This window comes from Streptomyces sp. NPDC001732 (assembly GCF_053596315.1).
Map to the genome: position 1 here is coordinate 1 of NZ_JBSFFY010000011.1, position 57671 is coordinate 57671.

Annotated in this window: 47 protein-coding genes and 1 tRNA gene (1 of these 48 running past the window's edge); 30 read left to right on the plus strand and 18 right to left on the minus strand. The window is 71.1% G+C overall.

Annotated features, from left to right (window positions below):
• The first annotated feature begins 307 nt into the window (after nucleotides 1-307).
• Nucleotides 308-380, plus strand: a tRNA-Thr gene (locus ACWCXX_RS14125).
• Nucleotides 381-497: 117 nt separating this feature from the next.
• Here the strand turns inward: ACWCXX_RS14125 and ACWCXX_RS14130 are convergent.
• On the minus strand, nucleotides 498-3131 hold the full coding sequence (locus ACWCXX_RS14130; RefSeq protein ID WP_451126835.1) for a SpoIIE family protein phosphatase: 2634 nt from the start codon (nucleotides 3129-3131) through the stop codon (nucleotides 498-500).
• 413 nt (nucleotides 3132-3544) lie between these two features.
• Here ACWCXX_RS14130 and ACWCXX_RS14135 point away from each other — a divergent pair, with 413 nt between their 5' ends.
• The 10 genes from ACWCXX_RS14135 to ACWCXX_RS14180 all read left to right on the plus strand — a co-directional run bounded on the left by ACWCXX_RS14135 (nucleotide 3545) and on the right by ACWCXX_RS14180 (nucleotide 18761).
• Nucleotides 3545-8974, plus strand: coding sequence for a HAMP domain-containing protein (locus ACWCXX_RS14135; protein WP_451126837.1), 5430 nt, complete (start codon nucleotides 3545-3547; stop codon nucleotides 8972-8974).
• Nucleotides 8975-9218: 244 nt separating this feature from the next.
• A complete protein-coding gene (locus ACWCXX_RS14140) occupies nucleotides 9219-9890 on the plus strand; it encodes a response regulator (RefSeq protein ID WP_451126839.1) in 672 nt (223 codons plus the stop codon).
• A 327-nt stretch (nucleotides 9891-10217) separates the two neighbouring features.
• Nucleotides 10218-13013, plus strand: a complete 2796-nt coding sequence (locus ACWCXX_RS14145) for a DNA translocase FtsK (RefSeq protein WP_451126841.1) — start codon at nucleotides 10218-10220, stop codon at nucleotides 13011-13013.
• Between the two features lie 206 nt (nucleotides 13014-13219).
• Nucleotides 13220-14017 carry a RodZ domain-containing protein gene (locus ACWCXX_RS14150; protein WP_451126843.1) on the plus strand — a complete coding sequence of 266 codons (798 nt, stop codon included), beginning with the start codon at nucleotides 13220-13222 and terminating at the stop codon, nucleotides 14015-14017.
• A 146-nt stretch (nucleotides 14018-14163) separates the two neighbouring features.
• Nucleotides 14164-15633: a 30S ribosomal protein S12 methylthiotransferase RimO gene (gene rimO, locus ACWCXX_RS14155; RefSeq protein ID WP_451126845.1), complete on the plus strand. Its 1470-nt coding sequence runs from the start codon at nucleotides 14164-14166 to the stop codon at nucleotides 15631-15633.
• Nucleotides 15630-16358 (plus strand): CDP-diacylglycerol--glycerol-3-phosphate 3-phosphatidyltransferase, encoded by a 729-nt coding sequence (gene pgsA / locus ACWCXX_RS14160; protein ID WP_451126847.1) that lies wholly within the window; start codon nucleotides 15630-15632, stop codon nucleotides 16356-16358. Before rimO ends, pgsA begins: the two co-directional genes overlap by 4 nt.
• Complete coding sequence (locus ACWCXX_RS14165; protein WP_451126849.1) at nucleotides 16355-16864, plus strand: CinA family protein; 510 nt, start codon at nucleotides 16355-16357, stop codon at nucleotides 16862-16864. The genes pgsA and ACWCXX_RS14165 overlap by 4 nt, the downstream gene beginning before the upstream one ends.
• A gap of 109 nt (nucleotides 16865-16973) precedes the next feature.
• On the plus strand, nucleotides 16974-17357 hold the full coding sequence (locus tag ACWCXX_RS14170; RefSeq protein WP_018105285.1) for a helix-turn-helix domain-containing protein: 384 nt from the start codon (nucleotides 16974-16976) through the stop codon (nucleotides 17355-17357).
• Nucleotides 17358-17751: 394 nt separating this feature from the next.
• A complete protein-coding gene (locus ACWCXX_RS14175) occupies nucleotides 17752-17943 on the plus strand; it encodes a CsbD family protein (protein WP_451126851.1) in 192 nt (63 codons plus the stop codon).
• 422 nt (nucleotides 17944-18365) lie between these two features.
• Entirely contained in the window at nucleotides 18366-18761 is a 396-nt protein-coding gene (locus ACWCXX_RS14180; protein ID WP_451126853.1) for a hypothetical protein, read from the plus strand.
• On the opposite strand, the gene ACWCXX_RS14185 is transcribed toward ACWCXX_RS14180, so the two are convergent.
• From ACWCXX_RS14185 to ACWCXX_RS14195, 3 genes are all read right to left on the minus strand, one after another.
• Entirely contained in the window at nucleotides 18709-19473 is a 765-nt protein-coding gene (locus ACWCXX_RS14185; protein WP_451126855.1) for an SDR family NAD(P)-dependent oxidoreductase, read from the minus strand. The genes ACWCXX_RS14180 and ACWCXX_RS14185 overlap by 53 nt on opposite strands.
• A gap of 36 nt (nucleotides 19474-19509) precedes the next feature.
• The gene (locus tag ACWCXX_RS14190; protein ID WP_451126856.1) at nucleotides 19510-20316 is read right to left on the minus strand and encodes a DNA-formamidopyrimidine glycosylase family protein; all 807 of its coding nucleotides are present in this window, start codon (nucleotides 20314-20316) and stop codon (nucleotides 19510-19512) included.
• A 250-nt stretch (nucleotides 20317-20566) separates the two neighbouring features.
• Nucleotides 20567-25207 carry a DEAD/DEAH box helicase gene (locus tag ACWCXX_RS14195; protein ID WP_451126858.1) on the minus strand — a complete coding sequence of 1547 codons (4641 nt, stop codon included), beginning with the start codon at nucleotides 25205-25207 and terminating at the stop codon, nucleotides 20567-20569.
• A gap of 92 nt (nucleotides 25208-25299) precedes the next feature.
• On the opposite strand from ACWCXX_RS14195, the gene ACWCXX_RS14200 reads away from it, so the two are divergent.
• From ACWCXX_RS14200 to ACWCXX_RS14210, 3 genes are read left to right on the plus strand one after another with little or no spacing between them, the layout of a single operon-like run.
• Nucleotides 25300-26169, plus strand: a complete 870-nt coding sequence (locus tag ACWCXX_RS14200; RefSeq protein WP_451126860.1) for an AraC family transcriptional regulator — start codon at nucleotides 25300-25302, stop codon at nucleotides 26167-26169.
• A 10-nt stretch (nucleotides 26170-26179) separates the two neighbouring features.
• Nucleotides 26180-27022, plus strand: a complete 843-nt coding sequence (locus ACWCXX_RS14205) for an AzlC family ABC transporter permease (protein WP_451126862.1) — start codon at nucleotides 26180-26182, stop codon at nucleotides 27020-27022.
• Nucleotides 27019-27330, plus strand: coding sequence for an AzlD domain-containing protein (locus ACWCXX_RS14210; RefSeq protein WP_451126864.1), 312 nt, complete (start codon nucleotides 27019-27021; stop codon nucleotides 27328-27330). Before ACWCXX_RS14205 ends, ACWCXX_RS14210 begins: the two co-directional genes overlap by 4 nt.
• A 90-nt stretch (nucleotides 27331-27420) precedes the next feature.
• Here ACWCXX_RS14210 and ACWCXX_RS14215 read toward each other — a convergent pair whose 3' ends face one another.
• The gene (locus ACWCXX_RS14215) at nucleotides 27421-28335 is read right to left on the minus strand and encodes a hypothetical protein (RefSeq protein ID WP_451126866.1); all 915 of its coding nucleotides are present in this window, start codon (nucleotides 28333-28335) and stop codon (nucleotides 27421-27423) included.
• Between the two features lie 79 nt (nucleotides 28336-28414).
• Between ACWCXX_RS14215 and ACWCXX_RS14220 the strand changes: the two genes are divergently transcribed.
• Together ACWCXX_RS14220 and ACWCXX_RS14225 are read left to right on the plus strand one after the other, a co-directional pair.
• Nucleotides 28415-28609 (plus strand): DUF3046 domain-containing protein, encoded by a 195-nt coding sequence (locus ACWCXX_RS14220; RefSeq protein WP_392080856.1) that lies wholly within the window; start codon nucleotides 28415-28417, stop codon nucleotides 28607-28609.
• Between the two features lie 256 nt (nucleotides 28610-28865).
• The gene (locus ACWCXX_RS14225; RefSeq protein ID WP_451126868.1) at nucleotides 28866-30041 is read left to right on the plus strand and encodes an AI-2E family transporter; all 1176 of its coding nucleotides are present in this window, start codon (nucleotides 28866-28868) and stop codon (nucleotides 30039-30041) included.
• Nucleotides 30042-30093: 52 nt separating this feature from the next.
• Here the strand turns inward: ACWCXX_RS14225 and ACWCXX_RS14230 are convergent, their stop codons facing one another.
• On the minus strand, nucleotides 30094-31050 hold the full coding sequence (locus ACWCXX_RS14230) for an ankyrin repeat domain-containing protein (protein ID WP_451126870.1): 957 nt from the start codon (nucleotides 31048-31050) through the stop codon (nucleotides 30094-30096).
• Between the two features lie 322 nt (nucleotides 31051-31372).
• Between ACWCXX_RS14230 and recA the strand changes: the two genes are divergently transcribed.
• Nucleotides 31373-32494, plus strand: a complete 1122-nt coding sequence (gene recA / locus ACWCXX_RS14235; protein ID WP_451126872.1) for a recombinase RecA — start codon at nucleotides 31373-31375, stop codon at nucleotides 32492-32494.
• Between the two features lie 3 nt (nucleotides 32495-32497).
• Nucleotides 32498-33229: a recombination regulator RecX gene (gene recX / locus ACWCXX_RS14240; RefSeq protein WP_451126874.1), complete on the plus strand. Its 732-nt coding sequence runs from the start codon at nucleotides 32498-32500 to the stop codon at nucleotides 33227-33229.
• A 269-nt stretch (nucleotides 33230-33498) separates the two neighbouring features.
• Here recX and ACWCXX_RS14245 read toward each other — a convergent pair whose 3' ends face one another.
• From ACWCXX_RS14245 to ACWCXX_RS14285, 9 genes are all read right to left on the minus strand, one after another.
• On the minus strand, nucleotides 33499-34179 hold the full coding sequence (locus ACWCXX_RS14245; RefSeq protein WP_451126876.1) for a DUF6197 family protein: 681 nt from the start codon (nucleotides 34177-34179) through the stop codon (nucleotides 33499-33501).
• A gap of 380 nt (nucleotides 34180-34559) precedes the next feature.
• The gene (locus tag ACWCXX_RS14250; RefSeq protein ID WP_451126878.1) at nucleotides 34560-34970 is read right to left on the minus strand and encodes a rhodanese-like domain-containing protein; all 411 of its coding nucleotides are present in this window, start codon (nucleotides 34968-34970) and stop codon (nucleotides 34560-34562) included.
• Nucleotides 34967-35554: a cysteine dioxygenase gene (locus ACWCXX_RS14255; RefSeq protein ID WP_451126880.1), complete on the minus strand. Its 588-nt coding sequence runs from the start codon at nucleotides 35552-35554 to the stop codon at nucleotides 34967-34969. Before ACWCXX_RS14255 ends, ACWCXX_RS14250 begins: the two co-directional genes overlap by 4 nt.
• Before the next feature lie 121 nt (nucleotides 35555-35675).
• A complete protein-coding gene (locus ACWCXX_RS14260; RefSeq protein WP_311605579.1) occupies nucleotides 35676-35762 on the minus strand; it encodes a putative leader peptide in 87 nt (28 codons plus the stop codon).
• Nucleotides 35763-35794: 32 nt separating this feature from the next.
• Complete coding sequence (locus tag ACWCXX_RS14265) at nucleotides 35795-37408, minus strand: FAD-dependent monooxygenase (RefSeq protein ID WP_451126882.1); 1614 nt, start codon at nucleotides 37406-37408, stop codon at nucleotides 35795-35797.
• A 253-nt stretch (nucleotides 37409-37661) separates the two neighbouring features.
• Nucleotides 37662-38561 (minus strand): amino acid ABC transporter permease, encoded by a 900-nt coding sequence (locus tag ACWCXX_RS14270; protein WP_451126884.1) that lies wholly within the window; start codon nucleotides 38559-38561, stop codon nucleotides 37662-37664.
• On the minus strand, nucleotides 38558-39223 hold the full coding sequence (locus ACWCXX_RS14275; RefSeq protein ID WP_451126886.1) for an amino acid ABC transporter permease: 666 nt from the start codon (nucleotides 39221-39223) through the stop codon (nucleotides 38558-38560). Before ACWCXX_RS14275 ends, ACWCXX_RS14270 begins: the two co-directional genes overlap by 4 nt.
• A gap of 75 nt (nucleotides 39224-39298) precedes the next feature.
• Entirely contained in the window at nucleotides 39299-40135 is an 837-nt protein-coding gene (locus ACWCXX_RS14280; RefSeq protein ID WP_451126888.1) for a glutamate ABC transporter substrate-binding protein, read from the minus strand.
• A 99-nt stretch (nucleotides 40136-40234) separates the two neighbouring features.
• Nucleotides 40235-41020 (minus strand): amino acid ABC transporter ATP-binding protein, encoded by a 786-nt coding sequence (locus ACWCXX_RS14285; RefSeq protein WP_451126890.1) that lies wholly within the window; start codon nucleotides 41018-41020, stop codon nucleotides 40235-40237.
• 378 nt (nucleotides 41021-41398) lie between these two features.
• Here ACWCXX_RS14285 and ACWCXX_RS14290 point away from each other — a divergent pair, with 378 nt between their 5' ends.
• Nucleotides 41399-42091, plus strand: a complete 693-nt coding sequence (locus ACWCXX_RS14290; protein ID WP_451126892.1) for a response regulator transcription factor — start codon at nucleotides 41399-41401, stop codon at nucleotides 42089-42091.
• 15 nt (nucleotides 42092-42106) lie between these two features.
• On the plus strand, nucleotides 42107-43501 hold the full coding sequence (locus tag ACWCXX_RS14295; protein WP_451126894.1) for an ATP-binding protein: 1395 nt from the start codon (nucleotides 42107-42109) through the stop codon (nucleotides 43499-43501).
• 159 nt (nucleotides 43502-43660) lie between these two features.
• On the opposite strand, the gene ACWCXX_RS14300 is transcribed toward ACWCXX_RS14295, so the two are convergent.
• Together ACWCXX_RS14300 and ACWCXX_RS14305 are read right to left on the minus strand one after the other, a co-directional pair.
• Complete coding sequence (locus ACWCXX_RS14300; protein WP_451126896.1) at nucleotides 43661-44659, minus strand: TAXI family TRAP transporter solute-binding subunit; 999 nt, start codon at nucleotides 44657-44659, stop codon at nucleotides 43661-43663.
• Nucleotides 44660-44729: 70 nt separating this feature from the next.
• Entirely contained in the window at nucleotides 44730-45338 is a 609-nt protein-coding gene (locus ACWCXX_RS14305) for a TetR/AcrR family transcriptional regulator (protein ID WP_451126898.1), read from the minus strand.
• Nucleotides 45339-45434: 96 nt separating this feature from the next.
• Between ACWCXX_RS14305 and ACWCXX_RS14310 the strand changes: the two genes are divergently transcribed.
• The 4 genes from ACWCXX_RS14310 (at nucleotide 45435) to ACWCXX_RS14325 (ending at nucleotide 48991) form a co-directional block, all read left to right on the plus strand.
• On the plus strand, nucleotides 45435-45842 hold the full coding sequence (locus ACWCXX_RS14310; protein WP_451126900.1) for a DUF4345 domain-containing protein: 408 nt from the start codon (nucleotides 45435-45437) through the stop codon (nucleotides 45840-45842).
• Between the two features lie 220 nt (nucleotides 45843-46062).
• Nucleotides 46063-46416 (plus strand): hypothetical protein, encoded by a 354-nt coding sequence (locus ACWCXX_RS14315; RefSeq protein ID WP_451126902.1) that lies wholly within the window; start codon nucleotides 46063-46065, stop codon nucleotides 46414-46416.
• Nucleotides 46417-46681: 265 nt separating this feature from the next.
• Nucleotides 46682-48211 carry a tRNA (N6-isopentenyl adenosine(37)-C2)-methylthiotransferase MiaB gene (gene miaB / locus ACWCXX_RS14320; RefSeq protein ID WP_451126904.1) on the plus strand — a complete coding sequence of 510 codons (1530 nt, stop codon included), beginning with the start codon at nucleotides 46682-46684 and terminating at the stop codon, nucleotides 48209-48211.
• 66 nt (nucleotides 48212-48277) lie between these two features.
• Nucleotides 48278-48991 carry a class III extradiol dioxygenase subunit B-like domain-containing protein gene (locus ACWCXX_RS14325; protein ID WP_451126906.1) on the plus strand — a complete coding sequence of 238 codons (714 nt, stop codon included), beginning with the start codon at nucleotides 48278-48280 and terminating at the stop codon, nucleotides 48989-48991.
• 77 nt (nucleotides 48992-49068) lie between these two features.
• Here ACWCXX_RS14325 and ACWCXX_RS14330 read toward each other — a convergent pair whose 3' ends face one another.
• Complete coding sequence (locus ACWCXX_RS14330; RefSeq protein ID WP_451126908.1) at nucleotides 49069-49305, minus strand: antitoxin; 237 nt, start codon at nucleotides 49303-49305, stop codon at nucleotides 49069-49071.
• Between the two features lie 190 nt (nucleotides 49306-49495).
• Here ACWCXX_RS14330 and miaA point away from each other — a divergent pair, with 190 nt between their 5' ends.
• The 6 genes from miaA to hflX all read left to right on the plus strand — a co-directional run.
• Entirely contained in the window at nucleotides 49496-50434 is a 939-nt protein-coding gene (gene miaA / locus ACWCXX_RS14335; protein WP_451126910.1) for a tRNA (adenosine(37)-N6)-dimethylallyltransferase MiaA, read from the plus strand.
• Between the two features lie 106 nt (nucleotides 50435-50540).
• Nucleotides 50541-50987, plus strand: a complete 447-nt coding sequence (locus ACWCXX_RS14340; protein ID WP_451127100.1) for a hypothetical protein — start codon at nucleotides 50541-50543, stop codon at nucleotides 50985-50987.
• A gap of 115 nt (nucleotides 50988-51102) precedes the next feature.
• Nucleotides 51103-51975 (plus strand): diaminopimelate epimerase, encoded by an 873-nt coding sequence (dapF, locus tag ACWCXX_RS14345; protein WP_451126912.1) that lies wholly within the window; start codon nucleotides 51103-51105, stop codon nucleotides 51973-51975.
• A gap of 284 nt (nucleotides 51976-52259) precedes the next feature.
• Nucleotides 52260-54440 (plus strand): RelA/SpoT family protein, encoded by a 2181-nt coding sequence (locus ACWCXX_RS14350; RefSeq protein WP_451126914.1) that lies wholly within the window; start codon nucleotides 52260-52262, stop codon nucleotides 54438-54440.
• Between the two features lie 152 nt (nucleotides 54441-54592).
• On the plus strand, nucleotides 54593-56047 hold the full coding sequence (locus tag ACWCXX_RS14355) for a M1 family metallopeptidase (RefSeq protein WP_451126916.1): 1455 nt from the start codon (nucleotides 54593-54595) through the stop codon (nucleotides 56045-56047).
• Nucleotides 56048-56198: 151 nt separating this feature from the next.
• Nucleotides 56199-57671, plus strand: the 5' portion of a protein-coding gene (hflX, locus tag ACWCXX_RS14360; protein ID WP_451126918.1) for a GTPase HflX. 48 nt of this gene lie beyond the right edge of the window; the window shows 1473 of its 1521 coding nt (coding positions 1-1473); the start codon lies at nucleotides 56199-56201; its stop codon lies off the right edge, out of view.

The following is a 57671-nucleotide window of genomic DNA, read 5'->3' on the forward strand; positions in this document are numbered from 1 at the left end:
GACCCTGTGGGAGAGTAGGACGCCGCCGGACTCCTTTTGGGAGAGCCCCGTGCCCTTGCGGCACGGGGCTCTTCTGTTTTCACCACCCATACCGCGCCAACACCCGTACAGCAGGCCGAGGTTCGGGAGCGGCAGCTGTGTGGTCCGGCCCGTGGCTCGCGTTGTGCGCGGGAGACGCAGGGGTGGGGGTGGGAAGAAGAGAGGGTGTGCCGACGCCCGGTGAGAGCTCGTCAGAGTCGACTGCGATCAGTGGTTTTGAGCATCCCCGAGTTCAGGGTATGCTTTACCTCGTTGCACAGCGCAGCAGGCCCCAATAGCTCAGTCGGTAGAGCGTCTCCATGGTAAGGAGAAGGTCTGCGGTTCGATTCCGCATTGGGGCTCTGGAAAACGAAAGGCCCCCGCCAGCAGGCGGGGGCCTTTCGCATTGAACGGGCCCTATTGAACGGGCCCTTGGGAAAAGCCCCAGCGGGACCGGCCACGAGGGACCTCCGATGAGGTCAGGCGGTGGGCGGTTCGGGAACGCGCATGGCGAGGATGGCCATGTCGTCCGAGGCCGGCTCGGCGGCGAAGCGTTCGACGGCCCGCAGGATGCGTGCCGCCACCGCACCCGCCGTCAGGCCGGTACACGTGGCCAGGACGTCCGCCAGGCCGTCGTCGCCCAGCATGCGGGTGCCCTCACGGCGCTCCGTGACGCCGTCCGTCACACACAGCAGGACATCGCCCGGGGCGAGGGTGACCGTCTGCTCGTACAGTTCGAGGTCCTCGATGACGCCGAGCAGGGGCTGAGGTTCGGCGGCGGACTCGACCGAGCCGTCCTGGCACAGGCGCAGCGGCAGCGGGTGTCCCGCGCAGACCACCTTCAGAAGGGCGCTGCCGTCCTCCTGGGGCCACAACTCCCCGTACAGAAGAGTCAGGAAGCGGCTGCGGGAGCCCTCGTCCAGGATGGCGGCGTTCAGCCGTTCCAGGACGGCCGGGCCGCCGAAACCTTCGCGGGCGAGGAGGCGCAGGGCATGGCGGGCCAGGCCCGTCACGGCCGCGGCCTCCGGGCCCGTGCCGCAGACGTCGCCGATGGCGAAGCCGTAGGCACCGTCCCGGATCGGGAAGACGTCGTAGAAGTCGCCGCCGACCTCGTTGCCCTCGCCCGCCGCGCGGTAGATGACCTCGATCTCGACATTGGGGACCTCGGGAAGTCCCGGCGGCAGCAGGCTGCGCTGCAGGGACTGGCTGATCGCCATGCGCTCCGAGTACAGGCGGGCGTTGTCGAGGGCGAGGGCGGCGCGGCGGGACAGGTCCTCGGCCAGTTCCAGGATTTCCTGGCGGAAATGGTCGTCGGAGGGCTTCCCGAGCGTGAGCATGCCGATGACTCGGTTGCGGGCGACGAGGGGCAGGACCACCGTCTCCCCGCCCACCGCGCCCGCGGTGGCGAACGTCATGCGGATGCCGGACCCGAGACTGCCCGGTTCACCGAACCTGCCGGTCTCACCCAGCCCGAGCGTGCGCATCGAACTGCGCATGGCCGCCTCGTGGGCGGCCTCGGAAGGGGCCGTCCAGACACGGGCGCCGGGAGTCGGCACGGGGTCCGGGGGAGCGATCCTGGAGAGCAGGGCCTTGAGGCCGTCGATGCGTTCCTCGTCCTCGTGCAGCACATAGGAGAGGTAGGGCTCCGACGACTGGTCGGCGATCGTGTAGACGGCGCACCAGGTGGCCAGCGTGGGGACCGTCATCTGGGCCATCAGCGCCAGGGTCTGGTCCCGGTCGAGGGTGCCGGCGAGCAGGTCGGACGCCTCGACGAGGAAGGACAGGGAACCGCGGCGGAGGCGTTCCAGCTCGCCCAGGCGGGCCGACTCGACGGCCAGCGCGATGCGGTCCGCGGCGAACTGGAGGCGCAGCGCCTCCTCGTTCGAGTAGCGGCCGGCCGCTTCGGCGGCGACCCCCAGGGAACCCGTGAGCCGCCCCTCGACCTTCAGCGGCACGGTGACCACGGAACGCATTCCGGTGCCGTCGAGCAGGGGGACCGCGCCCGGGACGTTGTCCAGGTCCTCGTGGACGGCGGGCATCCGGGCGGAGCCGTACCGGCCGGTCCCGGCCTCCACCGGCACCCGGGCGAAACGCTGGCGGGCCGAGGGCAGACCAGTGGTGGCCCGTACCTCCAGTTCCGTCTCGTCGTCCGTGGCCAGCAGCAGGAAGGCCGAATCGGCGTCCAGCATGTCGCGCGCCCGCTCGACCGTGCGCTGGAGCAGGCCGTCGAGGTCGTCCGGGGCGGGGGAGCCGATGAAGATCTCGAACGGGTCCGTCTTGCCGCTCTCGGTGTTCACGTCGGACACCGGCGTGCGGGCCGGGGACTGGAGCACGGCGCGCTCGTAGTCGCGGACGAGGAGACAGACGGTGGAGGGTTCGCCGTGGGTGTCGCGGACCCGCAGGTGCGAGGCGTATACGGGAACGACGCGGCCGTCGGCGCCCCGGACCCCGTAGCTGCCCTCCCAGCGCGAGAGCTGGAGCGCGTCGACGATGCCCGTGTTGGTGCCGGGCGTCTGGGGCCAGGCGGCGAAGTCGGTGAGCTGCTTCCCGGTGACCTGGTCCGCGGCATGGCCGAAGAGGAACGTGGCGTCCTCGTTCCACGCCGCGATGGAGCCGGAGCGGTCGATCTGGACGACGGCGACCCGGACGCGCTCGTCGGCGACCGGGAGCAGACCCACGGGGAGCAGGGGACCGGCGGAGCGGATGCCCACCGGGCGTTCGGGAAGGTCGAGCTGGAACCAGACGTGCTTGCGGGCGGGCGAGTACTCCACGCCCCACCGGGTGGCGAGCGCCGCGCAGAGCAGCAGACCGCGGCCGTTCTCCCGATCCGGGCCGACGAAGTCCGGGCCCGTGCTCTGGAGCGGGATCTCGCGTTCCGGATAGTGGTCGGAGACCTCGATCCGGACGCCGTCCTCCGTGCGCAGACACAGCACGTCCGCGGCGGTGCCCGCGTGGACGACGGCGTTGGTCACCAGCTCACTGGTGAGGACGACCGCGTCGTCGACGACGTCCGCGTAGCCCCACCCCTGGAGGGTGTCGCGGACGAAGGCGCGGGCGGTCGCGACGGAGCGTCCGACCGGGTCGAAGGTGGCGGCCGCACGCGCGGTGATCACAGCACTCCCCATTGGTGTCTCGTCGCTTCCCCGAGTCCTGTGCCCGTTTCTCGCCGCTTCGATTCGCCTGCCAGGCTAGACGCTCGGTCTCCGTGCCGGATACACGAGGGCCGACTTCGGGCAGGACCGGGCAGGAACGAGCAGGTGACCGAACAAGTGTGGACTTCCGGGCAGGGGGACGGGGGAGAACCCCCGGAGGTTGCCCCCTCGCCGGTTTCGCGCCTGGTACGTTTCAACGATTTGACGTCCGCATGGTCACCCGTCGACGGTGGGCTGTGGCGATGAGCCGAAGAAGAACTGGGCAAGCTCCCAGACAAGACCCGAGCTATACGGTCAACCCCTGCGGGAGGGACACGGTGGAGTCTGGCGTGGCGGCGCGGGGAACGAACACGCGCACAAAAGGCGGACAGTCCGTGAAGAAGCAGCGCAATGGAACCATCGACGTCGACGCGGCGGCGCTCAACAGGCTGTTGGCGGGCCTGGTGGCGATGCGCGACGGAAATTTCCGCAGGCGTCTGACCGTCTCGGGCGACGACACCCTGGCGGAGATCGCGGCGGTCTTCAACGAGGTCGCCGACCGCAACCTCCACCTCACCAACGAGCTGGCCCGGGTGCGGCGGGTGGTGGGACGCGAGGGGAAGCTCACCGAGCGGCTGGAGACAGGTGCCTGCGAGGGCTCCTGGGCCGCCGCGATCGACGCCTCCAACGCCCTGGTCGACGATCTGTCCCGTCCGGTCTCGGAGGTCGGGCGGGTGCTGTCGGCGGTGGCCGACGGTGATCTCGAACAGCGGATGGAGCTGCGGTCGCACACGGCCGACGAGACGGTGCGGCCGCTGCGGGGCGAGTTCCTGAAGGTCGCCCGTACGGTCAACAGCCTGGTCGACCAGCTGTCGGCGTTCACCGAACAGGTGACACGGGTCGCGGTCGAGGTCGGGACCGAGGGCAAGCTGGGCGGGCAGGCCCAGGTGCGCGGGATGTCCGGGTCGTGGAAGGACCTCACGGACTCCGTGAACACCATGGCGTACCGGCTGACCGCGCAGGTGCGGGACATCGCTCTCGTGACGACGGCGGTGGCCAAGGGCGACCTGTCGCGGAAGGTCACCGTCCATGTGGCCGGCGAGATGCTCCAGCTGAAGAACACCGTCAACACGATGGTCGACCAGCTGTCCTCGTTCTCCTCCGAGGTGACGCGGGTCGCCCGTGAGGTGGGCACGGAGGGCGAGCTGGGCGGGCAGGCGACCGTGCCCGGCGTGGCCGGTGTGTGGAAGGACCTCACCGACTCCGTCAACACGATGGCCGGGAACCTCACCTCGCAGGTGCGCGGGATCGCCGAGGTGACCACGGCCGTCGCCAACGGCGACCTGACCCAGAAGGTCACGGTGAGCGCCCGCGGCGAGGTAGCGCAGCTGGCCGAGACCATCAACCAGATGACCGACACGCTGCGGATCTTCGCCGACGAGGTGACCCGGGTGGCCAGCGAGGTCGGCGGCGAGGGCCTGCTCGGCGGGCAGGCGAAGGTGCCGGGCGCGGCGGGCACCTGGAAGGACCTCACCGACTCGGTGAACACGGTCTTCCGGAACCTCACGACCCAGGTGCGCGACATCGCGCAGGTGACCACGGCGGTGGCCAGCGGTGACATGACGCAGAAGGTCACCGTGGACGTGGCCGGCGAGATGCTTCAGTTGAAGAACACCGTCAACACGATGGTCGACCAGCTCCAGGCCTTCGGTTCGGAAGTGACCCGGGTGGCCCGTGAGGTCGGCCTCGAGGGGCGGCTCGGCGGGCAGGCGGAGGTGCCGGGCGCGGCGGGGACGTGGAAGGACCTCACCGACTCGGTGAACGCGGCGTTCCGGAACCTCACGGGGCAGGTGCGCGACATCGCGCAGGTGACGACCGCGGTCGCCAACGGCGACCTGTCGCAGAAGGTCACCGTCAATGTCGCGGGCGAGATGCTGGAGCTGAAGAACACCGTCAACACGATGGTGGCGCAGCTCTCCTCGTTCGCCGACCAGGTGACGCGGATGGCGCGCGACGTGGGCACGGAGGGCCGGCTCGGCGGTCAGGCCGAGGTGGACGGCGTCTCCGGCACGTGGAAGGACCTCACCGACTCCGTCAACTTCATGGCGGGGAACCTGACCTCCCAGGTGCGCCAGATCGCCCAGGTGACCACGGCGGTGGCGCGGGGCGACCTGTCGCAGAAGATCGACGTGGACGCGCGCGGTGAGATCCTGGAGCTGAAGAACACCATCAACACGATGGTCGACCAGCTGTCCGCCTTCGCCGAGCAGGTGACCCGGGTGGCCCGCGACGTGGGCACGGAGGGCCGTCTCGGCGGCCAGGCGCAGGTGCCCGGTGTGGCCGGTGTGTGGCGCGATCTGACCGACTCCGTGAACGGGATGGCGGGCAACCTCACCGCCCAGGTCCGCAACATCGCCCAGGTCGCCACGGCGGTGGCGCGGGGCGACCTGTCGCAGAAGATCGACGTGGACGCCCGGGGCGAGATCCTGGAGCTGAAGAACACCCTCAACACGATGGTGGACCAGCTCTCGAACTTCGCCGAGCAGGTCACCAGGGTGGCCCGCGAAGTGGGTACCGAGGGCATGCTCGGCGGTCAGGCCGAGGTGCAGGGCGTGTCCGGCACGTGGAAGGACCTCACCCAGTCCGTCAACGGCATGGCGAACAACCTGACCCTTCAGGTCCGCAACATCGCCGAGGTCACCACCGCGGTCGCCAACGGCGACCTCTCCAAGAAGATCACCGTCGATGCCAAGGGCGAGATCCTCGAACTGGTCACGACCGTCAACACGATGGTGGACCAGCTGCTCAACTTCGCCGACGAGGTCACCAGGGTGGCCCGTGAGGTGGGTACCGAGGGAATCCTCGGCGGCCAGGCCCGGGTGCGCGGCGCGACCGGCATCTGGAAGGACCTCAGCGACAACGTCAACCTGATGGCCAACAACCTGACCAGCCAGGTGCGCAACATCTCCCGGGTCTCGTCCGCCGTCGCCAACGGCGACCTGACGAAGAAGGTCACCGTCGAGGCACGCGGCGAGGTCGCCGAGCTGGCCGAGACCGTCAACACGATGGTGAAGACGCTGTCCTCGTTCGCCGACGAGGTGACGCGAGTCGCCCGCGAGGTGGGTACCGAGGGCGAGCTGGGCGGTCAGGCGCAGGTGTCGGGCGTCTTCGGCACGTGGAAGGACCTCACCGAGTCGGTGAACTCGATGGCGTCCAACCTGACCGGTCAGGTGCGCCAGATCGCGGCGGTCACCACGGCGATCGCCAAGGGCGACCTCACCAAGAAGATCGACATCGACGCGCGCGGCGAGATCCTGGAGCTGAAGAACACCATCAACACGATGGTCGACCAGCTGTCCTCGTTCGCCGAGCAGGTGACCCGGGTGGCCCGCGAGGTGGGCACGGAGGGGCAGCTGGGCGGTCAGGCCCGGGTCCGGGACGTCGACGGCACCTGGCGCGACCTGACCGAGTCGGTGAACGAGATGGCCGGCAACCTCACCCGTCAGGTGCGGGCCATCGCGGCCGTCGCCACGGCGGTGACCCGGGGCGATCTCAACCTGAAGATCGACGTGGACTCGGCGGGCGAGATCCAGGCCCTGCAGGACAACATCAACACGATGATCGCCAACCTGCGCGACACCACGGCGACCAACAAGGAGCAGGACTGGCTCAAGGGCAACCTCGCCCGGATCTCCGGCCTGATGCAGGGGCGCCGCGATCTCGACGACGTGGCCTCGCTGATCATGAGCGAGCTGACCCCGGTCGTCTCGGCGCAGCACGGCGCGTTCTTCCTGGCGATGCCCACCGGCGACACCGACACGGTGGGCGTCGACAGCGACGAGGACAACGCGTACGAGCTGCGGATGAGGGGCAGTTACGGGTACTCGGCGGGCTCGATGCCGACGTCCTTCCGGCCCGGCGAGACGCTCATCGGCACGGCCGCGGAGGAGAAGCGGACCATCCAGGTGGACAACGTCCCGCCGGGATACCTGAAGATCTCCTCCGGCCTCGGCGAGGCGCCGCCCGCGCATGTGATCGTGCTTCCGGTGCTCTTCGAGGGGAAGGTCCTCGGCGTGATCGAGCTGGCCTCGTTCCAGCCGTTCACCCACATCCAGCGGGACTTCCTCAACCAGCTCGCCGAGATGATCGCGACGAGCGTCAACACCATCAGCGTCAACACGAAGACCGAGAAGCTCCTCGAGCAATCGCAGAAGCTGGCCGAGCAGCTGCGGGACCGGTCGAAGGAGCTGGAGAACCGGCAGAAGGCGCTCCAGGAGTCCAACGCCGAGCTGGAGGAGAAGGCCGAGCTGCTGGCCCGGCAGAACCGCGACATCGAGGTCAAGAACACCGAGATCGAGGAGGCCCGGCAGGTCCTGGAGGAGCGCGCCGAGCAGCTCGCAGTCTCGATGCGTTACAAGTCCGAGTTCCTGGCGAACATGTCGCACGAGCTGCGCACTCCGCTCAACTCGCTGCTCATCCTGGCCAAGTTGCTCGCGGACAACGCCGAGGGGAACCTCTCCCCGAAGCAGGTGGAGTTCGCCGAGACGATCCACGGGGCCGGTTCCGACCTGCTCCAGCTGATCAACGACATCCTCGACCTGACGAAGGTCGAGGCGGGCAAGATGGACGTCAGCCCGACCCGGATCGCGCTGGTCCAGCTGGTCGACTACGTGGAGGCGACCTTCCGGCCGCTCACCGCGGAGAAGGGGCTCGACTTCTCCGTACGGGTCTCGCCGGAGCTCCCCGCGACGCTGAACACGGACGAGCAGCGGCTGCTGCAGGTGCTGCGCAACCTGCTGTCCAATGCGGTGAAGTTCACCGACAGCGGGGCGGTCGAGCTGGTGATCCGGCGCGCCGACAAGGACGTTCCGAACGCGATCCGGGAGCAGCTCCTGGAAGCCGGCTCGCTGACCGAGGCGGACGCGGGGCTGATCGCCTTCTCGGTCACCGACACGGGCATCGGGATCGCGTCCAGCAAGATGCTGGTGATCTTCGAGGCGTTCAAGCAGGCGGACGGCACGACCAGCCGCAAGTACGGCGGTACGGGGCTCGGGCTGTCCATCAGCCGGGAGATCGCCCGGCTGCTGGGCGGCGAGATCCACGCGGCGAGCGAGCCGGGCCGCGGCTCGACGTTCACGCTCTACCTGCCGCTGCACCCGGGCGAGCTGCCGCCGCAGGGGTACCCGCAGATCGGTCCTGGGGGCGTCGAGGAGCCCGGCGCCGAGGCCGCGGAGAGCCCGTTCCCGGAGATCGGACCCGGACCGGACCGGACGGCCGCCGAGCCGGAGCCGTCCGGTCCGGCGGGGGTGGCGCCGCACCGCCGCAGGAGCACGGGTGCCGTCGAGCGGCGCCCCGCCCTGCCGCCGCGGGCCGCCGCGCCGGTGGCCGAGCCGGAGCCGTGGGCGCTCGGTGGGCAGGAGGAGCCGGAGGGCCGCAGGACGTTCCGGTTCCGCGGCGAGAAGGTGCTGATCGTCGACGACGACATCCGCAACGTCTTCGCGCTCACCAGCGTGCTGGAGCAGCACGGTCTTACGGTGCTCTACGCGGAGAACGGGCGGGTGGGCATCGAAGTCCTGGAGCAGCACGACGATGTGACGGTCGTACTGATGGACATCATGATGCCGGAAATGGACGGCTACGCCACGACGGCGGCGATCCGCCGGATGCCGCAGTTCGCCGGGCTGCCGATCGTCGCGCTGACCGCGAAGGCGATGAAGGGGGACCGGGAGAAGGCGATCGAATCCGGCGCTTCCGACTATGTCACCAAGCCCGTCGATCCCGATCATCTTCTTTCCGTCATGGAGCAGTGGATGCGCGGAGAGTGATCGTTGTTGGAGAGAAATGTGATGAGTAGCTGATCGATTGTGCTCGCAGGGGTGTGAGGGCGCGGCATACGGGGAACCTTCTGGTCTCCCGCCGCGTTTCTTCTGCGTGCACAGTGACATCGCGGTGACAGGGTGTGGCGGCGGTCGGGGTGCGGCTACCATGACCGGCACAAGGACGGACGGCGCAAGGGAGTCGTCCCCTGGGGCGGCGCCCGGTGCGATTCCGGGGCGAGGAGGACGGGCCATGGTGCAGAAGGCCAAGATCCTCCTGGTCGATGACCGGCCGGAGAATCTGCTGGCGCTGGAGGCCATCCTCTCTGCGCTCGATCAGACACTGGTACGGGCATCGTCAGGGGAGGAAGCGCTCAAAGCGCTGCTCACGGACGACTTCGCGGTCATTCTGCTGGACGTCCAGATGCCGGGCATGGACGGTTTCGAAACCGCCGCGCACATCAAGCGGCGGGAGCGGACCCGGGACATCCCGATCATCTTTCTCACCGCGATCAATCACGGCCCGCACCACACCTTCCGGGGTTATGCGGCGGGCGCGGTGGACTACATCTCGAAGCCGTTCGACCCGTGGGTGCTGCGGGCCAAGGTCTCGGTCTTCGTCGAGCTGTACACGAAGAACTGCAAGCTGCGTGAGCAGGCGGCGCTGCTGCGGCTCCAGTTGGAGGGCGACACCGGCGCCGACGACCACGAGAAGGAGCCCGCCGGGCTGCTGGCCGAGCTCTCGGCGCGGCTCGCGGCCGTCGAGGAGCAGGCCGAGGCGCTCTCCAAGCAGCTGGACGACGAGTCGGCGGACGCCGCCGCGGTGGCCACCGCGGCCCATCTGGAACGCAAGCTGACCGGACTGCGCCGGGCGCTCGACGCCCTGGAGCCCGGCACGGGAAGCGGTACCCCGCTTCCCTCCTGACGCCGTACGCGTACGGCCGCGCGGCCGGATCGCCGGCGACCGGGCCGGGCGCGTCGCGCAACGCCGTACGGCCCGATCGCCGACGGCCCGGGGACACGCCGGGGGCGCGACACGACTACCGGCCAAAGAAGGGCGATTGCCGGGTCTCCAGCCCAACTCTCCTTGCCGCCCGGCCGCTCCACCGCGCGGAATCGGCGTGGAAACAGTGCGGAGGCCAAGCCTCCGACGGTGAGGCCGCGTCAGTTCGCGTCCTCCGTACAGCGACACAGTCGGGTGAAGCGGCAGGCACACGTGTTCACGGCTGTCGACACAGGTAACCTCGGCACCATGGCCTCACGTACGTCCGGCAAGGGTTCCCAGGGCACGGCGGGCACCGCGAAGAGCGCCGGCCGCACCCCGGGGCCGGCCAGGAAAGCAGCTCCGGCGAAGAAAGCCGCGCCCGCGAAGAAGACCGCGGCGAAGAAGACCGCGCCCGCGAAGAAGGCTCCCGCCAAGAAGGCGGTGGCCAAGAAGGCCGCCGCGCCCAGACCCGCGCCCTCGCCCACCGCCGGTGTGTACCGCATGGCGCGCGCCGCCTGGCTCGGCACGGCCCACGCCGTCGGAGCGATGTTCCGCGGCATAGGACGGGGCGCCAAGGGACTCGATCCCGCGCACCGCAAGGACGGCATCGCGCTGCTGCTGCTCGGCCTCGCCCTCGTCGTCGCCGCGGGCACCTGGTCGAACCTGCGCGGACCCGTCGGCGACCTCGTCGAGATGCTCGTCACCGGCGCCTTCGGCAGGCTCGACCTGCTCGTGCCGATACTGCTCGGCGTCATCGCCGTACGACTGATCCTCTATCCGCAGAAGCCCGAGGCCAACGGCCGCATCGTCATCGGACTGTCCGCCCTGGTCGTCGGGGTGCTCGGACAGGTGCACATCGCGTGCGGCGCGCCCGGCCGGGGGGACAACACCACCGCGTTGCAGGACGCCGGCGGGCTCATCGGCTGGGCGGCCTCCAAACCACTGATCTACGCGATGGGCGAGGTCCTCGCCGTCCCCCTGCTGCTCCTGCTCACGGTCTTCGGGCTGCTGGTCGTCACCGCCACCCCGGTGAACGCCATCCCACAGCGCCTGCGGCTGCTCGGCACCAGGCTGGGCCTCCTCCACCCCGAGCCCGGCCCCGGGGAGTACGAGGACAACGACGACGAGCGCTACGACGAGCAGTGGCGCGAGGCGCTGCCCGCCCGCTCCCGCCGCTCTTCGGCACGCGGCTCCGAGGCATCCGCCGAGTACGACCCCGACCAGGCCGAGGCCGAGGCGCTCTCCAGGCGCCGCAAGCCGCGCAAGCCCTCCGCACAGCCCGTGGCGAACCGCACCATGGACGCGGTGGACGTGGCCGCCGCCGCGGCCGCCGCGCTCGACGGGGCCGTGCTCAACGGAATGCCGCCGTCGCCGCTCGTCGCCGACCTCACCCAGGGCGTCTCCGTCGAGCGCGAACGCCAGGGCACACCGGTGCCCGGTGCCAGGGAGGGCGAACCCTCCTTCGGAGGGGGGAAGCAGGAGAAGTCGCCGACGCCCCCGGGCGGCGTGCCCGACCTGACGAAGTCCGTCCCCGACTCGCAGTCCCAGCCGCTGCCGGCCCGCGCCGAGCAGCTCCAGCTCTCCGGCGACATCACCTACTCGCTGCCCTCGCTCGACCTGCTGGAGCGCGGCGGCCCCGGCAAGACCCGCAGCGCCGCCAACGACGCGATCGTCGCCGCGCTGACGAACGTCTTCACCGAGTTCAAGGTCGACGCCGCGGTCACCGGCTTCACCCGCGGCCCGACGGTCACGCGGTACGAGGTGGAGCTCGGCCCCGCGGTGAAGGTCGAGCGGATCACCGCGCTCGCCAAGAACCTCGCCTACGCCGTCGCCAGCCCCGACGTCCGGATCATCTCCCCGATCCCCGGCAAGTCCGCGGTCGGCATCGAGATCCCCAACACCGACCGGGAGATGGTCAACCTCGGCGACGTACTGCGCCTCGCGGACGCCGCCGAGGACGACCACCCGATGCTGGTCGCGCTCGGCAAGGACGTCGAGGGCGGCTACGTGATGGCGAACCTGGCGAAGATGCCGCACGTGCTGGTGGCCGGCGCGACCGGTTCCGGCAAGTCGTCCTGCATCAACTGCCTGATCACCTCGGTCATGGTGCGGGCGACCCCGGACGACGTCCGCATGGTCCTGGTCGACCCCAAGCGCGTCGAGCTGACCGCGTACGAGGGCATCCCGCACCTGATCACGCCGATCATCACCAACCCGAAGCGCGCCGCCGAGGCACTCCAGTGGGTCGTGCGGGAGATGGACCTGCGGTACGACGACCTCGCCGCGTTCGGGTACCGGCACATCGACGACTTCAACCAGGCCGTCCGCAACGGCAAGGTCAAGCCGCCGGAGGGCAGCGAGCGCGAACTCTCGCCCTACCCGTACCTGCTGGTGATCGTCGACGAGCTCGCCGACCTGATGATGGTCGCCCCGCGCGACGTGGAGGACGCCATCGTCCGCATCACCCAGCTGGCCCGCGCCGCCGGCATCCACCTGGTGCTGGCGACCCAGCGGCCGTCGGTCGACGTCGTCACCGGTCTGATCAAGGCGAACGTGCCCTCCCGGCTCGCCTTCGCCACCTCCTCGCTGGCCGACAGCCGGGTCATCCTGGACCAGCCCGGCGCGGAGAAGCTCATCGGCAAGGGCGACGGCCTGTTCCTGCCCATGGGGGCCAACAAGCCCACCCGCATGCAGGGTGCCTTCGTCACCGAGGACGAGGTCGCGGCCGTCGTCCAGCACTGCAAGGACCAGATGGCCCCGGTCTTCCGCGACGACGTCGTGGTGGGCACGAAGCAGAAGAAGGAGATCGACGAGGACATCGGCGACGACCTCGACCTGCTCTGCCAGGCCGCCGAACTGGTCGTCTCCACCCAGTTCGGCTCCACCTCGATGCTCCAGCGCAAGCTGCGGGTCGGCTTCGCCAAGGCCGGCCGGCTGATGGACCTGATGGAGTCGCGGAACATCGTCGGGCCGAGCGAGGGGTCCAAGGCGCGCGACGTCATGGTGAAACCGGACGAGCTGGACGGGGTGTTGGCGCTGATCCGCGGGGAATCCGCCGCGTAGTGGAAGTACGGGCAACCGTTTCGTCGGGTCGTACGTCAACTTGAGGGGAAGGACGGCAGAATTGTCCTTCCCCGGGTGGTCCGGCAGATTCGGGGCGATGTTCGATTCCGATGGAGGGCAAAGTCCTTCCTCCCGGTTGCCCCACCCTTTCGTACCCCCCCTAGACTGAACACCCAGCAGGTGGCTCACGCTCGAAAGGCGCCCCCGTGTCCATCGGCAACTCCCCCGAAGACGACCGGCCTTCGATCGGTCGAGTGCTTCAGCAGGCTCGCATCGCCGCAGGTCTCACGGTCGAAGAGATCAGCTCGTCCACCCGGGTGCGCATCCCCATCGTGCACGCGATCGAAGCGGACGACTTCTCCCGCTGCGGCGGCGACGTGTACGCCCGCGGCCATATCCGTACGCTGGCCCGTGCCGTCCGGCTCGATCCGGAACCGCTGGTTTCGCAGTACGACGCCGAGCACGGCGGCCGTCCCGCGCCCACGCCCGCGGCACCGCTGTTCGAAGCCGAACGCATCCGTTCCGAACCTCGTCGGCCCAATTGGACGGCGGCCATGGTCGCGGCGATCGTCGCCGTCGTCGGCTTCGTCGGCTTCACCTTCGTCAAGGGCAACGACGACCCGGGGGCCACCCGGGTCGCCGAGGGCCCGACGCCCGACAGGAAGACCCCCGCACCGAAGACCGACAAGCCCGTCGACCCCAAGCCGGAACCGTCCGACAGCGCCATCGCCGCGGCCCCCAGGGACAAGGTGACCGTGCGGCTCAGCGCCAACCAGGGCAAGAGCTGGATCTCGGCCAAGGACCACAACGGCCGGCTCCTCTTCGACGGTCTCCTGCTCCAGGGCCAGTCCAAGACCTTCCAGGACCAGGAGCGCGTCGACCTCGTTCTCGGGAACGCCGGTTCGGTCGAGCTCTTCGTCAACGGCAAGAAGATCGAGGACAAGTTCCAGCCCGGCCAGGTCGAGCGGCTCTCGTACACGAAGGGCGACCCCGCGGTCGGCTGACGCGCACACGCACCGCTCTTCAGGCGCCATCGGCACCCGGCGGGCGTCCGGCGATCCGGCCGGGCGCCCGCCGCTTTCCGTCACCCGAAGCGGTGGCACAACCCTGCGCGGCAGGGGCAGCGCCGGGACAAAGTAGTCTTGAGTCCATGCCCGAACGCCGTACCGTCGCCCTTGTCACCCTTGGCTGCGCCCGTAACGAGGTGGACTCGGAGGAGCTTGCAGGCCGCTTGGCAGCGGACGGCTGGGAGCTCGTCCAGGACGCCTCCGACGCGGACGTCGCCGTCGTCAACACGTGTGGATTCGTCGAAGCCGCCAAGAAGGACTCCGTCGACGCCCTGCTCGAAGCGAACGATCTGAAGGACCACGGCAGGACCCAGGCCGTGGTCGCCGTCGGCTGCATGGCCGAGCGCTACGGCAAGGACCTCGCCGAGGCCCTGCCCGAAGCGGACGGAGTGCTCGGCTTCGACGACTACGCCGACATCTCGGACCGCCTCCAGACCATCCTCAGCGGCGGCATCCACGCCTCGCACACCCCGCGCGACCGCCGCAAGCTGCTCCCGATCAGCCCGGCCGAGCGGCAGGACGCCGCCGTGGCCCTGCCGGGGCACGCGCAGGAGACCGCCCCGGCCCCCGAGGACCTCCCCGACGGCGTGGCCCCGGTATCCGGCCCCCGGGCGCCCCTGCGCCGCCGACTGGGCACCAGCCCCGTCGCCTCCGTGAAACTCGCGTCCGGCTGCGACCGCCGCTGCTCCTTCTGCGCGATCCCGTCCTTCCGCGGGTCCTTCATCTCGCGGCGCCCCTCGGACGTGCTCCAGGAGACCCGCTGGCTGGCCGAGCAGGGCGTCAAGGAGGTGATGCTGGTCTCCGAGAACAACACCTCCTACGGCAAGGACCTCGGCGACATCCGGTTGCTGGAGACACTCCTGCCCGAGCTCGCCGACGTCGAGGGGATCGAGCGGATCCGGGTCAGCTACCTGCAGCCGGCCGAGATGCGGCCCGGCCTCATCGACGTACTGACCTCGACGCCCAAGGTCGCGCCGTACTTCGACCTGTCGTTCCAGCACTCGGCGCCCGGCGTGCTGCGGGCGATGCGGCGCTTCGGGGACACCGACCGGTTCCTGGAGCTCCTGGACACCATCCGGAGCAAGGCTCCGCAGGCCGGTGCCCGCTCCAACTTCATCGTGGGCTTCCCCGGCGAGACCGAGGCCGACCTCGCCGAGCTGGAACGCTTCCTCACCGGGGCCAGGCTCGACGCCATCGGCGTCTTCGGCTACTCCGACGAGGAGGGCACCGAGGCGGTCGGCTACGACAACAAGCTGGACGCCGACGTCATCGCGGAGCGGCTCGCGCACATCTCGCAGCTGGCCGAGGAACTGACCTCGCAGCGCGCCGAGGAACGCCTCGGGGAGTCGCTCCACGTGCTGGTCGAGTCCGTGGACGACGAGGACGGGGCGGTGGGGCGCGCGGCCCACCAGGCCCCCGAGACGGACGGCCAGGTGCTTTTCACCACACGCGAGGGCCTCGTTCCCGGCCTTATGGTCGAGGCAAAGGTCGTGGGCACCGAAGGAGTGGATCTGGTGGCCGAGTGTTCGGAACCCGTGGAGGCGGCCAGATGACGGGAGCCCCGGCATCCGCTACAGGTGGATCCGGCGCGAAGCCGGTCCGCGGCGGCAAGCTGGGCGCGGCGGCCGTGAATCAGGCCAGCCTGTGGAACATCGCCAATCTGCTCACCATGCTGCGGCTGGTGCTGGTGCCCGGCTTCGTCATGCTGCTGCTGCACAACGGCGGGTACGACCCGGCCTGGCGGGCCTTCGCCTGGGCGGCCTTCGCCATCGCCATGATCACCGACCTGTTCGACGGCCACCTGGCACGTACGTACAACCTGGTCACCGACTTCGGGAAGATCGCCGACCCGATCGCGGACAAGGCGATCATGGGCGCGGCGCTGATCTGTCTGTCGTACCTCGGGGACCTGCCCTGGTGGGTCACGGGCGTCATCCTCTTCCGTGAGCTCGGCATCACGCTGATGCGCTTCTGGGTGATACGGCATGCGGTGATTCCGGCCAGTCGGGGCGGGAAGATGAAAACCCTGGCGCAGGGGACGGCCGTCGGGATGTATGTTCTGGCGCTGACCGGTCCGCTCGCCACCCTGCGCTTCTGGGTGATGGCGGTGGCCGTCGTGCTGACGGTCGTCACCGGACTCGACTACGTGCGCCAGGCCGTCGTGCTGCGTCGTCGGGGGCTCGCGGCCGAGCGGGCGGCAGCCGCGCAGGCCACCGGGACACCGGGGGCGGACGCGACGGCCCGGGGCAGCCGTGACTCGGCGGAGGCCGAGCGGTGACTGCCGCGGCCCGGGTGCTGGAGCTGCTCGCGGGGCGGGGCGAGACGCTTGCCGTCGCCGAGTCGCTGACCGGCGGTCTGGTGGCGGCGGAGCTGACGTCCGTACCCGGTGCCTCGCGGTCCTTCCGCGGGTCCGTGACGGCGTACGCGACGCCCCTGAAGCGGGACGTGCTGGGCGTCGACGGCGCCCTGCTGGCGGAACGCGGAGCGGTCGACCCGGAGGTGGCACGGCAGATGGCGGCCGGTGTGCGCCGTGCTCTGGGGGCGGACTGGGGGATGGCGACCACCGGGGTCGCGGGCCCCGGACCGCAGGACGGCAAGCCCGTCGGCACGGTCTATGTTGCGGTGGCCGGGCCGGACGGCGCGGAGAAAATGGCCGCGCTGCGATTGAACGGCGGGCGGGCGGACATTCGTAAAGAGAGCGTGCGCAGCGTGCTCGCATTGCTGTCCGCCGAACTCGGCAAGAATGCAAGGGCACAGGATACGGAACAGAACGGGGGGAATTGATGTTTGCAGCCCTGAGTGAACACGACATCGCTCCCCGCACGGCCGCGGCGCAAGGCGGTACGGTGGGGCGTGAAGGATGCGGCTACGCGGTCCGAGGAGGGAGCCACCGATGATTCTGCTCCGTCGCCTGCTTGGTGACGTGCTGCGTCGGCAGCGCCAGCGCCAAGGCCGTACTCTGCGCGAAGTCTCCTCGTCCGCCCGAGTCTCGCTCGGCTATCTCTCCGAGGTGGAGCGGGGGCAGAAGGAGGCATCCTCCGAACTGCTCTCCGCCATTTGCGACGCGCTTGATGTACGGATGTCCGAGCTCATGCGTGAAGTGAGCGATGAACTGTCGCTGGCCGAACTGGCCGAGTCGGCAGCAGCCAGTGATCCGGTACCCGTACCGGTGCGGCCCATGCTCAATTCCGTCTCCGTGACGTCGGTGGCAGGTGTGCCGACGGGCCGGGTGACCATCAAGGCGCCCGCGGAAGCGGTGGATGTCGTCGCCGCCTGATCCACCCGGTCGGGCCTGGTGTCGAAGCCCCGGTCGTCCCCTGGAGGGACGGCCGGGGCTTCTGCGTGTTCTCCGTGTGTTTCTGCGCGTCTGCCCGGCCTTCTCCGGGCGCTCACCGGGGCCGGGGCGGGGTTCCGGGCCTGCGGGCGGTGGGGTTCTTTCCGGGGCGTGGACAGAGGCGATCCCGCGGTGACCGATTTGTGACACTCGTTCCCTCGTGGGTGAATGTTCGGGACGGGGAAGCCCGCCGAGGCCGGGACGGCCCGCGCCGTCCGCTCGCATGCAGGAATCTGCATCGGCTCCGCCCTGTCCGGGTGCAGGATCCTGCACCCGCCCCGCTCCGCCCCGTCAGGAACGGTGCGGAGCGCAGCCCCCACCTCTCGAAGGAGTCGCAATGGTCGACGAAGGCGCCAAGGACAAGATCAAGGGCAAGGCCAAGGAAGCCATGGGCAAGATGACCGGCGATCGGCGCAAGGAAGCCGAAGGCAAGATGGACCAGGCCAAGGGCCGCGCCAAGGGCGCCATGGACGACGCGGAGAAGCGTACGAAGGGCCTCAAGAACCCTCTTCGTGACGACGAGCGCTGACCACGCTTGCCGAGCCCCCACCCGGTGTGGTGGGGGCTCAGCGGTGCCCCGGGTCGGACCCGGCCCGACCCGGGGCGTTCCGTTCTGGATGCGGTCCGGGCGCCATCGGGTGAGACTGCGGAGAGCGGGACGGTGACGGGCCGCACGGGCCCGGTCGCCGGGGGTGCTGCGGAGGTGTTCGTTCCGGCCCCGTGCCGAAGGTGCCCGGTCGGGACCGGGCCGTGACTCGACTGGCACGGCGCGCCCCGGGCTCTCGAGCTTCTGGGTTCTCGAGCTTCTGGACTCCGGGGCTTCCGGCTTCCGGGGCTCTGGGGCGGGAGCGCGCAACGGTCCGTGGCTGTGAACGGGGCGCCGGTGGTGCACCCCGATGCGCCCTGCCGCCGATGAACGCGCCGCACTAGGTTCGGCCGGAGGAGGCAGCCATGGTACGGCGATGGGTGCCGGCGCTCGTTCTCGGCGGGGTGTGGTGGTGGGCCGTGCTGCGGCTCGTGCTGGAACCGGCCCATGCGGGGCTCGTCGAGGGTGCGGTGGCGGCGGGCGGATGGGGACTGAGTCTGCTGCCCGTGCATGCGGCCGCGGCCGCCGGGAGAGCGGGGATACGCAGGACCGACGGGCCCGCATCCACAGGTGCTGCGGATGTGGGCGTGGGCGTGGGGCGGTGGCCGGGCGCCGCGGTGCGGTGGGCGCGGCACTGGCACGCCGAGGCAACGCGGTGCGCGATACGCGGCCGTCGGATCATCGGGGCATGGCTACGCCGCCGTGACATCACCAGGGCATGGCCACGCCGCCGTTCGGGCGGAGGATCTGGCCGGTCGTGAAGGTCGAGGCGTCGGAAGCGAGATGAAGCACGGTGTGGGCGACGTCCTCGGGCTCGCCGACCCTTCCGAGGGGCGAGAGCCGTGCCATCGCCGTCTCCGTCCGGTGCTGCTGCTCCGCGTCGTGGCGGGCCGTCATGGGGGTACGGATCCAGCCCGGGGCGACCGCGTTGACCCGGATGTTGTGCGGCCCCAGCTCGGTCGCGAGGGTCCTGGTCAGCTGGACGACCGCCGCCTTGGCCGCGCTGTAGCAGAGCAGCCCCGGAGCGGCGGCGTCGACCGCACCCGAGGCCAAGGCGACCAGAGAGCCCGGTGTGCCGCGCGCGATCATGTTGCGGGCCGCTTCCCGGCAGGCGTACAGGACGCCCTTGAAATTGACTGCGAGCACGCGATCGAGGTCCTCGTCCGTGGTGTCGAGGACGCTGCTGGTGTGCATGACCCCGGCGGCGGCGACCAGGATGTCGAGGCCACCCGTGGCGGCCACCGCGGCGCCGACCCGGCCGCGGTCGGTGACGTCGAGGACATGGACGTGGGACGTGCCGCCCGCCGCGGTGATCAGCTCCCGGGTCTCCGTCAGACCCTCCTCGTCGCGGTCGGCGCAGTGCACGGTGGCGCCCGAGGCCGCGAGCAGGAGGGCGCAGGCGCGGCCGATGCCGCTCGCCGCGCCGGTGACGAACGCGGCGCGGCCCGTGAGGTCGTACGCGATACGGGGCATGACCGGACGGTACGACCAGATCTGACAGGTCGTCAACTACCTTGTGGGTCCCGACTGGCAGCGTGGACACCAGTAGGTGGGGCGGGCGTCCTGGTCCGCGAGGCGGATGGGGGTGCCGCAGCGCAGACAGGGGCGGTCGGCCCTGCCGTAGACCCAGAGCCGTTCCCTCGGGCCCTGCCCGCGCGGTGCGGCCCGCACGTTCGTGGTGGTGCGCACGGGGCGGTCGCGATTGGCTTCGAGGAGTTGCTTGGCCGTCGTGACCAGGCGGGAGGCGATGGGGGCGGGCAGATCTCCGACCGGGAGCCAGGGGGTGGCGCGGGCGAGGAAACAGAGTTCGGCCTTGTAGATGTTGCCGATTCCGGCCAGATTGCGCTGGTCCAGCAGGGCCGTGCCGAGGGGACGGCCGGGATCGGCGAGCAGATTGTGCAGAGCCTTCTCGGGGTCCCAGTCGGCTCCCAGCAGATCGGGGCCGAGATGACCGACGGCCTTCTCCTCGTCCCGGGTGCGGAGGAGTTCGAGCACGGGCAACCGGTAACCGACGGCGGTGTACCGCGCGTTGGCGAGGACCGCGCGGATCTGGTGGGCGGGGCCGCCGCGCCAACGCTCGTCCGTGGCGTAGACGCGCCAGGCACCGTCCATCCGGAGATGGCTGTGCAGGGTGAGGCCGCCCTCGACACGGGTGAGGAGGTGTTTGCCGCGCGACGAGACGTCCAGCACCGTCCGGCCGGTGAGGTCGGCCGTGGCGAACCGGGGCACACGCAGATCGGAACGGGTGAGGGTCCGGCCGGCGAGCGCGGTGCGCAGGCGCTCGGCGGTCTGCAGGACGGTGTCTCCTTCGGGCATGCCTCCATGATGCGGGGCCGCCTCCGCGACTGCCGGGGAGACAGCGGACGAGGGGCTGCACGCCGGGGATCTGGATGCCGGGCGCGGCCCTCGGCCGAGGCACGGGGACGAGTGAGGGCTTCGGCCGGGCGTGCAGGGGCGTGGTGTGCCGGGTGCGGAGCGGATACGGGTACGGCCTCGGCCGGGCCCGGACCGGCGCGGGGCGTCGGGAGCCGGAGGTCGGGCGGGGCGGGGCTTTGGCCGTGATGCTTCAGGCGCGCAGGCGGAGTCCTCTCGGGGTCGCGAGGAAACCGGCCGCCTCCAGCGTGCGGCCGAGCGGGGAGGTCAGGGCCGAGGCGCCGTTGGTGCGCTCCACCGTGACCGTACCGAGAGCCCCCGCACGGGCGGCTGCCGCCAGCGCCCCGGCCGCCGCGAGGAGGGCGGGGTCGTCAGGATCGGTGGGCCAGGCCAGCAGCGTCTTGCCGCCGCGCTCCATGTACAGTGTCAGCTCGCCGCCGACCAGGACCACCAGGGCGCCAGCCTTGCGGCCCGGTTTGTGCCCGGCACCGTCCGGCGCCTCGGGCCAGGGCAGTGCCGCGCCGTAGGCATTGGCCGGATCCGCCGCGGCGAGGACCAGGGCACGGGAGGCGGCACCGGGCTCCGCGCGGTCGAGGGCGGTGGACGTGGCGCGCAGTCGGTCGACCGCGCCGTCCATCGCGAACTGGGCCGCCCCCAGACCCTCCACGACATAGCCACGCCGGGCCTGCCCGTTGTCCTCGAAGGCGGAGAGGACGCGGTACGTCGCGGAGAAACCGCCCTCCACCCCCTCGGCCTGGACCGCGCCGCGGGTGACCACCCCATGACGGTCCAGGAGCGTGCGGGCCAGGGCGTGCGCGCGATGGGTGGGATCGGGCTCGGCGGCGGGCAGCAGGGACCAGCGGCCCGAGACGGTCGGCGGGCCCGTCCGGGAGGCGGGCCGGGCGGTGGTGAGTGATCCGTAGCGTCCGCGCGGGACGTTCCTTCTGGCGCGGTGGGCGGTCGATCCGGCGGTGCGGCCGGAACCCAGGAGCGAACGCAGCGGCGCCAGCGTGTCGTTGGTGAGCCGGCCCGACCAGGCCAGGTCCCAGATGGCGTCGGCCAGTTGCGGATCGGTGCAGTCCGGATGTGTGGTGGCGCGGACCTGGTCGGCGATCTGCCGGAAGAACAGCCCGTATCCGCCGGCCAGGACGGTCAGGACGGATACGTGCAACGCGCCGAGTTCGAGCGGGTGCGGGGGCGGGAGCAGCAGCGGCGCGCTGTCGGCGGGGTAAAGGGACAGCCAGCCGTCCTTGCCGGGCAGGGCGCCCGCACCGGCCCAGACGACCTCGCCGGTGGTGGTCAGCTCGTCGAGCAGCGCGGGGGTGTAGTCCGTCACCCGGCCCGGCAGAATCAGCTTCTCCAGCGCCGACGCCGGGACGGGAGCCCCCTGCAACTGCTCGACGGCGCGGGCCAGTCCGTCGATTCCGCGCAGGCTGCTGCTGCCCAGGTGCTGCCACTGCGGGAGGAAACCGGCGAGGGCGGCGGGCGGGACCGGCTCCAGCTCGTGCCGGAGCGCGGCGAGCGAGCGGCGGCGCAGTCGGCGCAGCACGGTGGCGTCGCACCACTCCTGGCCGATGCCGGCCGGGTGGAACTCGCCCTGGACGAGCCTGCCGGACGCCGAGAGCCGCTGCAGTGCCCCGTCCGTGACGGCCGTGCCCAGACCGAACCGGGCGGCGGCCCCGGCGGAGGTGAACGGGCCGTGCGTACGGGCGTACCGGGCCAGGAGGTCGCCGAGGGGGTCCTTCACCGGTTCGGTGAACGCCTCGGGGACGCCGACCGGGAGGGCGGTGCCCAGCGCGTCCCGCAGACGCCCCGCGTCCTCGATCGCGGCCCAGTGGTCCGCCCCGGCGATCCGGACCCGGACGGCCCGGCGGGCGGCGGCCAGCTCCGGGGCCCAGGCCGGGCGGGCGCCGCGCTCGGCCAGCTCCGCGTCGGTGAGCGGGCCGAGGACCCGGAGCAGATCGGCGACGCCCTCGGCGTCCTTGACCCTGCGGTCCTCCGTCAGCCACTGGAGCTCCTGCTCCAGTTCGGTCAGGACGTCCGCGTCGAGCAATTCGCGCAGCTCCGCCCGGCCGAGGAGCTCCGCCAGCAGGTGGGAGTCGAGGGAGAGGGCGGCGGCCCGCCGTTCGGCCAGGGGCGAGTCGCCCTCGTACAGGAACTGGGCGACGTAGCCGAACAGGAGGGAGCGGGCGAAGGGCGAGGGCTCCGGGGTGGTCACCTCGACCAGCCGGACGCGGCGCGCTTCGAGGTCACCCATCAGTTCCGTGAGCCCGGGAACGTCGAAGACGTCCTGGAGACATTCGCGGACCGCTTCCAGGACGATCGGGAAGGAGCCGAACTCGGAGGCGACCTGGAGGAGTTGCGCGGCGCGCTGCCGCTGCTGCCAGAGCGGGGTGCGCTTGCCGGGGCTGCGGCGCGGCAGCAGCAGGGCGCGGGCCGCGCACTCGCGGAACCGGGAAGCGAACAACGCCGAACCGCCGACCTGATCGGTGACGATCTGTCCGATCTCGCCCTGGTCGAACGTCACGTCCGCCGCACCGACGGGCGGTTGCTCGCTGTCGTACGAGGGTCCGGGAGGCGGTGCCGCGTCCTGGGCGGGGTCGAAGTCCAGGAGGTCCAGGCCCATCAGGTCGGCGTCGGGCAGTCGCAGCACGATGCCGTCGTCGGCATGCATCACCTGGGCGTCCATGCCGTACCGCTCGGCGAGACGGGCACTCAGCGCCAGCGCCCACGGGGCGTGCACCTGCGCGCCGAACGGGGAGTGCACGACCACCCGCCAGTCGCCCAGCTCGTCGCGGAACCGCTCCACGAGGATGGTCCGGTCGTCCGGCACATGACCACAGGCGCGGCGCTGCTCGTCGATGTACGACAGGGTGTTGTCGGCGGCCCAGACGTCGAGGCCGGCGGCCAGCAGCCGCTCGCGGGCGTCCTCCTGCGAAAGCCCGCCGATCTCGCGGAGGAACGCTCCCAGCGCGCGCCCCAGCTCCAGCGGTCGGCCCAGCTGGTCGCCCTTCCAGAACGGCAGCCGACCGGGAACTCCCGGCGCGGGCGACACCAGGACCCGGTCGCGGGTGATGTCCTCGATCCGCCAGGACGTGGTGCCCAGCGTGAAGACGTCGCCGACCCGCGACTCGTACACCATCTCCTCGTCGAGCTCACCGACCCGGCCGCCGCCCTTCTTGGGATCGGCGCCCGCGAGGAAGACCCCGAAGAGACCGCGGTCGGGGATGGTCCCGCCGGAGGTGACGGCGAGCCGCTGGGCGCCGGGGCGGCCCGTGACCGTCCCCGCCACCCGGTCCCAGACCACGCGCGGTCGCAGCTCGGCGAAGGCGTCGGACGGATAGCGGCCGGCGAGCATGTCCAGCACGGCGGTGAACGCCGACTCGGGCAGGGCGGCGAAGGGGGCGGCGCGGCGGAGCACGGCCAGCAGGTCGTCCACCTGCCAGCTGTCCAGGGAGACCATGGCGACCAGCTGCTGGGCCAGCACGTCCAGCGGATTGGCCGGGATCCGGAGCGCCTCGATGGCACCCTCGCGCATCCGCTCGGTGACCACGGCCGCCTGCACCAGATCGCCCCGGTACTTGGGGAAGACCACACCGGTGGAGACCGCCCCCACCTGGTGCCCGGCCCGGCCGACCCGTTGCAGACCGGAGGCGACCGAAGGCGGCGACTCCACCTGGATCACGAGGTCGACCGCCCCCATGTCGATGCCAAGCTCAAGGCTGGAGGTGGCGACCACGGCCGGCAGCCGGCCCGCCTTGAGGTCCTCCTCGACCTGGGCCCGCTGCTCCTTGGACACCGAACCGTGGTGGGCGCGGGCGAGCAGCGCGGGGGCGCCCTTCGCCGCACCGGACTCGGCCATGATCTCGGCGGGGGAGTGGGACTCGGCGATCGTCTCACCGGTGAGCCGCTCGTACGCGATCTCGTTGAGCCGGTTGCACAGCCGCTCCGCGAGGCGGCGGGAATTGGCGAAGACGATGGTGGAGCGGTGCTGCTGGACGAGATCGACGATCCGTTCCTCGACATGGGGCCAGATCGACGGCTTGTCCGCCCGGTCGGGCCGTTCGGTGTCGGTGGCGGGGGAGCTGCCGAGCTCCCCGAGATCCTCGACCGGCACGACCACCGACAGGTCGAACCGCTTGGTGGACGGCGGCTGGACGATCTCCACCTTGCGCCGGGGCGAGAGATAGCGTGCCACCTCGTCGACGGGGCGGACCGTCGCCGACAGTCCGATCCGCCGTGCGGGCCGCGGCAGCAGCTCGTCGAGCCGCTCCAGCGACACCGCGAGATGGGCGCCCCGCTTCGTACCCGCCACGGCGTGCACCTCGTCGAGGATCACCGTCTCGACGCCGGACAGTGCCTCCCGGGCGGACGAGGTCAGCATCAGGAACAGCGATTCGGGCGTGGTGATCAGGATGTCCGGCGGCCGGCTCGCCAGCGAACGACGCTCGGCGGCCGGGGTGTCGCCGGAGCGGATGCCCACCCGCAGCTCGGGCTCGGGCAGCCCAAGACGCACCGACTCCTGACGGATCCCGGTCAGCGGCGAGCGGAGATTGCGCTCGACGTCGACCGCGAGGGCCTTGAGCGGCGACACGTACAGCACCCGGCAGCGCCGCTTCGCCTCGGCGGGCGGAGGGACGGACGCCAGCCCGTCCAGCGCGGCGAGGAAAGCGGCGAGCGTCTTGCCGGAGCCGGTCGGGGCGACGACCAGCACGTCCGAACCCTCGCCGATCGCGCGCCAGGCACCCTCCTGCGCCGCGGTGGGCGCGCTGAAGGCACCCGCGAACCAGCCGCGGGTCGCGGGGGAGAACGAGTCGAGCACGGAGCCGGCCATGTCCCCCATCGTGCACCCCGGCACTGACAGCGGCCGGGGCGCCCTGCCCGCCGACCCGGGCCCCACGGCGGGGACCTGCGAGAATTCCCCCCATGGGGACCGCACCGGAGCCCGGATCGGGGGAGTGGGCGAGGCACTGGCAGTACGCGGAACTGCCCGACCTCGACCTGCTGCGTGCCCGGTACGTGCGCCACACCTTCCCGCGCCACAGCCACGAGGGCTACGTCTTCGGCACCATCACCCGCGGGGTGGAGGACGTCGGGCTGCCGGACGGCACCGTCCACGCGGGCCCCGGCACCGTGGTCATGATCAACCCGGAGGTCCCGCACACCGCCCGCGCGGGCGTTCCCGAGGGCTGGGTGTACGCCACGCTCTACCCGTCGGCGCGGGTGGTCAACGACATCGCCGCCGACACGACGACTCTGCGCGGCACGGTCGGCTTCACCGAGACCAGCGTCGTGGACCCGTACACGGCCCGGCTGATCGGCGCGGTCCACCGGGCCGCCGAGGAGGGCAACGCGCTGGCCGCCGACACGGTGCTGCGGGTCATGGTCACGCGGCTGCTCGGCCGGCACGGCAGCGTGCTGCCCCTCCGCACGCCCCGCTCGGCGGGCGCGCGCGACGCCGCGCGGGCCCGCGCGGTGCTGGAGGGCCGGATGGCGGAGCCGCCCACCCTCGACGCGTTGGCCGCGGAGCTGGGGACCGGCCCCTTCGCGCTGCTGAGGGCCTTCAAGAAGGAGTACGGGATGCCGCCGCACGCCTGGCTCACCGATGCCCGGGTGCGGGCCGCGCGCCGGATGCTCGACACGGGCACGGCGCCCGCGGAGGCGGCCGTCCGGGTCGGGTTCACCGACCAGCCGCATCTCAACCGTCACTTCACCCGGATCGTGGGAGTACCACCCGGCGCGTACCAGCGCGAACGTGCAAGAACGTACAAGACCGGTCCCGAAGGGCCCACGTAGCGTTCCGGTCGTGGCAGAACAGACAACACTTCCCGAGGGCGTCGGCGAAGCGACGGACGCGCCCGACGGCGGCACGACCGACCCCGGCAAGCGGCCGGAGGCGCCCGGCACGAAGCCGGACGCGGCCGTCGTGCGCGACGCGCTCGGCGTCGGCATAGCCGTCGGGCTCTCCGGCTTCGCCTTCGGCGTGACCTCGGCCGGCTCGGGACTGAGCCTCCTGCAGACCTGCGTGCTCAGTCTTGCCGTCTTCACCGGCGCCTCGCAGTTCGCCCTCGTCGGCGCCCTCGCCGCGGGCGGCAACCCGTACACCGCGGCCGCCGGAGCCTTCTTCCTCGGCGTGCGCAACTCGTTCTACGGGCTGCGGCTGTCGCAACTGCTGGCACTTCCGCGGTTCCTCCGCCCCCTCGCCGCCCAGTGGGTCATCGACGAGACGACCGCGGTGACCCTGCCGCAGCCGACCCGGCGGGCGGCACGGATCGGCTTCGCCGTCACCGGACTCACCCTCTACGTGCTGTGGAACCTGACCACGCTGCTGGGCGCACTCGGAGCGAAGGCGCTCGGCGACACCGACGCCTGGGGGCTGGACGCGGCCTCGCCCGCGGTCTTCCTCGCCCTGCTGGCACCGATGCTGAAGACCCCCACCGAACGCGTCACCGCCGCCGTCGCGGTCCTGCTCGCGCTCGGCCTGCTGCCGGTACTGCCCGCGGGCGTCCCCGTCCTGCTGTCCGCGCTCGCCGCGCCCGCCGTCCTCTTCCTGAGCGGGCGCCGCAGCGGCACGGACCGTGCACCGGCCCTCGCGGAGACACACCGGGAACCGAACCGGCCCACGTCCGGCACGGAGGAGAACCGATGAACGTCTGGATCGCCATCGCGCTGACCGCGGTCGGCTGTTACCTCGCCAAGCTGCTCGGGCTGCTGGTGCCCGCGGGAGTACTGGAACGCCCGCTCACCCAGCGCCTCGCCGCGCTCCTGCCCGTGGCACTCCTGGCGGCACTCACCGCGCAGCAGACGTTCGGCGACGGCCGGCACCTGACCCTGGACGCCAGGGGCGTGGGGCTCGCCGCAGCCGCGCTCGCCCTGGCCCTGCGCGCGCCCTTCCTCGTGGTCGTGGGCTCCGCCGTGGTCGTCACGGCAGGGGTGCGCGCCCTCGGCTGGGCCTGATCCGAACTCCCGGCCGGCCCGGCCGGAAGACCCCGCGACCACCCGGCGGCGACGGGGTGCGCCGACCGGCGCCCGCCCCGGCCACCGGGCTCAGTCGAGACTGCGTCCGTGGGCGCGCAGGGTCAGGAGTGCCTTGATGGTCACGAGGGGCCGCCCCTCCAGGGCGGTGCCCGGTGCCCACTGGCGCCAGTTGACCGGCCAGCCGCCGTCCGCCTGCTGTTCGGCCGCGAGATGGTCCAGCGAGCGGGACAGCTCCTCGTCGGTGAACCAGCGACGGGCGAGCGACCCGGGCGTACGGGCGTAGTCGTACGGGAAGTGCTGCTCTCCCGGCGCGTACCCGGCCGCCACGGGATATTCGTCGCGCCGCTCCGGGTCGAGCACGGCGAGCCGCTGATCGCGCACCAGCCGCCCCAGCCGGTCGGCGGCCGCCTCCGCCCTGGCCCGGTCCGGGGCACCGTCCAGAAAGGCGAGTGCCGCCTCGATCTCGTACGGGTGCGACCGGTCCAGGGCCTCGACCGCCGCCCAGCAGAAGTCGGTCGCCCGGAAGAGCCAGGCGTGCCACACCGCGTTGCGGTGCAGGAGCCCGACGACGGGGCCGGTCGTCAGCAGTTCCGGGGGCGGGTCGTCGACGACCGGGATGAACGGCGCGGCGGGATAGCCGCGCTGCGTCGGCAGGAGGGCGGGCAGCGCGCCCTCCCGGGTCGACACCTCGGTGAGGAAGCGGCAGACCCGCTCCATCCGGGGGCCGTCGCAGCGGCCGATGGAGTCGAGCACATTGAGCGCGTGCGCGGTGTGCAGCGGCTGACTCACGGGGCCGCGCAGATCGGGTTCGAGCGCGTGCCCGTAGCCGCCGTCCTCGTTCAGATAGGCGGCGAGCGCGGTCTCCACGGCGTCCGCACTTCCTTTCAGGAAGTGATGGGCGAACCGCCGCTGTTCCAGGACGCGGGCCGTGAGCCAGATGAACTGTTCGGCGCGCTTGAGAGGACTTGTTCCGGTTCCAGCCATGGACCGACCGTAGGACGGTAAGCGCTCTCGACAAGACGTAGCGGCCGGGCTGCACCCTCAGGAGCGGGATACTGAGGGCATGCGGTTGACGATTTTCTGGGAACGGATGGCGGATCACTTCGGCGCGTCGTACGCCGACTCCTTCGCACGCGATCATGTGATGGCCGAGCTCGGCGGGCAGACGGTGCACCAGGCGCTGGCCTCGGGCTGGGAGACGAAGGACGTCTGGCGGGGTGTCTGCGCGGCGGTCGGCATCCCCGAGGACAAGCGCTGACCTCCGACTCGTCGCACGACAGCCGGTTCTTGGCCCGCCACCGGTGGGCAGCTGCTTTCGGCCATGGTGGGCAGGGGCGCTTTCCCGGCTCGTCGGCAGCCGGACCGGGGTTGTTGTCCGGGGCAGACAGCGCCTCGTCACTGTCGTAGGCGAGACTGGAGCCGTGGCACCGACAGACGAGACAGCACAGAACCAGCCGCTTTCCACCCCGACCGCTCCTCCACAAACGCCGCCCTCCGGCACCGGATCGGCCCGCATGCCCTCGTGGCTGCCGCGTGCCATGGTGCTCGCCCTGGCGCTCTATGCCTGTTTCCGGCTCGGCAGTTGGGCGTTCGACCAGCTCATCGGGCTGCTGATCAATGTGCTGATCGCGTTCTTCCTGGCGCTCGCCATCGAGCCGGCGGTGAGCAGGATGTCGGCGCGCGGCATACGCCGCGGCTTCGCCACCTTCCTGGTCTTCCTCGCCGTGCTGATCGCCGGAGTGGGCTTCGTCGTCCTGCTCGGCTCCATGCTCGCGGGCCAGATCGCCGACATGGTCGAGGAGTTCCCGAAGTACCTGGACTCGGTGATCAACTGGGTCAACCAGACCTTCCGCACCGACCTCTCCCGGGTCGAGATCCAGGACAGCGTGCTCCACTCCGACTGGCTGCAGAAGTACGTGCAGAACAGTGCGACCGGAGTGCTCGACATCTCCACCACCGTCCTCGGCGGGCTGTTCCGGCTCCTGACGATCTTCCTGTTCTCGTTCTACTTCGCGGCCGACGGCCCCAGGCTTCGGCGCGCCCTGTGCTCCGTGCTGCCTCCCGCCAGGCAGACGGAGGTTCTGCGGGCCTGGGAGATCGCGGTGGACAAGACCGGCGGCTACCTCTACTCGCGCGGTCTGATGGCGCTCATCTCCGGGATCGCGCACTACGTCCTGCTGGTGATCCTCGGCGTTCCGTACGCGCCCGCGCTCGCCGTCTGGGTCGGGCTGGTCTCCCAGTTCATTCCCACGATCGGTACGTACCTGGCGGGTGCCCTGCCGATGCTGATCGCCTTCACCGTCGACCCGTGGTACGCGCTGTGGGTGCTCGGCTTCGTCGTGATCTACCAGCAGTTCGAGAACTACGCGCTCCAGCCCAAGCTCACCTCCAAGACCGTGGACATCCACCCGGCGGTCGCCTTCGGGTCGGTCATCGCGGGCACGGCGCTGATGGGTGCCGTGGGCGCGCTGATCGCGATCCCGGCCGTCGCCACGCTGCAGGCCTTCCTCGGCGCGTACGTGAAGCGGTACGACGTGACGGACGACCCGCGGGTGCACGGGCAGAGCCGACGGCGCGTCGAGCCGTTGCTCATCCGGCTGCGCAGGGTCTGGCGTGCACCCGAGAGCGACGGGGACGGGAACGGCCGAGGCGTCGGTGCCGGGGACCGGGAGGATCCGGAGCGCGCCTGACCGCTCCGCGGCCCAGACGTGGCGTAGGCGTGGTGCGGGTGTTCTGGTCGGGTCAGTGACTCCAGTGGTCGCGGTCCGGCAGTTCGACCCACAGATCGGGAGGTCCGGTCACGGCGCGTGCGTCGGTCGGACGCAGTCCCGCGAAGGCGCAGGAGTAGGCCACGGCGTTGTGCCGGTAGAGGTAGGAATTCAGTACTTCCCCGGAGCCGTCACCCTCGTCCGGATCGCCGCCCGGGTGCAGGTCCCAGCTCTCGAGGGTCCCGTGGCGGGCGATGCTGCCCTGGTCACCGCTCTTGGGGTTGGCGTACATGCCGTAACAGACGGTGCCGGCGGACAGCCGGGTCAGCACGCCCGGCATGTGCGGTGCGTACCCCCACGGCTGCATCACGACGCAGCCGCCCGGCACGGACGTCACCCCGATGATCCGCATGCTCTCGGCCCTGCCCTCCCCGTGCAGGTACTCGAGCAGCTCCTCGGTGGTCTCACTCCTCACCGGCACCGCCTCCAGGCGGCGGACCGCTTCGGCCGCGTCGATCCCGGCCACACAGGCGAGCCCCAGGCCGTCGTGGTGGAAATCACCCAGCGCCGCGACGAGCCGACCGGCCTCCCGGACCGCCGCGCGCTCCGTGTCGGTCAGCCGCACCCCGGCCGGCACCGGGAACAGGTCCGGCGTCGGTCCCGCGAGGCTCAGCCGCCCCGGTGACCAGCCGCCGATCGACGGCCGCCAGGGATCGGCCCCGGCAGCGGCGAGGGCCCGAGCGCTTTCCGGCCTTCTGGACACGACGGCCTCCCACAGCGCCGTCACCCCGTTCTCCAGCGCGTCCACGTCCGCGACTCGGCCGGCGAGCTCGGCGACGACCTCCGGAGAGCCGAACACCGTCGCACGGTGCAGCGGCCGGCCCCCGCTCCATTTCTCCGGATCGGCGCCTTCGTCGAGACGCCTGCGAATGTCGTCGCAGTCCGTCCAGTCCCAGCTCATGCCGGCCCAGCCGTCGTCCACCACTGCCACCGATCCCCCTCCGACGTCGATCCGTGCGGCTTCCTCACTCCCACAAGTTCGCACACGGGTCTGACCTCCGGCCGCTCGCTCCTCCGCCTTCCGCAGGGCGCGGTCGGGGTTCGGTGACGCCCGGCAGCCGGCCCGGGCGGGGGCGGCGTGGTCCGCTTGACACTAAAATCGAACATCCATTCTCATGGGATTCCGGCCGGGTTTTCCCGGGCCCGACCGTGGAGTTGTCCACAGGCCGGGAGGACGTCGAGGCCCATTGTCAGTGGCAGGGGTTAGCGTCTTTGACGTGAAGCGATCGACTCAAGCAAATCGGGTGGAACCCATGGCAGGAACCGACCGCGAGAAGGCGCTGGACGCCGCACTCGCACAGATTGAACGGCAATTCGGCAAGGGCGCGGTGATGCGCCTCGGTGAGCGGCCGAACGAGCCCGTGGAAGTGATCCCCACCGGGTCGACCGCCCTCGACGTGGCCCTCGGGGTCGGCGGCCTGCCGCGCGGCCGCGTGGTGGAGGTGTACGGACCGGAGTCCTCCGGCAAGACGACGCTGACGCTGCACGCCGTGGCGAACGCGCAGAAGCTCGGCGGCTCGGTCGCCTTCATCGACGCGGAGCACGCCCTCGACCCCGAGTACGCGAAGAAGCTCGGTGTCGACATCGACAGCCTCATCCTCTCCCAGCCGGACAACGGCGAGCAGGCCCTCGAGATCGTGGACATGCTGGTCCGCTCCGGCGCGCTCGACCTGATCGTCATCGACTCCGTCGCGGCGCTCGTGCCGAAGGCCGAGATCGAGGGCGAGATGGGCGACTCGCACGTGGGTCTGCAGGCCCGCCTGATGAGCCAGGCGCTCCGCAAGATCACCAGTGCGCTCAACCAGTCCAAGACCACCGCGATCTTCATCAACCAGCTCCGCGAGAAGATCGGCGTGATGTTCGGCTCGCCGGAGACCACGACGGGTGGCCGGGCGCTCAAGTTCTACGCCTCGGTGCGCCTCGACATCCGCCGGATCGAGACGCTGAAGGACGGCACCGACGCGGTCGGCAACCGCACCCGCGTCAAGGTCGTCAAGAACAAGGTTGCGCCGCCCTTCAAGCAGGCCGAGTTCGACATCCTCTACGGCCAGGGCATCAGCCGTGAGGGCGGCCTGATCGACATGGGCGTGGAACACGGCTTCGTCCGCAAGGCCGGAGCCTGGTACACGTACGAGGGCGACCAGCTCGGTCAGGGCAAGGAGAACGCCCGCAACTTCCTCAAGGACAACCCCGATCTCGCCAACGAGATCGAGAAGAAGATCCTCACGAAGCTGGGTGTCGGGGTCAAGGCGGAGGACAACGCGGCCGGCGCGGATGCGGCGGGTGGCGCCGCGGCTCCGGCCGAGAGCGCGAAGGCGGCGCCCGCTCCGGCGAGCAAGGCCAAGTCGGCCAAGACCGCGGCGGCCAAGAGCTAGACCGTGACGCGTCGTACGGAGTGGCCGGTCAGCGCTACTGACCACGGCGTGGACCCGGGCCACGAATTCGCCGCGGGACACACGGCCGGGTCCGGGGGCACGCACGGGCCGGAGGCCGATTCCGGTCACGGCACCGGTTCGGGCCCCGGATCCGGCGAGGGGGCGGGTCGTCGTGCCCGCTCCCGCACCAGGAGCAGCGGCTCCCCCTCCTCGTCGAGGGCCGAGAAGGGGGAGTCGCGAGACCCGGTCGAGCAGGCGCGCAACATCTGTCTGCGACTGCTCACCGGGACCCCGCGCACGCGGAAGCAGCTCGCCGACGCCCTGCGCAAACGGGAGATCCCGGACGAGGCGGCCGAGGAAGTGCTGTCGCGCTTCGAGGACGTCGGGCTGATCGACGATGCCGCGTTCGCGGACGCCTGGGTGGAGTCCCGGCACCACGGACGCGGCCTGGCCCGGCGCGCTCTCGCCCGCGAGCTGCGGACCAAGGGGGTCTCCTCCGAGGTGATCGACGAGGCCGTCGGGCAGCTCGATTCCGAGCAGGAGGAGGCCACCGCCCGGGAGCTGGTCGCGCGCAAGCTGCGCTCCACCCGTGGCCTGGACCGGGACAGGAGACTGCGCCGCCTTGCGGGCATGCTCGCCCGCAAGGGCTACGGGGAGGGCATGGCGTTGCGTGTGGTGCGGCAAGCACTGGAGGAAGAGGGGGAGGACACCGAAGGGCTGGACGAGCCGTTCTGACCGGACCGGTACCGCGCGGTGGTGTGTTGGGGGCCCGAGACGTCGGGGGGCGACTCGTGGTGGTGCGGTGACACGGTGATGCGCGGGGGAGGCGTGGACGGAGGTGCGTTCCGGGAGGCGTGCTACGGGCATGCGGGCCGAGCGGTAGGGCTTGGCAGGGGAAAACGTGACAGGGGGACCGTGAGAGACGGGCCGCGGGGAGTCGGTCGAGCGCTGGTGCCGACTGCGTGACAGAGGCTGCGGGCTACGGGGGAGAGAGGCAGTGGCGATCACTGTCCGGCGCGGGCTGCGCGGGCGATGGTGGCGTCGATCAGGGCGAGCGCGTCCGCCGCGGTGCGGCCGGGATACCGGTTCCAGGGGCCGATCAGCCCGGTCCAGCCCTGGGAGCGGAGTTCGGCGACGAGCCAGGCACCGGCGCGGTCCACGGTGTCGAGGGAGCCGTAGCCCAGGCGGTGCGCGGTGAGGAGGGCGCCGCAGATGCACCGTGCGCCACGGGCGTTGCGGAGCCGGTAAGGGGTGTTCTGCCAGCCCCACTCGGTCAGGATCTGCCTCGCGTGGGCGAGGTGGACGGAGGGCCGCACATCGGCCCGGCCGATGCGCCGCCAGGCGTGCAGCCGGTCGGGAAGGATCGCGCCCAGACGGCCGGGCAGGGGGCGTTCGCGGGGCGGGACCGTCGGCAGGGAACGCACGGAGTCGGCGATGAGCTGGTCGACCGGTACGGACAACAGGTCCCGCCAGCCGGCCGGTTCGCGGTCCGCCGGTTGTTCCGTGGCACCGGAGCCGGAACCCCGTACGAGACCGGAAGGCTGTACGGGGTCGGAAGCCCGGGCGGAGTCGGAGGCGGTGAGGTCCCAGCCGGCGACGATCCGCTGCCATGCCTCGGTCTCGTGGAGGCGGGCGACCTGGGCATCGAACTGGTCGGGGGTGAGGGCGGGGGTGGGGGTCGGCATGGGCGCAGAGTCTCCGTCACGTCGGTCCTTCGAGGTTGAGGCGAATGTCCGTCGTGCACGGGGATCGCTCCACCGGAGCGTGGCGTTCGGGTGTGTCGGCGCGGATTCGGGGGAACGGCGGGAGGCGGACCGGGGGCAGCCCACGCGGTAGGGACGCCGCAGGGGGAGGGGGAGGAGAAAGAGGGAGGGAAGGCTGTTCTGCGGTGTTCATGGAGCCGGTGAGCGGGGGGCTGGGGTGTATCCGTGGCTCCTGCCGGACCGGGACAACGCTCTTCTCGCCCCTCTGCGCCTACCTCCGCCCCTGCCTCTCCCGCCTCTCCCGCCTCTCCTGTCCCTTCTGCCTGCTGCTTCCTTCGCCTGTTCCGTCCGCTCTGCCAGGCTCATTGCCGTTCGACCGGGAGACCTGCGGTGCGCCATGCCTGGAAGCCGCCGATCAAGTCGGTCACCCGGTGCAGTCCCAGCTGTCGCAGGGAGGCGACGGCGAGGCTCGACGCGTAGCCCTCGTTGCAGACGATCACGATTCGGAGGTCATGGCTCACGGCCTGCGGGGCCCGGTGTCTCCCCAGTGGGTCGAGCCGCCACTCCAGTTCGTTGCGTTCGACGACCAGCGCTCCCGGGATCCGCCCGTCCCGCTCCCGCAGCTCCGCGTAGCGGATGTCCACGAGCAGCGCACCCTCCGAGACGGCGGCTGCCGCCGCCTGTGGGCCGATCCTGACGAACCCGGCTCTGACCCGTTCCAGCAGCTCGTCGATACCGACCGGTTCCGTGCCGTCGCGGCGGCCGTCGCTCACTGCCAGTCCTCCGGCCGCTCGACCTGCTCGAGGCGGAGCAGGTTGCCGGTGCGGCTGTAACGCCGGATCCGTGGCAGCGGCGGGTAGTACGCGTGGACGGAGACCGCATGCTCCGTCGCGGACTCGTTCAGCACCTCGTGGACGTGATGGCGGCCGAACGCCCGGCCCTGACCGGTGGTCAACTGCCTGGACCGGTCGATCCCTTCGGCGAGTTCGAGGGTCTTCCAGCCGTCGGTGGGCAGCCGGGCGGCGAGCGACAGTTCCTTGAGGGCGCCGGCCGCGGTGGTGAAGGCGCCGATCGAGTCGGCGTGGTCGTGCCAGCCCGTACCGGTGCCCGGCGGCCAGCCGATCAGCCACGCCTCGCTGCCCCCGGGGCCGTCGAGCTGGATCCAGGTGCGGCCCTCCGGATCGAGGGGGAGCGAGGCGACGATCTTGGCGTCGGCGGCGACACGACGGACGAAATCGAGCAGCTCCGCAGCCGTCGGAGCAGCAGCCGGAGCAGTCGTCGCACCGGAATCGTCGGCGGACGCGGACGCGGACGTGGGCGCAGGGGCCGGTACGGATGCGGCGGGCACGGGAGACACGGAGTTGGGTGCGGACGTGCGTACAGAGGGTGGGGGAGAGGCAGACACAGGGACCGTCCTGAGGGTTCGCGCGAGGGCCCGTCCGCACGGCGGAGCGCACGGCGGGGCAAGGAGGGGCGAGTCAGCAGGACGGTCGACACACGCAGCCCGCGTAGCGGACGAGGTCCATATGGACCCTCCGCCACAGGCGTACATCGGTGTCGGTCATGTTCCGGAGTACACCATGGGCGTCCGCAGGGGTCAATTGACGTCCGCGGTCCGGTCGGAGCGTGCGGTGTCATGCGCCGCGCCGCCCCGTACCGCGTCCGCCGCAGCGAAGAGCTCTCCGGGCCGCACCCCGTTGAACGACGCCACGAGATGGCCGTCCGGCCTGATCAGCAGCACGGTGTGGGCCGAAGCCCCCGGATAGCTCTCGGTCACCAGCAGCTCGCCCTTCATCGGCAGGGCGTCGACGGCCGCGGCGAGACGCGGCATGACACCCGCGGTCATCCAGTGGCGCCGGTCCCACACACCGGTGCCGGGTGCCACCAGGACCACCAGCAGATGCCCCTGTCCCAGCCGTTCACGCAGCCGCACGGTCGTGCCGTCGGGCGCCGTCACCCGCACATCGACCACCGGCGCACCAGGGGGCGTACCCACGGCGGTGTGCGCCTCGGCATGCGCGGGCGCAAGGGGCGAATGCGAGTACGAGGGAGGCGCACCGAGGGGGCCGCATCCCAGATGCCCGTCGGTGAGCAGCGAGTCGTGCCCCCGTGCGCTCCCCGGTACCAGGGCCCGCAGCCCGCCACCGCCGCGCAGTATCGGCAGCGACTGGTCCGCGGCGCGCAGCCGCGAGGCGACGGCGGCCCGGCGCTCGGCCTGGTAGCTGTCGAGCAGTACGTCGGAGGCGCCGTGATGCCATGCCTGGGCCAGCTTCCAGGCCAGGTTCTCGACGTCCCGCAACCCCTCGTCGAGCCCCTGGGTGCCGAGCGCGCCCAGCAGATGCGCGGCGTCTCCCGCCAGGAAGGCCCGGTCGGCCCGCCAGCGCAGGGCGAGCCGGTGGTGCAGCGTGTACACGCCCGTGTCCAGCAGTTCGTACGGCGGTGTTTCGCCGCACCAGCCCGCCAGGGTGTCCCGGACCCGGGTGATCAGCGCGTCCGGGGTGACGAGTTCGCCCCGCGGCGGCAGCAGCCAGTCCAGCCGCCAGGCGCCGTCCGGCAGCGGGCGCGCGGTCACCTCGGCGCCGCCCGTGCGCCACGGCGGCAGCCGGTGCAGCACGGCCTGCCCCGGCCAGGGCAGTTCGGTGCGCAGCGCGGCGACGGCGTGCCGCTCCACCGCCGTACGCCCCGGGAACCGGATGTCGAGGAGCTTGCGCACGGTGGACCTGGCACCGTCGCAGCCCACCAGGTAACTCCCGCGCCACCAGGTCGTGTTGGACCCTCTGGTGTGCACCGTGACCCCACTCGGATCCTGCTCCAGGGTGTCGATCCGGCTGTGCGCGGCGACCTGCACCAGCTCCTGTCCGCCCACCGCCTCGCGCAGCGCCCGCGTCAGGGCGTGCTGCGGCAGATGGATGGGCGAGGCCGGCGGACCATCCTCGGAGGAGCCCGAGCCGAGCGGCAGTTCGCGCACCAGCTGCTTGCGCCGCAGGGACCGCCAGCCGGACCACCGGACGCCCTCGTGCCGCAGCGCCTTGCAGCCGAGGCGTTCGGCCAGGGCCAGGGTGTCCTCGCGCAGCACCACGGTGCGGGCGGGACGCGTCTCGTCCTTGTCCGGATCCTCGTCGAGCAGGACGGTGGGCACGTCCTGCGCCGCGAGGGCCAGCGACAGCGCCAGGCCGACGGGCCCGGCACCGACGACGATCACCGGGTCCACGGGAGAGCTCCTCGAATCCGTGCGGACGACGTCGGTGTCACGGCCGGGAAAGAAGTCGGTGACGTGGGCGAAGGTGCCCCACGGCCCGGCAGGCAGGCGGACGACGGAGGGGGTGTGGCGGCGGCGGGTGCTGGGGGCGCGATCACAGAACGTATGCAACCTACTGCCGGTGCTTGCGTCAAGCGACACCGGACAGTGCTGAGGGGCGGTGGCCGGTCGGCCACCGCCCCTCAGCACAGCATGAGACGGGCCGTCAGGCGGCGTGTCCGTCGTCGGCGATGAGCGACGGCTCACCGACGGTCGGTGATGCGCCCCCCGGAGCGGTGCCCTTGCTCTTCTTCGCGCGCCGGAGCCACCGCTCCAGCCAGCTCGCGAAGGAGGTGAGCGCGAAGTTCAGCAGCACGAAGATCACAGCGACGACCGTGAAGCACGCGATGGTGTTGGCACCGTAGTTCGCGCTCATCGGGCGGACCGACGCCAGCAGCTCGGTGAAGGTCATCATGGCACCACCGAGTGCGGTGTCCTTCATGATGACGACGAGCTGGCTGACGATCGCCGGCAGCATGGCCGTCACCGCCTGCGGCAGCAGCACGAACACCATGACCTGGCTCTTGCGCATGCCGAGCGCCTTGGCGGCCTCCGCCTGGCCCTTCGGCAGGGTCTCGATGCCGGCACGCACGATCTCGGCGAGCACCGAGAAGTTGTACAGCACCAGACCGGTCACCACGGCGTACAGCGGGCGCACATCGGTGTCGATGGTGGTGTACTCCGCGTACACCGCGTTCGCGACGATCATCAGGATGAGCACCGGGATGGCCCGGAAGAGCTCCACGACGATTCCGGCCGGAACCCGCACCCAGCGGTGGTCCGACAGCCTGCCGATCCCGAACAGGGCACCCAGCGGCAGCGCGATGATCAGGGCGAAGAACGCCGCCTTGAGCGTGTTCTGGAGGCCCGGCCAGATGTACGTCTCCCACGGCTGGATGCTCGTGAAGAAGGGCTCCCACTTGACCCAGTCGAGCTGGTGCTTCTCGTCCAGGCTGGTGTAGACCCACCACAGCACGCCCGCGGCGGCCAGCACGAACAGCACCGTGTAGAGGATGTTGCGCTGCTTGGCGCGCGGCCCCTGGGCGTCGTAGAGGACGGAACTCATCGCTTCACCGCCACCTTCTTGCTCACCCAGCCGAGGATCAGGCCGGTCGGGAGGGTCAGGACGACGAAGCCGAACGCGAAGACCAGCGAGATCAGGACCAGCTGGGCCTCGTTCTCGATCATGCCCTTCATCAGGTACGAGGCCTCGGCGACACCGATCGCGGAGGCGACGGTGGTGTTCTTCGTCAGCGCGATCAGCACGTTGGACAGGGGATTGACCACCGCACGGAACGCCTGGGGAAGAATGATCAGCCGCAGTACCTGGGTGAAGCTCAGCCCGAGCGCGCGTGCCGCCTCGGCCTGGCCGACCGGCACCGTGTTGATGCCGGAACGCAGCGCCTCGCAGACGAAGGCGGCCGTGTAGGCGACCAGGGCGAGCACGGCCAACCGGAAGTTGACGGTGTCGGTTTCGTCGGCACCGAGCGCGACGCCCAGGGTCTGGTACAGGCCGAGCGACGAGAACACGATGATCACGGTCAGCGGAATGTTCCGGACCACATTCACGTACGCGGTGGCGAAGCCGCGCATCAGAGGGACCGGGCTGACCTTCATTCCGGCCAGTAGCGTTCCCCATATCAGGGAGCCGAGGGCGGAGCAGACGGTGAGCTGCACCGTCACCCAGAAGGCCCCCAGCAGGTCGTAACCTTCAAGAAAGTCGAACACGATCTCCCGCGCTTCCGCGTGTCGGAGGGCACGGCGCGCCGTCGTTCACGGACGGCGCGCCCGGTCAGCCCTGCTTCACTTGACGACGTTGCCGATCTTCGGGGCGGGCTCGTTCTTGTAGTTCGCCGGGCCGAAGTTGTCCTTCACGGCCTTGTCCCAGGAACCGTCCGAGACCATCTTGGTGAGGGCGTCGTTGATCTTCTTCTTGAGGTCGGCGTCGCCCTTCTTCAGGCCGATGCCGTAGTTCTCGTTGGTCATCTTGAAGCCGGCCAGCTTGAACTTGCCCTGGAAGTTCTTCTGCGAGGCGAAGCCCGCCAGGATGCTGTCGTCGGTGGTCAGCGCGTCGATGACCTTGTTCTCCAGGCCGGTCAGGCACTCGGAGTAGCCGCCGTACTCCTGGAGCTGCGCCTTCGGGGCCAGCTTGTCCTTGACGTTCTGCGCCGAGGTCGAGCCGGTGACCGAACACAGCTTCTTCTTGTTCAGGTCCTCCGGCGACTTGATCGAGTCGTCGTCGGCACGGACCAGGATGTCCTGGTGGGCCAGCAGGTACGGGCCCGCGAAGTCGACCTTCTGCAGGCGCTCGTCGTTGATCGAGTAGGAGGCGGCGATGAACTTCACGTCGCCGCGGTCGATCGCGGTCTCGCGGTCGGCGCTCTTGGTCTCCTTGAAGACGATGTCCTCGGCCTTGTAGCCGAGCTCCTTGGCGATGTACGTGGCGACGTCGACGTCGAAGCCGACGTACTTGCCGTCGGGGGTCTTCAGACCGATGCCGGGCTGGTCGATCTTGATGCCGATCGTGATCTTCTTGCCGCCGCCCGAGCCGCCGTCCTCCTTGTCGGAGCCACAGGCGGTGGCGGTGAGGGCGAGGGCGAGCACGGCGGCCGAGGCGGCGGTGACCTTACGAAGCTGCATGGTGATTTTCCCTAAGAGTTGACGCGGTACGAACGATCGACCGGCTCGGGAACCGGCGGGTGCGGATCGATCAGTGGTGAAGCCGGCAGTGCGGATCGATCAGTGATGAAGGATCTTCGAGAGGAAGTCCTTGGCCCGGTCACTGCGCGGGTTGCTGAAGAACTGGTCGGGCGTGGCCTCTTCGACGATCTTTCCGTCCGCCATGAAGACGACCCGGTTCGCCGCCGAGCGCGCGAAGCCCATCTCGTGCGTGACGACGACCATCGTCATGCCGTCCCGGGCGAGCTGCTGCATGACCTCCAGCACCTCGTTGATCATCTCCGGGTCGAGCGCGGAGGTCGGCTCGTCGAAGAGGATCACCTTGGGGTCCATCGCCAGCGCCCGCGCGATGGCCACGCGCTGCTGCTGGCCCCCGGAGAGCTGGGCGGGGTACTTGTCGGCCTGCGTCGCCACGCCCACCCGGTCCAGCAGCGAACGGGCCTTGTCCTCGGCGGCCTTCTTGTCCGTCTTGCGGACCTTGATCTGGCCCAGCATCACGTTCTCGAGCACCGTCTTGTGCGCGAAGAGATTGAACGACTGGAAGACCATACCGACATCGGCACGCAGCCTGGCCAGCTCCTTGCCCTCCTGGGGCAACGGCTTGCCGTCGATCGAGATGGCGCCCGAGTCGATCGTCTCCAAGCGGTTGATCGTGCGGCACAGCGTGGACTTCCCGGACCCGGAGGGCCCGATGACGACCACGACCTCGCCACGGGCGATGGTCAGGTCGATGTCCTGGAGCACATGCAGCGCGCCGAAGTGCTTGTTGACGTTGCTCAGTACGACAAGGTCGCTCGCCGCGGGCGTGGCGTCCTGGGCGCCCTTGGTCACTGAAACTCCGCTCATCGGCTTCTTGCTCCGTCCTCCTCGGTTGGAAGGACCATAGGGACGCGGTGCTACCACCGTCATTACATCTGAGCGGAAATTGAGGATAACGATCCGGTGGCGGCCGGACACACCGCGTGAACGGGGAGGGGACCGTCCGACCCGGGGCGTACCGGGTGCATAACGGATGGCCGGATGCGGTGGGCGGGCTCTTGACTGACACACCGCTCATCGGAGTGGATGCCCTGGTACGCCATGACGTGAAACGCCTCGGTACGGGGAAGTGACGGGGAGCGTACGGGAGACCGCACCGACATGTACCGACACCGCACATCCACCCGCCCGCGACCCGTGGGCCCGCATCGACCCCGAACCCGCGCGAACCCGGAAAGGGAGGCCATGAGACTGCTGCTCGTCGAGGACGACAACCATGTCGCGGCCGCACTCTCCGCGATCCTCGCCCGGCACGGCTTCCGGGTCGTGCACGCGCGCAGCGGCGAGGAGGCCCTGCAGGCGCTGCTGCCTGCGGACACGGAGCCGTTCGGCGTCGTGCTCCTCGACCTCGGCCTGCCCGACCAGGACGGTTACGAGGTGTGCGGGAAGATCCGCAAGCGCACCTCCACCCCGGTGATCATGGTGACCGCGCGTTCCGACGTCCGGTCGCGGATCCACGGTCTCAACCTCGGTGCCGACGACTACGTGGTCAAGCCGTACGACACCGGCGAGCTCCTCGCCCGCATCCACGCCGTCAGCCGCCGCAACACGGTGGGCGAGGACACCGTGCCCACGCCCGTCGCCGCGCTGCGTCTCGGACACGTCCACATCGAGCTCCCGACCCGCCGGGTCAGCGTCGACGGGGCGGAAGTCCAGCTCACCCGCAAGGAGTTCGACCTGCTCGCGCTGCTCGCACAGCGCCCCGGAGTGGTGTTCCGCCGGGAGCAGATCATCAGCGAGGTGTGGCGCACGAGCTGGGAGGGCACGGGGCGCACGCTCGAAGTGCACGTCGCGTCCCTGCGTTCCAAACTGCGGCTGCCCGCACTGATCGAGACGGTGCGCGGGGTCGGCTACCGCCTCGTCGCCCCGACCACGTAAGGGCGTACGTCCCAGGTGCGCACCCGGCTCCTTCCCCTGCTCATCGTTCTCATGGCAAGCGTGCTGCTCGCCCTCGGCTTCCCGCTGGCCGTCAGCGTGGCCGCCGCCCAGCAGCAGCGCGTCGTCATCGACCGCATCGACGACACGGCGCGCTTCGCCGCGCTCGCGCAGTTCATCACCGAACCGGCGGCCGGGTACGACGAGCGCCGGCGCACCCTGCGCAATGAACTCGACACCTACGCATCGGTGTACGGCATCCGCGCCGGTGTCCTCTACCGCGACGACCGGGCCATGGCGAAGGCCCCGGCGACCTGGCAGCTCCCCATCGACGGCGAGGGCCGCGAGGCGTTCAAGGAAGCTCTCCTGGGACGGCGCAGTCACGATCCGCCGCAGGTCTGGCCGTGGCAGGACGGCAGGATCGTCGTCGCGTCGCCCGTCGTGCGGGACGGCGACGTCGTCGCCGTCGTGGTCCTCGACTCGCCCACCGACGAGATGCGCTCGCGCACGCTCCGCGGCTGGCTGCTGATCGCGGCCGGTGAAGCGGTCGCGATGCTGGTGGCCGTCGGCGCCGCGATACGCCTCACCGGCTGGGTCCTGCTGCCGGTGCGGACCCTGGACGCGGCCACCCACGACATCGCCAGCGGGCGCATGCGGTCGAGGGTCGCGGCCTCCGGCGGGCCACCGGAACTCAGACGCCTGGCACGCTCGTTCAACGAGATGGCCGACAACGTCGAGGACGTGCTGGAGCAGCAGCGCGCCTTCGTCGCCGACGCCTCGCACCAGCTGCGCAACCCCCTCGCCGCGCTGCTGCTGCGGATCGAACTCCTCGCGCTCGAACTCCCCGAGGGCAACGAGGAGATCGCCTCCGTGCGCACGGAGGGCAAACGCCTCGGGCAGGTCCTCGACGACCTGCTCGACCTCGCGCTGGCCGAACACGCCGCGGCCGATCTGCAGCTCACGGACATCGGCGCGCTCACCGCGGAACGCGTCGCGTCCTGGCGGCCGGTCGCCGAGGAGAAGGGGGTACGGCTCAGGGCGGACGGTTCGTCCGCGGTGACCGCCTGGGCGGATCCCATTGCGCTGTCGAGCGCCCTCGACGCCATCATCGACAACGCGCTGAAATTCACCCCCGCGGGAGAGGAGGTCCTCGTCACGGTCGCCTCCGGCAGCGACGACGTGACGGTCGTCGTCGCCGACCGCGGGCCCGGCCTCACCGCGCAGGAGATGGAGCGCATCGGGGACCGCTTCTGGCGCAGCGCCCAGCACCAGAACATCCAGGGATCCGGCCTGGGCCTGTCCATCTCGCAGGCGCTGCTGGCCGCGGGCGGCGGTTCGCTCGGCTACGCGACCCACGAACCGCACGGGCTGCGCGTGACGGTCTCGGTGCCGCGCAACAGCCCCCAGGGCTGAGCCGGGGACCCGGCCCACCGCGGGCCGGGGGTGCTGCTGGTGGGTGCGCGGCATGAGGTCCGGAGGGGTGGGGGAGAACCGGGTGCCGACCGGGCCGGGTGGGCGCGACAGCGGACGGGGCGCGGGGGCGGGCCGGACCGGATGGGGCGGGGGAACCGGTCAGGGCTTGACCGAGCGGTAGTAGCGGCTGGCCCCTTCGTGCAGCGGCAGCGGATCGGTGTAGATCGCCGTACGCAGATCCACCAGCTGCGCCGCGTGCACCTCGCGCCCGATCCGGTCCCGGCTGTCGATCACGGTCCGGGTGAACGCCTCCGTCAGCGCCGGGTCCGAATGCTCCGTGGTCACCAGCACATTGGCGACCGCGACCGTCGGTACCGCCTGCCCCTGCTGCGCGTTGCGGTAGGCGTCGGCGGGCATCACGGCCGAGCGGTAGTAACGGGCGGACCCGCCCGCGGCCTGGAGCCTCTCGACCAGCCGGGCCTCCAGCGGTATCAGCCGGACCGGGAACCGGTCCGACAGTTCCTGCACGGCGGTGGTGGGCAGCCCGCCGGACCAGAAGAAGGCGTCGAGCCGTCCGTCCTCCAACTGTCCGGGCATGGTGTCGATGCCGGAGGGAACCGGTGTCACGTCGTCCTCGGGATCGAGGCCGGCCGCCGCCAGCACCCGGTCGGCGACCAGGCGCACCCCCGAACCCCGCTGCCCCACCCCGACACGTTTGCCGCGCAGGTCCGAGACCTTCCGCACCCGCGAGTCCCGGGGCACGACCAGCTGGATGTAGTCGTCGTACAGCCGCACACAGCCCCGCAGCAGGTCGGCGCCGGGCCTGCCGCTGCGCAGATACGTGGAGAGGGCGTCGGTGGTGGCAATGGTGAAGTCGGCTTTCCCGGAAGCCACCCGTGCGATGTTCTGCTGCGAGCCCTCGCTGGTCTGCAGCCGTATCGACACCTGGGGCAGATCCTTGGCCAGGTCCCCCCTGAGCCGTTCGCCGTAGCGCTGGTAGACCCCGCTGCGCACCCCGGTGCTGAAGGTCAGGGTCCCCGTCGGCTCCGACTGCCCGAGCGGGAGCAGCCCCCACAGCAGCAGCCCGAGCACGACGACGAGGGCGGCGCACGCCTGGAGGGCGCGGCGCCTGCCGATGCGGGAGAGAGCCTGGAGCATGGCGGCGATCCTGCCAGTCCGTTCCGGCGATGACCAGGGCCGATCTCACTGTTCCCGCCGGGCCCGGCCGTCAGCGGGGCCAGTCGGGGGCGGGGTCCTCGTCGAGAAGCGGCCGGATGGCGCCCAGTACGGCGCCGATGCACACGTCGCGCAGCTCGGCGCGGGTGCAGGTCTCCTCGGTGAGCCAGTCCACGCACAGCACCTGGACGAACACCAGCCAGCTCTTCAGGACGCCCGACACGGCCTGCCGGGTGCTGTCGTCGGCGAGCGGGAGGACGCCGAGCAGCCGCTCGCGCAGGGCGTCGAGCTCGTCGGCCATGATCGTCTGGATCAGACGGTCGCCCGCCAGCACCCGGTTCGCCGCCAGGACGGTGTTGCGGTTCTCGGCGAAGTACTCGATGTGGGCATCCAGGCCCTCGGTGAGCTGCTCGACGAGGGTGTCGGCGGGGTCGAACCGGCTCTTGGCGAGCAGCTGCCCGGCCACCTGCTGGTAGAGGACGGCGAAGAGATCACGCTTGCTGGGGAAGTGCTGGTAGAGCAGCGCGCGGGAGACACCGGCCTGCTCCGCGACCCCCTCCATCAGCACGTCGTCGTACGGATGCGCGGCGAAGAGCCGCGCGGCGACGGCAAGGAGCTGGGCGCGGCGTTCGGCTGGGCTGAGCCGCTGGCGGGGAGGCACCCACCCATACTACTTGACACGCGTCTACTAAGTGGCCGTAGTCTAGTAGACACGTGTCCAGTAAGGCGGTTGCCAGCAGAGCGGGGAGGGTGGGTCATGTCCAGAGGCAAGGTGCTCCGGGGGCTCGTACTGGCGATGGGGTATGCCTGCGTGGCGATCGGGCTCTTCCACGTGCTGCTCGGGAACGCCGCGATCCCGGGCGAGGGTTCGGCCGGTCCGACGGTCGACAGCCTCGGACGGTTCTTCGGCGCGATCTTCACCGGGTACGGCCTCGGCTGGCTCTGGGCGGCCCGGCAGTCGCCGATTCCCGCGACGGCGGTCCAGTGGCTGGCCGGGGTGTTCCTGCTGGGTGCGCTCGGGAGGGTGCTGTCGCTGGCCGTGCACGGGTGGCCGCACTGGTTCCAGGTGACGCTGGCGGTCGTCGAGCTGGTGCTGTCGCCGCTGCTCCTCCTGCTCGCGGACGCCGAGGAGAAGGAAGCGCGGATACGGGGCGCCGACGCCTGACGGGACGGGGCGGGCGCCCGGCCGCGGGTACGTGATGCGACGGGGGGCGCCCGGCCGTGCCAGGCCCGCTCGCCCCGTGAGGCCGCGCGGCTGGTGGGCGGCGAGCCGGGGGCCGAGTCGGGGCCGGGGAAACCTCGTGGCCGGTGAGTTCGCGGGGCCGGTATCGTCCGGTGCCCGGACCGCCGTACCGGCGGCCTCCCGAGTTCGGAGAGCGACGGCCATGACCAGCGGACGAGCGACGACGACCCTGTGGCGCCCCACCGGCCCCGAGGAGCTGGATCTGGTCCGGGAGCTGAATTGGCGGGCCTGGCCGCCCCGGCTTCCCGAACAGCCGATCTTCTATCCGGTTCTCGACGAGGACTACGCGATCATGATCGCGCGGGACTGGAACGTGAAGCACAGCGGCGCAGGCTTCGTCACCCGTTTCGAGGTCGAGTCGGACTTCCTGAGCCGTTATCCCGTCCAACAGGCGGGCGGGCGGACGATCCTCGAACTCTGGGTTCCGGCCGAGGAACTCGACGAGTTCAACACCCACATCGTCGGCGAGATCCAGGTGATCCACGAGTTCCACTGAGCCGGGCCCGGGGGCCACTGCTCCGGGACGGGTTCGTCCGGGACCGGGCCCGACGGCCCGGCCCAGGGTGCCCGGCGCCCCGCTCGGAGTGGACGTGGCGCTCGTATTCGGCCAACTTCTCCTCCCGGGGCACCCGCTCGCCCTGCTCGGCCGCGCCGGGGCCGCGATGCCGGGACGGACGCCCCGCCCGCCCCCGTACGGGCACCCTCGGCGCCCCTGACCCGATGCGGCGGGAGGCCTCCCCGGAGCACCTACCCTTGAGGGCATGACCAGCAGCAGCGACCGGAGCCCCGCAGTGAGCGTCGAGGGACCCAAGACCTACGAAGTCCGCACCTACGGGTGCCAGATGAACGTCCACGACTCTGAGCGCCTGTCGGGGCTGCTGGAGGGCGCGGGTTACGTCCGCGCGGACGAGGGTTCCGACGGCGACGCCGATGTCGTGGTCTTCAACACCTGCGCGGTGCGGGAGAACGCCGACAACAAGCTCTACGGCAACCTCGGCCGGCTCGCCCCGATGAAGACGAAGCGGCCCGGCATGCAGATCGCCGTCGGCGGCTGCCTGGCGCAGAAGGACCGCGACACCATCGTCGAGCGGGCCCCGTGGGTCGACGTCGTCTTCGGCACGCACAACATTGGCAAGCTGCCGGTGCTGCTGGAGCGCGCCCGCGTCCAGGAGGAGGCGCAGATCGAGATCGCCGAATCCCTGGAGGCGTTCCCCTCCACCCTCCCCACCCGCCGCGAGTCCGCCTACGCGGCATGGGTCTCCATCTCCGTCGGCTGCAACAACACCTGCACCTTCTGCATCGTCCCGGCCCTGCGCGGCAAGGAGAAGGACCGCCGCACCGGCGACATCCTCGCCGAGATCGAGGCACTGGTCGCCGAGGGCGTCTCGGAGATCACCCTGCTCGGCCAGAACGTGAATGCGTACGGCTCCGACATCGGCGACCGCGAGGCGTTCTCCAAGCTGCTGCGCGCCTGCGGGAGGATCGAGGGACTGGAGCGGGTCCGCTTCACCTCCCCGCACCCCCGCGACTTCACGGACGACGTGATCGCGGCCATGGCCGAGACGCCCAACGTGATGCCCCAGCTCCACATGCCGCTGCAGTCGGGCTCGGACACGATCCTCAGGGCGATGCGGCGCTCGTACCGGCAGGAACGCTTCCTCGGCATCATCGAGAAGGTGCGCGCCGCGATGCCGGACGCCGCGATCTCCACCGACATCATCGTGGGCTTCCCCGGCGAGACCGAGGAGGACTTCGAGCAGACCATGCACGCGGTCCGCGAGGCGCGCTTCGCCAACGCCTTCACCTTCCAGTACTCCAAGCGCCCCGGGACGCCGGCCGCCGAGATGGAGGACCAGATCCCCAAGGAGGTCGTCCAGGAGCGGTACATGCGCCTGTCCGCCCTTCAGGAGGAGATCTCCTGGGAGGAGAACAAGAAGCAGGTCGGCCGGACGCTGGAGATCATGGTCGCGGAGGGCGAGGGCCGCAAGGACGGCGCGACCCACCGTCTCTCCGGCCGCGCCCCCGACAACCGCCTGGTTCACTTCACCAAGCCGGACGAGGACGTGCGGCCGGGCGACGTGGTGACCGTCGAGATCACCTATGCGGCCCCGCACCACCTCCTCGCCGAGGGTGCGCCGGTGGGCGTGCGGCGGACCCGGTCCGGTGACGCCTGGGAGAAGCGCAACGCGGCCGAGGCCGCCAAGCCGGCCGGGGTGATGCTGGGCCTGCCCGGCATCGGGGCCCCGGTGCCGCAGCCCGCAGCCGCGGCCCCCGGCTGCGGCTGCGACTGACCCCGGACTGTCCGAAGGGCGACGGCGGCCGACCGTGGGCCGGGCCCGAGCAGTACGCTGCCCACCATGCTTGTCGCCGCCGCTGTCTGCCCCTGCCCGCCCCTGCTGGTGCCGGAGGTCGCCGCCGGTGCCGCCCCCGAGCTCGACACCCTGCGGGACGCCTGCGCCGAGGCCGTCGGGGTGCTCGCCGCGGCGCGCCCCGATCTGCTGATCGTGGTCGGGCCCGCGGAACTGCCGGGCCGCGGCCCGCACCCCGAGGGGGCCACCGGCACCTTCGGGGGCTTCGGCGTCGACCTCGCCGTACGGCTCGGGCGCGACCTCGCACCGGTGGACGCGAATCCGCTCCCGCCGGCCCTATCCGTCGGCGCCTGGCTGCTCGCCCGCGCGGGATGGACCGGTGCGCCGGTCGAGGGGCTGGGCGTGGGGGAACCGCTCGAAACCGGCCGTTGCGCGGACACCGGGCAGGGGCTGGCGGACCGGGCGGAGCGGGTGGCCCTGCTCGTGATGGGCGACGGCAGCGCCTGCCGCACCCTCAAGGCCCCGGGCTACCTGGACGAACGGGCCGAGACGTTCGACGCGGCGGCCGCCCGTGCGCTGGGCGCGGCGGACCCCGACGCGCTGCTCGAGCTGGACGAGGAACTGGCCCACGAGCTGAAGGCGGCGGGCCGGGCCCCCTGGCAGGTGCTCGCGGGGGCTGCGCAGGGCGCGGCCCTGGGCGGACGACTGCTGTACGACGACGCCCCGTACGGCGTGGGGTACCTGGTCGCCGCATGGTCCTGAGCCCCTGAACCGACCGACGGAAGACGGCCGCACGGCATTGCCGCACGGCCGTCCCCCGTATGTGATTCAGCACATGGTCAGGAAGCGGGCGGCGTACCACCCTCGTCCTTGTGGGACAGGCGCTCGACCGCGTCCTTGGCCTTCCGCGTACCGGACTCGATCTTGTCGCTGTACTTGCCCTTGGTCTTTTGATCGACCGCCCGTGCGGCCTTGTCGAGCCCTTGGTCGATCTTGTTCCCGTGCTGATGCGCGAGTTCGCCGACCTTGTCCTTGGCGGGGCTCAGCTTGGCCTTCAGATTTTCCAGGAAGCCCATCGGGCACCTTCCCTGCTGGGAGAACTGAGGTCGGACGCTTCACCAAACGGTGAAAAACGCCCATATTCGGTTCGAATTCTACTGGGCAGGGAGAGGAAGCGGCTCGGTCCGGGCCGGCCGGGGTGCCGCACGGCGTCGCTCCGCCCTCGCTCATTGGGGAGGAGGCGCCGGGGTTTGCGAGACTGGGGCGGTGAGTAGTTCAGCTCCCGCACCGCGGGTCATCACCGTCGTCGGCCCCACCGCGGCCGGAAAGTCCGATCTGGGAGTATTTCTTGCTCAGCAGCTCGACGGCGAGGTGATCAACGCCGACTCCATGCAGCTCTACCGGGGAATGGACATCGGCACCGCGAAGCTGACGCTTCCGGAACGCGCGTCCGTCCCGCACCGCCTGCTGGACATCTGGGACGTCACCGAGACCGCGAGCGTGGCCGAGTACCAGCGGCTGGCCCGCGCCGAGATCGACCGGCTGCTCGCCGCGGGCCGCACCCCCGTCCTGGTCGGTGGCTCCGGGCTCTACGTGAAGGGTGCCATCGACGCCCTGGAGTTCCCCGGTACCGACCCCGGCGTACGGGCCAGGCTGGAGGAGGAACTGGTGGAGCGCGGCTCCGGAGCCCTGCACGCCCGGCTCGCCGCCGCCGACCCCGAGGCGGGCCGGGCCATCCTGCCGAGCAACGGCCGCCGGATCGTCCGGGCCCTCGAAGTCATCGAGATCACGGGCAAGCCCTTCACCGCCAACCTCCCCGGCGACGACGCGGTGTACGACACCGTCCAGATCGGCGTCGACGTGGCCCGCCCCGAACTCGACGAACGCATCGCCCGCCGGGTCGACCGGATGTGGGCGGCCGGACTCGTGGACGAGGTGCGCGCACTGGAGGCGCAGGGGCTGCGCGAGGGCCGGACCGCGTCCCGGGCGCTGGGATACCAGCAGGTGCTCGCCGCGCTGGCCGGGGAATGCACCGAGGACGAGGCGCGCGCCGAGACCGTCCGCGCCACCAAACGGTTCGCCCGCCGCCAGGACTCGTGGTTCCGCCGGGACCCGCGGGTCCGGTGGCTGAGCGGCGCCGTGCAGGACCGCGGGGAACTCCCGCACCTGGCGCTGGCGTTGATCGAACGAGCGGTTACAGCCTGATCACGTGATGGCATCGGGAAGCCCTGCCCGTCATTTCGGCGCCCCGGAGCGTGCCATCATCGAGCATCGATCGACAGCGAGGTCCGAGTTGGGAGGGCGCGTGGCGATGGAGGCCGGCCCTCGCGACAGTGAACAGGACGCACCGGACACCCTGCACGGGGCAGGAAGCCTGAGCCCCGACGGGCCCGACGAACTCGAAGCGACCCCCGAGGTCGAGGTCGAGGTCGAGCTGCGCCCCGTGCGCCGACTGCGGATCTGGCAGCTCGCGCCGATCGTCATGCTCGCCGCGGTGGGATCGCTGATGTTCGCCTTCCCGCTGGCCTTCGAGTTCGGCGACGGCGGCGCGGTGGTGGCCATGCTCGGCCTGCTGATCAGCGGCTGCGCCGCGGGCTGGGGCATGATGGCCGCCCGCCGCGTGGGACACACCTGGCCCGGCCTGCCGCAGAGAGGATCGGGCGAGCGGGCCGACTGGCGGGTGATCGCGCTGTACGTGCTCGTGGTCACCTCCCTGGTCGCCCTGGCCGTCTGGCGCGTGGCACGGCTCCGCCACTGACGTCCGGGGCGAGGGCGGGGCGCCGGTCCCTGCCGGGGCATCGGCCCACCGGCCAGGTCGTCCGGGGCGCGGACGGTTCCGGCGGCCGTCGGGGCCGTTTCGTACAGTTGATTCCGTGAGCACCTCCCAGATCGCCTTCCTCAAGGGCCACGGCACCGAGAACGACTTCGTGATCGTTCCCGACCCGGACAACGCCATCGACCTGCCCCCGGCCCTCGTGGCCCGGCTCTGCGACCGCCGGGCCGGCATCGGCGGCGACGGCCTGCTGCACGTCGTACGCTCCTCCGCGCACCCCGAGGCACGGGCCATGGCGGCCGAGGCCGAGTGGTTCATGGACTACCGCAACGCCGACGGTTCGGTCGCCGAGATGTGCGGCAACGGGGTACGGGTCTTCGCCCGCTTCCTGCAGCGCGCCGGGCACGCCGAGGAGGGCGACCTCGCCGTCGCGACCCGGGGCGGTGTGAAGCGGGTGCACATCGCCAAGAACGGCGACATCACGGTCTCCATGGGGCGCGCGCTCCTCCCCGAGGACGGCGTGACGGTCAGCCTGGACGGCCGCAGCTGGCCCGCCCGCAACGTGAACATGGGCAACCCGCACGCGGTTGCCTTCGTCGAGGACCTGGCACACGCCGGCAACCTGTTCTCGGTGCCGCCCTACAGCCCCGCCGCCGTCTACCCCGACGGCGTCAACATCGAGTTCGTCGTGGACCGCGGACCGCGCCACGTCGCGATGCGGGTCCACGAGCGCGGCTCGGGCGAGACCCGCTCCTGCGGCACCGGCGCCTGCGCCGTGGCCGTCGCCACGGCCCGCAGGGACGGCACGGACCCCGCCAGGACCGGCACCCCGGTCACGTACACGGTCGATCTGCCCGGCGGCACCCTCGTGATCACCGAACGGCCGGACGGCGAGGTCGAGATGACCGGACCGGCCACGATCGTCGCCGAGGGTTTCCTCGACCCCGCCTGGCTCGAAACGGCGCTCGGCTAGGCTCCGGCACCCGGGCCGGACCCCACGGGGCCGGCCCGTCCCGGACGAAGGGCCCCGGACGAAAGGCCGCGGACGAAGGGCTCCGAGGCATCGGCCGAACACGGTCAAAAGCACTCCATGACCCAAACGGAAGCCCTGGGAGCTTCGCTCGAATGGGTGATCCGTTTCACGCTGGGCGAGAGCCGGTCTCCGCCACGTGGTGGGCTCGGTAGCATCAAGCACCGGCCCGGACGCGCGACCGCGCCTTCCCACCGCCGGTCGACGTCGCCGGAGGTGCCCCCCCCATGAGCGCAGAGGCCACCAGCCCAGAAGCCCCCATCCGCAGACGGGGCCGCCCCCGGATCGATCTGCGCAGGCTCGGCCGGGTCGCGCTGCTCGGCCCCACTTCCCGCGACCGACTGCCCGACGCGATCAGTCACGTCGCGGAGGCCCACCGCGCCCACCACCCGGACGCGGACCTCTCCATCCTGCACCGGGCCTATGTGCTCGCGGAGTCCTCGCACCGCGGACAGATGCGCAAGAGCGGCGAGCCGTACATCACGCACCCGCTCGCCGTCACCCTGATCCTCGCCCAGCTCGGCGCCGAGACCACCACCCTCACCGCCTCACTGCTCCACGACACCGTCGAGGACACCGATGTGACCCTCGATCAGGTGCGGGAGCAGTTCGGCAAGGAGGTCTGCTACCTCGTCGACGGCGTCACCAAACTCGAGAAGGTCGACTACGGGGCGGCCGCCGAACCCGAGACCTTCCGCAAGATGCTGGTCGCCACCGGCGACGACGTCCGCGTCATGTCGATCAAACTCGCCGACCGGCTGCACAACATGCGCACCCTCGGCGTGATGCGCCCCGAGAAACAGGCCAGGATCGCCAAGGTCACCCGCGACGTACTGATCCCGCTCGCCGAACGGCTCGGCGTACAGGCGCTCAAGACCGAGCTGGAGGACCTCGTCTTCGCGATCCTCCACCCCGAGGAGTACGAACACACCCGCGCGTTGATCGCCGCGTCCGAGCGCGCGGCCGGCACCGACGGAACATCCCCCCGGGACCCCCTCGCGGCCATCGCCGAGAACGTCGCGACGGTGCTGCGGGAAGCGGACATCACTGCGGAAGTCCTCATCAGGCCACGCCACTTCGTCTCCGTGCACCGGGTCGGCATCAAGCGCGGCGAACTGCGCGGCACCGACTTCGGCCGACTGCTGGTGCTCGTCGGCGAGGACGCAGACTGCTACGCGGTGCTCGGCGAGCTGCACACCTGTTTCACCCCGGTGATCTCCGAGTTCAAGGACTTCATCGCCGCCCCCAAGTTCAACCTGTACCAGTCGCTGCACACCGCCGTCGTGGGTCCGGACGGCGCGGTCGCCGAAGTCCTCATCCGCACCCACCGGATGCACAAGGTCGCCGAGGCCGGAGTCATCGCCCTCGGCAATCCGTACGCCGTAGAGAACGGCACCGGCCCCCAGGCCGCCGAACCGGCGGACGGGGAGCGCGCCGACCCCACCCGGCCCGGCTGGCTCTCCCGGCTCCTCGAATGGCAACAGTCCGCCCCGGACCCCGACACCTTCTGGACCACGCTCCGCGCCGACCTGGCCCAGGACCGGGAGATCACGGTCTTCCGGACCGACGGCGGCACGCTCGGACTGCCCGCCGGGGCCAGTTGCGTCGACGCCGCCTACGCGCAGTACGGGGACGAGGCGCACACCTGCATCGGCGCCCGGGTCAACGGCAGACTGGCCACCCTGGGCACCGTGCTGAGCGACGGCGACACCGTGCAACTGCTGCTCGCCGAGGACGCCTCCTCCGGCCCCTCGCCCGACTGGCTCGACCACGCCCGGACCCCCGCCGCCCGCATCGCCATCACCGGCTGGTTCGACGCCCACCCCGACAGCGCCGAGGACCCGCACCACGACCGGCCCGCGCACTCCGGCCACGAGCCGCGGCCCCGGGCAGCGCACCCCTCCGACCCCACGGAACCCGGGCCCGGACCCCAGCAGCGGGAGGCCGACGGCCGCACGGCGAGCGCCGTGGCGGACCGGCCGGACGCCACCGTGCGCCTCGCGGGCTGCTGCACCCCCGTACCCCCCGACGCCGTAACCGGCTTCGTCGTGCGCGGCGGCGCCGTCGCCGTGCACCGGCCGGAGTGCCCCGCCGCGGTCCGGATGCGGTCCGTGGGCCGGGTGCCGGTCGGGGTGGGCTGGGGCGACGCCGCCGAGGACCGGGTCACCCTCGTCGTCGAGTCCTTCGGCCGTCCCCGGCTGCTCGCCGACCTCACCGAGGCGATCGCGACGGCGGACGCGGCGATCGTCTCGGCCACCGTCGAACCGCCCAGCGAGCAGCGCGTCCGGCACACCTACACCCTGCAACTCCCCGACGCCGCCGGACTGCCGGCCCTGATGCGCGCGATGCGCGACGTCCCCGGGGTGTACGACGTGAGCCGCGCCCAGCAGCCGGCGGTCATCGTCTGACCCCGGAGCGCGGCGCCGCCCGCCCACCGGGGGTGTCCCCGAGCCGCCGTCGTCCGGCAGACGGCAGCGCGAGGACACGGCCCGGGACCCCGTTCGGGTGGCGCGGCGCGCGCCGCGCCCGCCGGGGGAGAAGTCGCTGGTAGCGGTAGTCCATGCCGTTCATCTCCCGCCGCCTGCGGGCCACTCTGCTGACCACCGCATCGGCCGCCCTCGTCGCCGCCACTCTCCCCTCGCCCCAGCCCCTCGGCATCGGTGATCCGCTCTTCCCGCACCTGGGCAACCCCGGGTACGACGTCCTCGCCTACGACATCGGACTGACCTACAGCGGCGACAACAGCAAGCCGCTGGAAGCCGTCACCAGGATCGACGCACGGACCACCGAACAGCTGGACCGGATCAACCTCGACTTCACCCGGGGAACCGTCCGCGCGGTCGAAGTGAACGGTCTGCGCGCCGACTTCGCCGTCAAGGACGAGGACCTGGTCGTCCAGCCCCTGGGCAGGCTCCCGGCCGGGGTGCCGCTGCGCATCACCGTCCGGCACACCAGCGACCCCGACGACGACAAGAACGGCGGAGGCTGGGTGCGCACCGCCGACGGTCTGGCCATGGCCAACCAGGCCGACGCCGCCCACCGGGTCTTCCCGAGCAACGACCACCCCGCCGACAAGGCGTACTTCACCTTCCGGATCACCGCTCCCGACGACCTCACCGCGGTGGCCAACGGCCTGCCCGCCGGCACGGTCCGGCACGGTGACGACACCACCTGGACCTACCGGACCGAACACCCCATGGCCACCGAGCTGGCCCAGGTCACGATCGGGCGCTCCACCGTCCTGCACAGGACCGGACCGCACGGGCTGCCGGTGCGCGACGTGGTGCCGAGCGCCGACCGCGAGCGGCTCGAACCCTGGCTCCGCAAGACGCCCGCCCAGCTGGAGTGGATGGAACAGCAGGTCGGCCGCTACCCCTTCGAGACGTACGGGCTGCTGATCGCCGACACCGAAACCGGCTTCGAGCTGGAGACCCAGACGCTCTCGCTCTTCGAGCGCTCCCTGTTCACCGGGGCCGGCTACCCGGAGTGGTACGTCGACTCGGTCATGGTGCACGAACTCGCCCACCAGTGGTTCGGCGACAGCGTCTCCCCGCAGACGTGGTCCGACCTGTGGCTCAACGAGGGACACGCCACCTGGTACGAGGCCCGCTACGCCGAGGACCACGCCGACCGGCCGCTGGAGGACCGGATGCGCGCGGCGTACACCAGGTCCGACGGCTGGCGCGCCGCGGGCGGCCCGCCGGCCCGCCCGTACGCCCCGGCACCCGGACAGAAGATCAGCCTGTTCCGGCCGGTCGTGTACGACGGCAGCGCGCTGATCCTGTACGCGCTGCGCCAGGAGATCGGCAAGGACGCCTTCGACCGGCTGGAGCGGAGCTGGGTGAGGAAGCACCGGGACTCCAACGCCACCACCGAGGACTTCGTCCGGCTGGCGTCACGGACCGCGGGACGGGACCTGACCCCGTTCCTCGACGGCTGGCTGTACGGGGAGAAGACGCCGCCGATGCCGGGCCACCCGGACTGGCACAGTGACGAGCCCGCCACGAAGCGATAAATCCGATGACGGGCACGGCGGCGCGTGCCACTATCGATGAGTCGCCGCGACGGCCGGAACGGAGATCCCCACGATGGGAATCATCGGGAGAGGTCACGCGTTGTGACTGATGTACCGGACTTCCCCGGTTTTCCAACGACGTAAGGATCCAATGACCTCCTCTTCTTCCCTTCCCCAGGACGCGCAGAACGCGCAGAGCGCTACGGAGAATGTCACCGAAAGCCTCACCGAGAGCCTTCGGGCCGACGCCCTGATGGAAGAGGACGTCGCCTGGAGCCACGAGATCGACGGAGAGCGGGACGGCGAGCAGTTCGACCGTTCGGAGCGCGCCGCGCTGCGGCGGGTGGCCGGCCTCTCCACCGAGCTCGAGGACGTCACCGAGGTCGAGTACCGGCAGCTGCGCCTGGAGCGCGTGGTGCTGGTCGGCGTCTGGACCTCGGGAACGGTGCACGACGCGGAGAACTCCCTCGCGGAGCTGGCCGCACTCGCGGAGACGGCGGGCGCCCAGGTGCTCGACGCCGTCTTCCAGCGTCGCGACAAGCCGGACCCGGCCACCTACATCGGTTCGGGCAAGGCGCTGGAGCTGCGCGACATCGTCCTCGAATCGGGGGCCGACACCGTCGTGTGCGACGGTGAGCTCAGCCCCGGCCAGCTGATCCATCTGGAAGACGTCGTCAAGGTGAAGGTGGTCGACCGGACCGCTCTGATCCTCGACATCTTCGCCCAGCACGCCAAGTCCCGAGAGGGCAAGGCACAGGTGTCGCTGGCCCAGATGCAGTACATGCTGCCGCGCCTGCGCGGCTGGGGTCAGTCGCTGTCCCGTCAGATGGGCGGCGGCGGTTCCAGCGGCGGTGGCGGCATGGCCACCCGTGGTCCCGGTGAGACCAAGATCGAGACCGACCGGCGTCGGATCCGCGAGAAGATGGCGAAGATGCGCCGGGAGATCGCGGAGATGAAGACCGGCCGCGAGATCAAGCGCCAGGAGCGCAAGCGCAACAAGGTGCCATCGGTCGCCATCGCCGGCTACACCAACGCAGGCAAGTCCTCGCTGCTCAACCGGCTGACCGGTGCGGGCGTCCTGGTGGAGAACGCGCTGTTCGCCACCCTGGACCCGACCGTCCGCCGGGCCGAGACGCCGGGCGGCCGGGTCTACACCCTGGCCGACACCGTCGGGTTCGTACGGCATCTGCCGCACCACCTCGTCGAGGCGTTCCGCTCCACGATGGAGGAGGTCGGCGAGTCCGACCTGATCCTGCACGTGGTGGACGGAGCCCACCCGGCGCCCGAGGAGCAGCTCGCCGCAGTACGCGAGGTGATCCGCGAAGTGGGTGCGACGGACGTGCCCGAGATCGTGGTGATCAACAAGGCGGACGCCGCCGATCCGCTGGTGCTGCAGCGCCTGCTGCGCATCGAGAAGCACGCGATCGCCGTCTCGGCGCGCACCGGCGCTGGCATCGAGGAACTGCTCGAACTCATCGACACCGAGCTGCCCCGGCCGTCGGTCGAGGTCGAGGCGCTCGTGCCGTACATCCAGGGCGGACTCGTCTCGCGGGTGCACGCCGAGGGCGAGGTGCTCTCCGAGGAACACACCTCGGACGGCACCCTGCTCAAGGCGCGGGTGCAC

Bases quoted from the DNA above. Each gene is read 5' to 3' on its own strand.
- ACWCXX_RS14140 (WP_451126839.1), top strand. From the start codon at position 9,219: ATGGTGCAGAAGGCCAAGATCCTCCTGGTCGATGACCGGCCGGAGAAT.
- ACWCXX_RS14145 (WP_451126841.1), top strand. From the start codon at position 10,218: ATGGCCTCACGTACGTCCGGCAAGGGTTCCCAGGGCACGGCGGGCACC.
- rimO (WP_451126845.1), top strand. From the start codon at position 14,164: ATGCCCGAACGCCGTACCGTCGCCCTTGTCACCCTTGGCTGCGCCCGT.
- pgsA (WP_451126847.1), top strand. From the start codon at position 15,630: ATGACGGGAGCCCCGGCATCCGCTACAGGTGGATCCGGCGCGAAGCCG.
- ACWCXX_RS14170 (WP_018105285.1), top strand. From the start codon at position 16,974: ATGATTCTGCTCCGTCGCCTGCTTGGTGACGTGCTGCGTCGGCAGCGC.
- ACWCXX_RS14175 (WP_451126851.1), top strand. From the start codon at position 17,752: ATGGTCGACGAAGGCGCCAAGGACAAGATCAAGGGCAAGGCCAAGGAA.
- ACWCXX_RS14180 (WP_451126853.1), top strand. From the start codon at position 18,366: ATGGTACGGCGATGGGTGCCGGCGCTCGTTCTCGGCGGGGTGTGGTGG.
- ACWCXX_RS14185 (WP_451126855.1), bottom strand. From the start codon at position 19,473: ATGCCCCGTATCGCGTACGACCTCACGGGCCGCGCCGCGTTCGTCACC.
- ACWCXX_RS14190 (WP_451126856.1), bottom strand. From the start codon at position 20,316: ATGCCCGAAGGAGACACCGTCCTGCAGACCGCCGAGCGCCTGCGCACC.
- ACWCXX_RS14195 (WP_451126858.1), bottom strand. From the start codon at position 25,207: ATGGCCGGCTCCGTGCTCGACTCGTTCTCCCCCGCGACCCGCGGCTGG.
- ACWCXX_RS14200 (WP_451126860.1), top strand. From the start codon at position 25,300: ATGGGGACCGCACCGGAGCCCGGATCGGGGGAGTGGGCGAGGCACTGG.
- ACWCXX_RS14210 (WP_451126864.1), top strand. From the start codon at position 27,019: ATGAACGTCTGGATCGCCATCGCGCTGACCGCGGTCGGCTGTTACCTC.
- ACWCXX_RS14215 (WP_451126866.1), bottom strand. From the start codon at position 28,335: ATGGCTGGAACCGGAACAAGTCCTCTCAAGCGCGCCGAACAGTTCATC.
- ACWCXX_RS14220 (WP_392080856.1), top strand. From the start codon at position 28,415: ATGCGGTTGACGATTTTCTGGGAACGGATGGCGGATCACTTCGGCGCG.
- ACWCXX_RS14225 (WP_451126868.1), top strand. From the start codon at position 28,866: ATGCCCTCGTGGCTGCCGCGTGCCATGGTGCTCGCCCTGGCGCTCTAT.
- recA (WP_451126872.1), top strand. From the start codon at position 31,373: ATGGCAGGAACCGACCGCGAGAAGGCGCTGGACGCCGCACTCGCACAG.
- ACWCXX_RS14245 (WP_451126876.1), bottom strand. From the start codon at position 34,179: ATGCCGACCCCCACCCCCGCCCTCACCCCCGACCAGTTCGATGCCCAG.
- ACWCXX_RS14260 (WP_311605579.1), bottom strand. From the start codon at position 35,762: ATGACCGACACCGATGTACGCCTGTGGCGGAGGGTCCATATGGACCTC.
- ACWCXX_RS14270 (WP_451126884.1), bottom strand. From the start codon at position 38,561: ATGAGTTCCGTCCTCTACGACGCCCAGGGGCCGCGCGCCAAGCAGCGC.
- ACWCXX_RS14280 (WP_451126888.1), bottom strand. From the start codon at position 40,135: ATGCAGCTTCGTAAGGTCACCGCCGCCTCGGCCGCCGTGCTCGCCCTC.
- ACWCXX_RS14285 (WP_451126890.1), bottom strand. From the start codon at position 41,020: ATGAGCGGAGTTTCAGTGACCAAGGGCGCCCAGGACGCCACGCCCGCG.
- ACWCXX_RS14290 (WP_451126892.1), top strand. From the start codon at position 41,399: ATGAGACTGCTGCTCGTCGAGGACGACAACCATGTCGCGGCCGCACTC.
- ACWCXX_RS14300 (WP_451126896.1), bottom strand. From the start codon at position 44,659: ATGCTCCAGGCTCTCTCCCGCATCGGCAGGCGCCGCGCCCTCCAGGCG.
- ACWCXX_RS14310 (WP_451126900.1), top strand. From the start codon at position 45,435: ATGTCCAGAGGCAAGGTGCTCCGGGGGCTCGTACTGGCGATGGGGTAT.
- ACWCXX_RS14315 (WP_451126902.1), top strand. From the start codon at position 46,063: ATGACCAGCGGACGAGCGACGACGACCCTGTGGCGCCCCACCGGCCCC.
- miaB (WP_451126904.1), top strand. From the start codon at position 46,682: ATGACCAGCAGCAGCGACCGGAGCCCCGCAGTGAGCGTCGAGGGACCC.
- ACWCXX_RS14325 (WP_451126906.1), top strand. From the start codon at position 48,278: ATGCTTGTCGCCGCCGCTGTCTGCCCCTGCCCGCCCCTGCTGGTGCCG.
- ACWCXX_RS14330 (WP_451126908.1), bottom strand. From the start codon at position 49,305: ATGGGCTTCCTGGAAAATCTGAAGGCCAAGCTGAGCCCCGCCAAGGAC.
- ACWCXX_RS14340 (WP_451127100.1), top strand. From the start codon at position 50,541: ATGGAGGCCGGCCCTCGCGACAGTGAACAGGACGCACCGGACACCCTG.
- ACWCXX_RS14350 (WP_451126914.1), top strand. From the start codon at position 52,260: ATGAGCGCAGAGGCCACCAGCCCAGAAGCCCCCATCCGCAGACGGGGC.
- ACWCXX_RS14355 (WP_451126916.1), top strand. From the start codon at position 54,593: ATGCCGTTCATCTCCCGCCGCCTGCGGGCCACTCTGCTGACCACCGCA.